Below are 56466 nucleotides of genomic sequence, written 5' to 3'. Positions count from 1 at the left end.
CAGTATCAAGACCAGCACCGAAGCCAACATCAAAAGCAGTATCAAGACCAGCACCAAAGCCAACACCAAAAGCAGTATCAAGACCGGCACCGAAGCCAACACCAAAAGCGGTATCAAGACCAGCACCGAAGCCAACACCAAAAGCAGTATCAAGACCAGCACCGAAGCCAACATCAAAAGCAGTATCAAGACCAGCACCAAAGCCAACACCAAAAGCAGTATCAAGACCGGCACCGAAGCCAACACCAAAAGCGGTATCAAGACCAGCACCAAAGCCAACACCAAAAGTAGTATCAAGATCGGTACCGAAGCCAGCCCAAACGCCAGTTGTAAGGGTTTCGGCGAACACAATTGCTAAGAAGAAAGCTAATACGGCAGTTACTAAGAGAAGCATAAATAATACCATTTCAACGATGAAAAAGAGTGCGGAAAAAACGGTAAAAAGTGCTTCCAATGCTTTAAAAAAGACAGTGGTGACAGTTGGTAATAAAGTAAAGAAAAATGTAACCCAGACTGTGAAAAAAGTAACAACAACTGCCAAGGCTGGGGTTAATACGGTGAAAAAAGCAGGTGCTCAGGTAAAGAAGACTGCAGGAAATGTTAAAAATAGTGTAAAGGCAGCAACCGCATCAATAAAACAAAATGTAAATAAAGCTGCAACTACGGTGAAAAAGAATGTATGTACAGTTGGAAAGAAAGTAACGACATCGGTCAATCATACGGTGAATAAGGCAAAGCAGACGGTAAAGAAGGTTGCTTCTAATGTACAAACAACAGGAAAGACTACTGTTACAAATGTAAAGAATTCTACTAAAAAAGCGGTTAATCATGTCAAGACAACAGCAAAGAAGACAGCAAGTACAGTAAAAGCAAATGTAAATAAGGCAAAGCAGACAGTAAAGAAGAATGTTACGAATACCGTAAAGCAAGGTAAAAAGACAGCTGTTACAGTAGGAAATAATGTTAAAACCAAAGTTACAACTGCTGTGAAAGATGTAAAAAATGCGACAAAGCAGACGTTAGAAAAGGTGAAAAAAGTTATTAATAACGATGTTGTGGGAGTAAATTGTGTAATAAAAGAAACGAAAACAGGAAATGTTTCCCATACACAATCTCAGCACATCGGAGGGAATATTTTTGAAGTAACAAAGGGAAAGGATGGTAAATCCTATACAGTAAATGCACCTATTAAGGTAAAGGTACCTCATAGTAATAATACAATGACCTATAAAACATCTCTTACAATTGGAAAAGATGGAGTAGAAATTGGTTTTAGTGTAGAGGATGGTAAGACTGGAGTTTCATCCGGAGGTGGCATTTCAGTTGATAAAAATAATATAAAGAAATTTGTTACAATGGCAACTTCAACACCTTCTGGTTTTAGCTCAGAAATAAAGGTCGAAACGAGTTCGACGGATACGAAAAAAGCAGCGGCAGCAGCCAGTGTTGTTGCAGGCTGTGCTGCACTTGTTTATTTAGCGGCAAATGATTTGACAGGTGCAGGTGTAGCAGATGATGTTGCGATTCCAGGTGTTATGCAGGGAATTTATCAATCAGCAAAAATACTTTTAGCAGCATAGCTGCTAAAAACAAGAGAATAGGAGAGGAGTAAGAACTGTGAAACGCGCCTGTTATATTACGACATTAGTAGGAATTATTTTTCTTCTATTTATTATTTTAAACAAAAGTTGGAAATCAGAAGACAATAAGCTTGAGGGACGAACTTTAAATGAATTTGCTTCTGAGGAGTATTTAAAAGAGAAAGATGCTTCTGAATTGAAGTTTTATCCTACAATTGAAGAGGCAGTTTGTTCATGTGACTGGGATGAATATTCGGTCAGCAGGATAGAAAAAGTGGTAAAAGTAATTCAAGGGGAAGATTCCTGTGATGTGTTTTTTATTGTAAATAATAAGGAAAAGGATAATTTTTATACTTTTAAATTGAAAACAAAGCAGGAAAAACAAAAAATTTTGTATTCCGAACCGCTATACGCAGTAGGAACTTCTTGGGAGCTTGAAAAGTACCGTGGCAGAGAATTAGAAAAAAGATATGATAAAGAAGACTGTTTTAAGCAAAAGATTATATCCTGTCTTGGATTTTTTAACAGTACAGGGGCTTTTTCTCTAGACAAGAATAATAAAATTATAAAATGGGGACTTCATGATAATGAAGAAATAAAAACTCTGGCCATCGATGAAAAAAGACCGACGGAGGTTGTGAAGATTAAGATGGATGGAGAAGTAGTATATTTTTGGTATTATGAGAATCTTAATTTGGAAAATGCAAAGATGCAGGAAATTAATATATCTCATTAAATTAAAAATATTTATGCAAAATAAAATAGTTAAATTCTTTGTATTCTATTAATACCTTTCGATAGTAACTTTAATTAAATGAAACAGGAAATGATGGTTAAAAAAATTGGGAATTATCATTTCCTGTATCTTGTGTTTTTTTCTGTAAATTTCTTATCATTTTTATCCGAAATATAATATAATCAGATATCGTTTTGCCCAATTGAGTGAAAGTCATTATAAAATTTGATAAATGAGAAAAAATATTTTCAATTTTGTTTTTTGCAAAAGAAATAAAAGTTTTTGTGGAAAAAAAAGAGGAAATGGCTTACTATAATGATAGACAATGTTTTATGGGAGGAGGTAGATCATGAATTGCATTTGGAAACGAGGGAAGTCTTTTGGAAAGTTTGAAAAAAATGAGGAGAGTGGATTGGAGTTTTCAAAAGAAATGTTAGAAGGGACACCTACGGCAACGATTCCATTTGATTGGATACAAAAACATCCGGAGAGAGGGTATGTTATTGTTAAATATTTGCTTTGCGATGAAAAGAAAAAAGAGGCTCCGTATACAAGCCATCCGAATCAATTGTGGGACAAATATGCAAAAAAATTTTTTGCGTTATGGAGAGCCAAGTGTGATTTTGATGCAACCCTATATCTGGTAAACTATGCGAAAAAAGGGAGTAAGCATCAGGACGAAATACTTTTAATAAAAGTCTTAGATATGAATGAAAATGGAATAACGAAGGAGATGAGTTGGAAATATACAAGAAGTGAGTTTTCAAAAGAATTTCAGAAGTTTAACCGAGAATGTTTGGTAGATAAAAATGTAGTGCTTGAAGATATTTATCGAAATCAACCGATGATAGAAAATGGAAATATTGTATTACAGGAGGGAGAATATAAAGGTCGCAAAATTGATGAAATATATCATGATGATAAGCGTTATTTGGAATGGCTGGGATCTTCCGACAATCAATATTCCAGTGCTGCCAGAGTGTATATAGAACAAAGGGAAGATGAGTTGAGAAGACGCTGATTTATGAGGCAATTAGAAATATTTTCAACCTTTGTATAAATAGATAGAGAAAAGGGAGTACAACAGAAACAGAAATAGAAATACTGGTCTGTTGCACTCCCTTTTTTTAGATTTAAAAATTATAAATCACTATTGTGATAAATTGGATTTAATGCAGTATATTGTTTAATAAGCTGTGCATTTAATGCTTTAAACTCATCAATTGCATAAGTTGCATTCTTTTCACCTTGTTCTGTAAGGTATTTTTGTAAAGCAGTTTTATCAAGAGGATTATTATTGTAAATCTTCATAGCCTCTTCATCAGATGCTTTTAAGTTTTGGTTTAATTTATGTGTTACATTATTCATAACAGGTGTAACTGTTGGCATAAGAGCTTTATATTGAGGTCTTACTAAAGCGTTTGTTGTACGGAATGCCCAGTATGCAGAATCATCAGAAGGTGTTGCTGTACCTGTGCGGTAAGCTTCAGGAGTCTGAGTGATTCCTGCATAGAAAGGAACATATACGCTTGTTTCAGGTACTCCAAGAGCTACCCATTGTACACCACTGATTTCAACAGGCATGTTTTGACGGAACTGAATAATATGAGATTCCATTGTTCTTGGAACACTGATTGGACGTAAGCTTCCTTCATTTTTGCCATATGAGTCATATTTTGTATCATTAAAGTGAGAACTTAATACTTTTGCAATGGCATCCTTGTCAATCTTTTTGTCTGGTTTGCGATAGAAAGGAATTGTTGTTGAGTCAATTTTTTGGTTTTCAACCTGTGATGGAGATAATACTTTTTGTCCATACCATACACGAGGAATATTATATGTAAGGTCATCTTTGTCGTTTGTTCCAAAGATTTCTCTAAAGTTAAATCCGCTCTTAGCTGGATTTAAATTGTTTTTCTTAACAAATTCCTGAAGACCTGTTGACCACATAAAGTGTTTTGTGTCATTAAAATCAATTTTTTGGATTGCAATTTGGTTTGCAACAACAGCGTAATAGTTATCAGGAATACGTCTGGCTACCCAATGATGACCGGAACCAATTTCCATGTACCATACTTCGTCTTTATCAGAAAAGGCTACACCATTTACTTCAGCTGAACCATATTTTTCAACAAGGGCACCAAGGCGTTCAACACCTTCACGAGCTGTGCTGATATAAGGTAATACTGCTGTAACCATAGAATCTTCGCCGATTCCTGTGTCTTCTACAAGTGGATCCGCTTTTGCAATTTTATCATTGTAGCTTCCACTTTCTGTGGCACTCATTGCAACACCCTTTTCGTTAATACCAGCTTCTTCAAATTGTCCTTCTGACTCATCATTTTCAGGGGTTGCAGTATACTTGTAGGCATGAGCAGGAAGCTCGCAAGTAAAGTTATTTCCCGTAGATTTGTACATAGTTCCAGCTGGATTATTTTTTGCTTCGTGTACTAAAAAATATTTTGGCCAGGCAGTCATAGAATCTTCGTTACGAGCGATGAATGTAGAACCATCTGTAGAAGCATTCTTACCAACCAAAACAGTTGTACAAGCAGAAGCAACAGTAGGTACAAGTAATGTTGCTGATAGAGCAGCTGCAAAGGCTGCACGGATTAATTTGTTTTTCATAACTTTAAAAGCCATTTTAATACCTCCATGTTATAAAATATTAGAGTTATGCAATTGAAAAGTGTTACTAAAAAGTTCATTTTGTTAGGATAAATGTACTTAAATTAGCAGATGTAATGCTTAACTCTGGGGAACATCGTTTTTCGATGTATCTTAACAGCTTTATTTTAACACCGAGTTGGGCAAAATGCAATACTGGTAAGATAATTGTATCTTCTTATTAATACAAGTTTACATAAGAGATAGTTAAAGAATAGACATATAGTATAAAGTAAACAAGATGATAGAACACTTTCCTTGGGAAAATTATGAAAAATCAATAGTAAGGATACGAAAATAAGTGAGCAAATAGTAATAAAAAACAGCATATATCAAAAAAATAAGAAAATAATTCATTGCGTCTTGCGACTTTTCCTGTATAATAATATGTGGACATTAAGGAGGAATTTCATTGGATAATGTGAAAAAGGAAAAGAAAATGGAACGGCGTCCTTTTACAGTTGTTTCTCTATTTTCAGGAGCAGGTGGTTTAGACATTGGATTTGAGAAACAAGGCTTTAAGGTGCTATGGGCAAATGATATTAATAAAGATGCATGTGCAACACACCGCCGGTGGTCGGATGCAAAAGTAGTGGAAGGAGATATTGGGGCAATTCCGTTTGATACAATTCCTTCTTCTGATGTGATTACAGGAGGATTTCCATGTCAGGGATTTTCTCTTGCAGGTCCAAGAAAAATTGATGATAAAAGAAATGTGTTATATAAGCATTTTGTTAATTTAGTTGAAGAAAAACAGCCTTATGTTTTTGTTGCCGAGAATGTAAAAGGAATTCTTACATTAGGTCAGGGGAAAATTATAGATGCTATTATAGAAGACTTTTCGACAAGAGGGATTGGATATGATGTTTATCCGTCTTTAGTTAATGCGGCAGACTATGGAGTACCACAAGACAGATATCGTGTTATATTAATTGGGTTTCGAAAAGATATGGGAATAACAAAATATCAATTTCCGGAACCATTTGGATATAAAATTTCATTAAAAGAGGCATTAGAGGGGATGGGAGAACCAGACCCGGCTGATGTCTGTGAAGGGGCTTTTTCACCACGTTATATGAGCAGAAACCGGAAACGAAATTGGGATGAAGTATCCTATACAATTCCTGCAATGAGCAAACAGGTAACACTTCATCCTTCCTCGCCGGATATGGAAAAGATTGCAAAAGATGCCTGGAGATTTGGAAAAAATGGACGAACAAGAAGATTTAGCTGGCAGGAGGCGGCAGCAATTCAGACATTTCCAAAAGATATGGTATTTGAAGGGGATTTAACAAGTAAATATAAGCAGATTGGCAATGCGGTTCCGGTAAAATTAGCGGAAGTGATTGCAGAAGATATAAGAAAGATATTGAGTCAGTTAAGAAAACCAAAAGAGGAAAAAAAAGATTTTGGACAGACGAAAAAAGGAAAAGCATTTGAGTATGCCTGTTTGAGTGCTTTCGAGCAGTGGCTTTCTAAAAAAGGAATTGCATGGGAAGAGCAAAAAAGTAAGGCACTTAAGACGGCGGAAGAATTCTATATGCAGTTAGATAAGGACACAAGGTGTCAGATGAGCGTGGCTGCGACGGCGGCAGTAAAAATGCTTGAACGGCTTGAGCCGAATTTGACAGATAAAGAAGAAAAAGGGGTATTATTACTTCGAATCCAGGAAGATGCCAAAGGAATTGCCGGTGATGTCAGAGATATTGTATGTGAGCGTAAGGAGACGAACTGGGAAATAGGATTTTCATGTAAGCACAATCATATGGCGGTCAAACATTCCAGACTTTCTTATACGATTGATTTTGGAAAGCAGTGGTTTGGAAAAAGTTGCTCGAAAGAATATTTTGAGGAGATTGAACCGGTTTTTTCTTTTTTGGAAACTTGCAGAAAAGAGAAAATGCTTTGGAGTGATTTAGTCAGGAAAGAGGATGAGGTCTATGTACCATTATTAGATGCCTTTGTAAGGGAATTAAAACGACTTACACTTTTACACAAAAGAGAGATTCCGACCTTACTGGTACGTTATTTATTGGGAAAAAATGACTTTTATAAAATTATAACACAAGATGGAAAAAGACAATCCATTGTTCAAGGTTATAATTTGTATGGAACATTAAACAAGGCTACGAAGAATAAAAAACCAGATAATAAAGTGCATTTGTTAAAGCTTCCTACTAAATTTTATGATATCAGTTACAAAGAGAATTCGAAAAATACGATTATTGTAACTTGTGATGGAGGCTGGGCATTATCATTCCGGATCCATAATGCGAGCAGCAGGGTAGAACCTTCACTAAAATTCGACATACAGCTTACTGGTGTTCCACAAGTTCTTCACAGTCAGATTGAACCGTGGGAATAATAAGTGAGTAAAAAAATAAAAAAATTTAAAATTGCGGTAGTAAAAATAGAATAACTTTCGTTTCTATTTTGTAAACAAAAAGAAAAAGAGGTTATACTATGAGAAAAAAAATTACTGCGATGAAAAAGATTTTATTTGGTGTTGTGGTAGGAGCTGCCTGCTTCTCTATGACAGGTTGCATAGAGGTACAAAAAAGTGAAGCGATTGAAAAAGTTTCAGCAAAAAGTATTGAAAAGAATGTGGATGCGATATTTTGTAAGAAACTTACAGATAAAGACGCGGATAAAAAAGTAAAAAAGACAATCAAATTGAATGTGAAAAAAGACCTGTATACTGGTAAAGATAAGAAGCTTATCTATACAATAAAAAATACGACAGGAAGAAATCAACAGGTTGTTTTAGCACCTAGATTAGAGAGAAAGACGAAGAACGGTTATGAAGATGTTCCCTGTATAACCGGTTTTTGCGGTACTGCAGATCCACTGGAAGAACAGCTTGAAGGAAGTATTTTGTTAGAGTGGTATCCTAATTTAAGCAAAGGAACTTATCGTCTGTCATTTCGTGCAATTAAACAGACGGAACAAACTGTGAAGGAAATTACTTTAAAAGATACATTTGAATATGAGCCATAAGAATGAATAGAAAAGGTACTTTTGCGGAAACGGCAAAAGTACCTTACTTTTATATTTTTTTTTGTTTTATAATTGGGCTTTTTGTCCTTTCTGTCCACGCTTTCGGTTGCGGACTTTTTTGGCATTCAATTGTTTGCCCTGATACATGAACTTTTCTTCAAAGAATGGGACAATGGTGGAAAAAGCTACCGTATCATTTTTGTCTAAGGTAATTCCTTTCACACCTCTGCTTGCTTTTTTCTGCTCACTGACTTCATTGAGAGGAAAACCAAGAGAAAGTCCCTTTTCCGTTAACAGGATTACCTTTTTATCATCTTCTAAGATGTCAGAAGCGGATAATAAAAGAATATTGACTAGGCAATCATCGGTATCAAGTTTGGTAGAAGCAATAGAAGACCGAATTGTTTCAAATTCCGCTCCAGAAACAAGTTTTACGTATCCATATTTTGTTACAAACAGTAGCTGTGATTCAAATAATTGTTCAAATGAAGTATATACAAGAATTTCTTCTTTTCCAACTTTACAGAGAGAATGAATTAAAGTTCCTTTGTCCTTTATTTTACAGCGTGGAATTTTTTCTGCTTTTACTTGATACATATTTCCCTCTGCGGTAAAAAGGCATAGTTTATCGGTGTTTTTCATTGATATAACATGAGGATATTCCTTTTTTGTATCTTCACTGATTCGGTTATAACTGGAAGAATCCAGCGACTTTGTATAGCCGAAACGGTCAATTAGGACGAAAATATCTTCTTCTTTAAATTCTTCTACATATTCAACGTTAGAGGCGTTGATTAATTTTGTTTTACGTGAATAAGAAAATTCTTTTTTATAACTTCTGAGTCGGGATTTAATTACTTTGTGAAGCTCTTTTTGGCTTCCAAGAACCATTTTATATTCTTCGATATTTTGCTGTAAACTAGCCTCTTCCTCATGAAGTTTCATAATTTCTAAGCCAATTAATTTACTTAAAGGCATTGCCAGAATCGCTTCTGCCTGTCGTTCTGTAAAATTAAGAGTTGAGGCAGTTTTTTTGGATTTATTGGATTTAAATTTTATATCCGTAGTATCTCCGTGAATTAAACAATTTTTTGCCTGTTTTACGGAACTGCTGCCACGCAATATCTCAATAATTAAGTCAATTAAATCAGTTGCTTTGATTAAGCCATTTACAATTTCAAGTCTTTGGTTTGCCTTAAATAAAAGATGCTTATATTCTTTTGTATATAATTCTTCTTGAAAATAAACAAATTCCTGAAGAAGCGATTTTAAAGAAAAAGTAATAGGCTGTTGTTCCTTAACAGCAAGGAAATTAACGCTATAGGTATCTTCCATTGCTGTTTTTTTATAAAGGCCGTTAAGAAGATTATTAATATCCCTATCTTTTTTTACTTCAATTACAATACGAATTCCTTCCTTTGAAGATTCGTCCCTAACATCGTAGATTTCATCAAAAACTTTTTCTTTCATAAGAGAAGATAAAGTTTCAACCAGACGGGTTTTGTTTCCGGCGACTGTATAAGGAATTTCTGTAATAACAATATTTTGTCTGCCGTTGTCACCTTTTTCAATTTCAGTATTAGCACGAATCTTTAATTTTCCTTCTCCCGTTTCATAAATAGTAGAAAGAGCATCTTTATTAACAATTGTTCCACCGGTTGGAAAATCCGGTGCAGGAATATAATTCATCAGCTCTTCGGTTGTAATGGAAGGCTTATCCATATAGGCAATAACACCATTGATTACTTCGCCGGGATTGTGTGGAGGAATATTAGTTGCCATACCGACAGCAATTCCGGTTGTTCCATTAATTAAGAGATTAGGAATCATGGCAGGAAGAACCGAAGGTTCTTTCTCGCTTTCGTCAAAGTTTGGTATAAATTCTACTAATCCCTTTTCTAAATTGTTTAACAATGTCATGGCACCTTTTGAAAGGCGGGCTTCCGTATAACGCATGGCAGCAGCACCATCACCGTCAATTGAACCAAAGTTTCCGTGTCCGTCTACAAGTGGTATAGAAAGAGAATAATCCTCTGTCATATGTACCAAAGCATCATAGATAGAGCTGTCACCATGAGGGTGATATTTACCCATTGTATCTCCGACAATACGGGCACTTTTACGATGTGGTTTATCAGGTGATAATGCCAGTTCATTCATTGCATAAAGAATTCTTCGCTGAACAGGCTTTAAACCATCCCGTACGTCAGGAAGGGCACGTGCAATAATAACACTCATAGCATAATCACGATAAGAATTTTTCATTTCTTCAGAAAAATCCAATTGTATAATTTGTTCAGATTGTTTACTCATATTCGTAACCTTGCATATTGCAGAAGTATCCACAATATTGCCCCAAAATGGTTGAAAGAGAGGGCAATGCAACATATCCTTTCCATCAATATAGTTCTTTCAACCTTATAGTTCATCTAAATATCAAGACGTGCATATTTTGCCTCTTCCATAATAAAGGCCCTTCTTGGCGGAACATTACTGCTCATCAAAGTAGTGGTTATTTCATCAGCTTCTACCGTATCACTAATTGATACTTGAGCAAGAATTCGGGTTTCCGGATTTAGGGTTGTTTCCCATAATTGTTCGGCATCCATTTCACCAAGACCTTTGTAACGCTGTACACCTAAAATTTTTCTTCCGCTCTGTTTCTTAAATTTTTCTAATTCAAAATCATTAAAGATATATTCGGACTCTTTTTTCTTTTTCTTCAAATCAGTACGCTCATATTCCACACGGTAGAGAGGTGGAAGTCCACGGTAAATTTTTCCTTCATTAATTAATTCTGGCATGAAACGATAGAAAAAAGTTAACAGCAAAGTACTGATATGAGCACCATCGACATCGGCATCTGTTAATATAATAATTTTATCATATTTTAATTTGTTAATATCAAATTCATCTCCAATGCCACAGCCAAAGGAAGCAATCATGGATTTTATTTCATTGTTAACAAGAATTTTTTCTAAGGTTGCTTTTTCTACATTTAAAATTTTACCGCGAAGAGGAAGTACTGCCTGGGTTTTCCGGTTACGGGCAGTCTTTACTGTTCCGCCGGCGGAATCACCTTCGACAATGTAAAGCTCACATTCTTCTGCTTTTTTGGAAGAACAAGAAGCAAGCTTACTTCGGGTATCAACGTCATTTAATTGTTTTAAAACGGCAGTACGTGCTTTATCACCTGCTTTTCTCGCATTGTAAGATTTCATAGAATTTTCTAAAATTTTCTTTAGATCCTCTACATTCTTATCAAAATAACGCTGTACTTCTGTAGAAAATACTTCATCAACTGCACTTTTGGCGTCGGTATTTCCGAGCTTTGTTTTTGTTTGTCCCTCAAACTGGGGATCCGGATGCTTAATAGAAATAATTGCAACAAGACCATTTCGAATATCTTTTCCATCAAAATTTTCATCTTTTTCTTTTAAAATACCAAGCTCTCTTGCATATTGGTTCATGACACGAGTGAGTGCCATCTTAAAACCGGTAACCAATGTTCCACCGTCAACAACATTGATTCGGTTACAATATGCGTTAATTTGCTCAGAAAAATTAGAAGTATATTGAAAGGCAATTTCAACCTCAATATCTCCGCTTGTTCCTTCCACATATACAACATCATCATGGAGAACAGTTGCTTCCCGATTAATATAATTTACAAAGCTTTTAATTCCATATTCTTCATGATAGACAATTGATTCACCCGAAATTTCATCTTTATAACATATTTTTAGATTTTTATTTAAAAAAGCAATTTCTTTTAGTTTCTTTTTTATTGTTTCAGGTTTAAATTCAACCGTTTCAAAAATGGAAGCATCAGGATAAAAAGTAACCTTAGTTCCGGTATCTGATTTATTACACTTAGAAACAACAGGAAGAAGACCATTTTCCAGTTTTGTAATTGGATGACCGCCCTGTTCATATTCATCACGATACACTTGTCCGTTTCTTCTCACTTCAACAAGCATTTTGGAAGATAGGGCATTTACAACAGAGGCACCTACTCCGTGAAGACCTCCTGATACTTTGTAAACAGAACTGCCGAATTTTCCACCTGCATGTAGAATTGTATATACTACACGAAGTGTAGGAATCTTTTTTGTTGGATGAAGATCCACAGGCACTCCGCGTCCATAATCTCGAATTGTAATACCGCCATCTTTTTGTAACGTTATATCAATTTGAGAGCAAAAGCCTGCAAGATGTTCATCGATTCCATTATCCAGGATTTCCCATATCAGATGATGAAGACCACGGCTTCCGGTACTTCCTATATACATGCCGGGGCGTTTCCTTACAGCTTCTAAACCCTCCAAAACAACAATTTGACTTCCATTATATTGTTCCATAATAATCTCCATCCTTTACATAGTTTTCCGTCACAACACAACTTAGGAATTATATCATAACAATCCGTTCTTCGCAAATAAAAAGAAGAAAAAATGAATCATATGTTCGCTTGGAAAATTAAACCGAAAATTGCAATTTATGGATAAAACAGTAAATAGCAAGAAAATGATGTAAAAATATTTAAAATAACAGATTATAATAATAAAAAAGAAAAAAAGTTTGAAAACTTTAATAAAGTAGTGTATAATAGTATATAAGAAAAAAGTACTAGATGGTGTTGAATTACTTGAAAATGATAAATTAGAAGTTGTTTTTTTAACAAGGAGGTTACTATATGAAAAGAAAGAGATGGACAAAGATGTTAGCTGTTTGGCTTACAGTTGTTCTTTGCCTTTGTGAAACAGGAGGTTACGTAAAAGTGGCGGATGCAGAAACAGAAGAGGCACCGGTATTAACTAAGGTAGAAGATAATTCAGCTGATACAGCGATGAAATTAGCAAAAATGCTAGTTGGAGAAGGAATGGAAGTTAAAAGTGCCAAACTGATTGGTGAAGCAACACAATTTGGCTCATTTACAGGTGCTTATGAAACCGTTGGTTTTAATGATGGTATTGTGCTTTCCACAGGAATGGTTGAACAGGGCGGAAAAAGCATATTTAATCGCAGCTACAAAGACAAGGCATCAAGTAATATTACAAACTCAAAAGCACTTGATAAGAATGGCGATGAATTAAAAGGTTTTACAATTGATCAAAGCAACTATTATGACCCGGCAATTTTAGAGTTGACTGTAGTTCCTAAAACGGATACATTATCATTTCAATATGCGGTTGCTTCCGATGAATATATTCACTACATTGAATCCTACTGGGATCAATTTGTACTCACTGTCAATGGAGTGAATTATGCGTGGCTTCCGCAAATTAAGGATAATAATAACAATCCGGTACCTGTAACAATTGGAACTGTAAATAATAAAAACAACAGCCAGTATTACAGAGGAAACATAAAAGATATATTGGACAGTAATGTAATGGAAGATGATGAACATGCAATCTCACTAAATCACTTCATTTACAATGGAATTACTAAGGTATTTAGTGTAGATGCTCCGGTTAAAAAAGGAGAAGAAAATGTAATTCGTCTTGCAATTGCTGATTATAGAGATGCGATTTTAGACTCTGCGGTTTTTGTAAAAGCAGGAAGTGTTCAGGATAAACAGCCTTTATATGGATTAATTGATATTGCTTATGTGGATTCTGCACAGAAAGAATTATACTTAAGAAGAAAAGGCGGATACAATGGTGCTGTATCTGCAGACGTAGTCTATACCGATGAAAAAGGAAACGAAGTTGGAAGAAAAACGATAGAATTCCAGGATGGAGCTTATATTAATATTATAAAAGTATCGGAAGAAGCGTTACAAAAAGGAGCAGTATACGTACATCTTGCCAACCCAACCGGTGCTGTAAAGGTATCCGAGGCAAAGATAGATTTTGATAACTGGGTATCTGCGACAGCCTTAAAGGCAATGAAAACGAAAGTAACAGGAAACGTTTATGAAAACAAGGATGGGAATAAAGTACCGGCAGCAAATGCTAAAGTTGCGTATAAGACGGTAACAAATGTTGTTTATGAAACAGAAACTGATGAAAATGGTAAATATACACTTTATAACATTCCGGGTGGCAAATATAATATTTTTGTGACAAACGAAGACGGAACAAAAGAAACCGTTGCCGATACCGAGGTAACAGTCTATGACATGTCAAAGAATGGAAAGAAAGCAGAGGATATTGTACTTGAAAAGAAAGTATCAATGATGGTAAAAAATAGTGACAATATTGCTTCTCTTCCTGTTGTAATTGCCGGTTTAGGTGAAGCTTCAAACGGTAAAGAAGTAAAAGCAACTATAAATGCGGTAAAAGTAAATGAGTCAGGCAATAAAGAAGTTATTGAAAAAGGAATTGAAAAGACAGGTACAACATCATTAGATTATGTATTAGATATTAATATTGATTCTGATGGTAACAAGCAAACAGAACTAGAGAAACCAATCGTTGTTACAGTTCAAATTCCTGAAACATTAAAAGGAAAGAGTGACTACTTCTTATATCATGTACACAACAATGGAGCTGAAGTAGAGATATTATACGACCTTGATAATGACCCGGATACAATTACCGTACAGATTGATAAACTATCTGAATTTGCTTTATTAACAGTTGATAGTGCGAAATCCGGCAAATTTGAAACAGCAGAAAGTAAGGCTGTGGAAAATCAATTATCAACTGCGGAGAATAATTCAGTAAACCAGGCTGTAGAGATTGTTAAGAAGTTATATGGAACTGTTCCGGATATGGGAAACAATGAGCAAGATAATAATAAGCCGGACGATAATCAGAACAATTCAGATAACTCAAATAACCAAAACAATTCAAACTCAAGTTCAAATAATGCAAGCTATTCAGACAGTTATAATGGAAACCTCAGCTTTAATCTTACAGAGCCATTACGTCAAAAAATATTTGAAGGCATTACAGTAACAAGTAAAAAAATTCTCTATAAAGGGGATAATGATATTATAGAAGTTAATGGTGTATCAGAGTCCAATATTATAGTTGACTATATGTCAAAAGATTCAAAGATTGTTTCGGTAGATAAAGATGGAAATATTGAGGCGAAGAAGACGGGAACTACTACGATTGTAACAGAGATTACAAAGGAAGGTGTTGTTAAGAAGTTTGAAACTGAAATAACAGTAAACAAACCTTGCATTAAGATTTTAGGTGGTAAATCAAAAATAAAGCAAGGCAAAACAACAACGTTTAAGGCAGAGGTTTATGGATCAGATGCTGCGGTTACATGGAGTGTATCAAATAAAAATATAGCTACAATTAATTCGAAAACTGGAAAATTAAAAGCAAAAAAAGCTGGTACAGTAACTGTATATGCGAAAGCAGGAACATTAAAGAAATCATATAAAGTTAAAGTTACAAAATAATAAGTTGGACTGTTATAAAGTATTAGTTTATAACAGTCCATACTTTTGCCTAAAATGCAAGAAAAAAATTGATAATAAAAAAAATTGATGCTATAATGGGTAAACAAATGAAAGAACTATCAAAAAGAATAGTTGGCAACGGCGAATTAATTGAAAAATAAAGCCACAGTGAGGAGAGAATAAACATGAAAACATCATTTGTAACATTACAGCAGGTTGAAGAAATTACAAAGACGTATCCAACCCCATTTCATTTATATGATGAAAAAGGGATTCGGGAAAATGCAAGAAAACTAAAGGAAGCGTTTGCCTGGAACAAGGGTTTCAAAGAGTATTTTGCTGTAAAAGCAACACCAAATCCTTACATTATCAATATATTAAGGGAAGAAGGATGCGGGGTAGATTGTTCTTCATTGACAGAACTAATGCTTTCCGAGTCACTTGGGATAAAAGGGGAAGAAATTATGTTTTCTTCGAATGTGACACCGGAAGAAGAATATAAAAAAGCTTATGATTTAGGCGCGTTTATAAATTTAGATGATTATACACATATCCAATTTCTAAAAGAAACAACCGGAATTCCAGAAACAATTTTTTGCCGGTATAATCCGGGTGGAGTTTTTTCACTTGGAACAGATATTATGGATAATCCGGGAGAATCGAAATACGGTTTTACAAAAGAACAGCTTATAAAAGGTTTTAGGGAGCTAAAAGAACTGGGAGTTAAAAATTTTGGAATACATTCATTTTTAGCAAGTAATACAGTATCAAATGAGTATTATCCTGTATTGGCAAAGATTTTATTTGAATTGGCAGTTGAGCTAAAAGAACAGACAGGAATTGCAGTTAAGTACATTAACTTATCAGGAGGAATTGGTGTTCCGTACAGGCCGGAAGATAAAGAAAATGATATTAAGATAATTGGAGAGGGAGTACGAGCGGTTTTTGAAGAAGTACTCGTTCCAAATGGTATGAAAGATGTTGCAATCTTTACAGAACTCGGACGTTTTATGCTTGCACCATACGGCTGTCTTGTGACAAAAGCGATTCATGAAAAACATATTTATAAGGAATATATCGGACTTGATGCCTGTGCAGTTGATTTGATGCGTCCTGCAATGTACGGAGCATATCATCATATTACTGTACTGGGCAAAGAAAACGAACCTTGCGATCATAAGTATGATGTAACAGGTTCCTTATGTGAAAATAATGATAAGTTTGCAATAGACAGAATGCTTCCAAAGATTGAAAAAGGTGATTATCTTGTGATTCATGATACCGGAGCCCATGGTTATGCGATGGGATATAATTATAATGGAAAATTAAAATCAGCAGAATTATTATTAAAAGAAGATGGAACAGTACAGATGATTCGTCGTGCTGAAACACCAAAAGACTATTTTGCTACATTTGATTTCGGTGACATATTAAAAGATATGAAATACTAGAAACGAAGGGATAATAAGGTGCATTAATAATACAGATGAAATGACAGGGTATTTGCAAGGAGAAAAATACGAAAACTATTTCATCTGTATATTTTTTAAGTTCGATATAATGATATATAATGATTAGGACTTTTGTATGAAAAGAATGAAAATTTAAAATAATTAGAATAAGAGATATGACTCATTGACACGAGTAAGAAACAAATAAAATAATTGGAGAGAGAAAGCTAAATTGTACAAAAATAAGCCCGATAATCGTGTAATGTTTTTCGAAACATCTATAAAGTTTTTGTTTTTTCAACCGATAAATTTAATATAGCTTAAGAAAATAAATGAGTAACACAATGAGAAGGTGGTGGCAATATGAGAGTAGATGCATATAATCAAATAACGCAAATTTACCAGACCACAAATGCGAAAGTAAAAAGTACAAATAAGAAAGAAAAGGCATCTGATAGTTTGGAACTTTCACAAACAGGAAAAGATTATCAGATTGCAAAACAGGCTGCAAAGGATGCACCTGATATTCGGGAGGATAAAGTAAATCAGCTGAAAGAACAGCTTAAATCTGGAACGTATCAAGTAACGGGAGAGGAATTTGCGGAAAAAATACTGGAACGGTATTTTAATTCCATTATATAGAGTAAAGTGAGGGCGATTCATTGGCTAGTTTAATGGAAGAGTTAATTACAACGTTAGAAGAGGAACAAAGAGTCTATGATAAGCTTCTTCCAATTGAGTTGGAAAAGACTGGAATTATCGTAGAAAACGATCTTGAGAAGTTACAAAAGATTACCGAACAGGAACAGGAAGCGATTCAAAAAATCACTGACTTAGAGCACAAGAGGCAGGAAACGGTTGTGAATATAGGAACTGTTATCAGCCGTGATCCTGCCTCTTTAGACTTAAAAACAATTATTAGTCTGTTAGACAAACAACCGGAAGAACAAAGAAGACTGAGCATGGTTCATGATAGTCTTCATTCTACAATTCATAGGTTAGTAGATATTAACCGTCAAAATCAATCATTGATTGAACAATCCCTAGAGTTAATAGAGTTCAATATGAATTTTATTCAGAGTACAAGGATGTCACCGGGGAACAATTATGACAAACATGCTTCAGGTGTGGATATACCAATCAGTCAGACAGGGATGTTTGATGCGAAGCAGTAGACAAAGTTTACGGAAGGTACAGGTGATATCATGAGTAATTTGATGACAAGCATGTATACGGGTGTGTCTGGTTTGAGAGTAAACCAGTCCGCACTGAATACAACTGCTCATAATATAGCAAACGTTGATACGAAAGGTTTCACAAGACAACAGGTATTGGCAGGAGATTTTTCATATTTAACAGTAGGACAAAGTTATATCTCCTCTATGCAGGTTGGACTTGGTACGGATATGCAGATCATTCGTCAGGTTCGTGATGCGTTTGCTGATAAGGGCTATCGTACAGAGTCTGGAAGATTAGCATTTTATGAACAGCAAAAGTCGATGGTAGAAGAGATAGAAAATGTTTTTGGTGAATTAGAAGGAGCTGCATTTAAGAATACATTGACAAGCATGTGGGAGGCAATGTCTGCTTTGGCATCCGAGCCGGGTGATATTGCCAAGAGAGGAATTGTTGTATCAACAGCAAAAGTATTTTTAAACCGTGCTCAGACAATTAGCACGCAGTTGCAGGAATATCAAAAGAATTTAAACTCTCAGATACAGGAGAAAGTCGACAGGGTCAATGCAATCGGTGACCGAATTAAAGAACTAAATAAAATTGTTCAACGGTATGAAGGCTCAGGTCAGCAGGCAAATGACTATCGCGATGAGAGAAATCAATTATTGGATGAACTAAGTAAAATTGTAAAATGCACGTATGAAGAAGATACATTTGGCGTTGTTACTGTAAATGTGGAAGGTGTCCAGTTTGTTACAAGTGATCAAGTATTCCATATGGCAACCGAGCATACGGTTACAGAACATGAAAAAGAGAAAGCGAAGGCAATTAATAACTGTATGAAAGAAATATATTCTGCCCTTGAAAATGGCGATCCGATTGCAGATATAAAGGGTATGGATGAATGGAAGGAATTAAGCAAATATGGAAATTTATCTATTGTAGAAGACAAAGATCCGGCAACAGGGAATCCTACGGGGATTACTCGTGTTATGTTTAATGAGATTCAGTTGATGCAGTATGATAACAATAATAACGCAGGCGAAATGATTGAATATTTGTCAAAGCAATCGGAATTATTAAATGTAGTTTGGACCGGAAATGGTTGTGGAGATGTTTTTAAACTAAATGGTGAATATAATTCTGCAATGCAGACAGACATTGGGGGATTAAAAGGACTTATGGTAGCCAGAGGTTCGTACACAGCTAATTATTCTGATATTCCAAAAGAAAGCGATTATCTGAAGGCAGATGGTACAGTTGATACTGTAAAATATAAACAGGCAGTTGATACTTATAATAAATATGTGGATTCGTCGGTACTAGTATCAATACAGGCACAGTTTGACCAATTAGTTCATAGCTTAGTTACGACAATCAATGACATTTTATCTCCGAATATGAAGTTGACAGAGAATAGTGTTGTAGATCTATTTGGATTGGATCAGAACACGGTAACAGCAGACCAGGCTAAAAATGCCGTTATTAAATCCGCAGACGGAACCGTTTATCAGTTAAGTGATAATTTAATGGTTTTAGATGTTAAAAATGCTTCTACCGGTATGGATGAAAACAAGACGGTTGGAGAGGCATTATTTAATCGTAAAAATAAAGACAGGTATACAGAAGCAACCATGACGGTAGAAGGAACAGATGAAAATGGTAATCCAAAAACATACGAGAAAAAAGTCTACATTTATAATCAGGAATATGATACAGACCCATATAGTTTGTTTACAATTGACCAAATAGAAATCAATAACGAGATTGCGAATGACTATTCCAAGCTTCCTTTAAGTTATAATCAATACTCTGGGCTTTTGGGCGGATTTGACATGAAAACATGTCAAAAGTTGTTAGATGCATGGGATGTAAAAGGATTAAAGTTAGATCCGAATACATTGACTACAAATAATTTCCAGGACTATTATACTTCCATGATCTCAAGTCTGGCAAACCGTGGAAATGTATATAATAAGATGGTTTCCAGTCAGGAAGATGTTGTATCAAAGTTTGAAAATGCAAGACAGGAAGTTGCAGGGGTGTCTTCAGATGATGAGTTGACTAACCTGATTAAATATCAACATGCCTACAATGCTTCTTCCCGTTATATCAATGCGATTAACGAAATGTTGGAGCATCTCGTAACACGTTTATAAAATAGCAAAAGGGAACAGAATAGAACAGGAGGAACGGTATGCCAAATACATTTTTTGGGTTATCAATTGGAAAATCCGGTTTATATACATATCAGGCAGCAATAAATACAGCAGCACATAACGCTTCGAACGTAGATACAAAGGGATATTCAAGACAGGAAGTACAGCGTTCGGCATCAGATCCTGTTTCTGTAACAGGAAGTTATGGAATGGCGGGCTCTGGTGTTAATGCGAATGCGATTACACAGATTCGTGATAAATATTTTGATGAAAAATATAGAACAAATAATAGTGTGTATGGGAACTACAACGCAAAATCCTATTATATGCTTTCTATTGAAAATTATTTTGCAGAAACAAAATCCGATGGACTGACAGTATCTTTTAGTAAATTTTTTGATAATTTAAGCACATTAAAAGGAAGTGTTGGAGATACAACAATCCGTACTGCCGTAATGCAATCGGCTCAGACCATGACGGAATATGTGAATTATATTGCGAGCGGATTGACAATGGTCCAGGAAGAATTAAACTTTGAAATTAAAAATACAGCAGATCAAATAAATTCAATTGCGGAGCAGATTGCATCTTTGACTAAGCAGATTAATACAATTGAAGTTCGAGGAGATAGGGCAAATGACTTAAGAGATGCCAGAAATCTTTTAGTGGATGAACTATCCTCTCTTGCGAATGTAACCGCGACAGAAACAGAAGTTGGAGATGGAATCGGTGTAAATCAATATGTCGTAAGAATCGATGGAAAGATTTTAGTTGATACTTATGAGTTTAATACATTACAGGCAGTTCCAAGTGAAACAAAATTGAATCAGTGTGATAGCGATGGTTTATATAGTTTAAAATGGAGTAACGGACAGAATTTTGATTCAAAAAGTCCGACATTAGGTGGAAAGCTTCAGGCATTATTTGAAGTTCGTGATGGAAATAACAATAATGCGTTTAAAGGTAAGGCGAATGGTAAAGCCGGTGATAAAACGATAACAATTACGGGAAGTAATATAAATGATTTGAATCAGCTAAACATTCCGGAAGAAAAAGGAATTATTACAATTGATGGAAAAGATTATGAATATGAAAGTTTTGATATTAAATTAGAGGCAGATGGTTCGTATACTTATACGTTTCATTTGAAAAATGAGCTGACGCATGATACAGATAAGAATTCTACTGCGATGATAGGAAGCGATATTAACTATAAAGGAATTCCGTACTATATGTCAAGGTTAAATGAATTTGTCCGCACGTTTGCAAAGGCGTTTAATGACGTTCACAAAGGCGGAAAAGACTTGTATGGACATTTGGAAAATTTGGAATATTTTACTGGAAAAAATGCTGCTACAGGAGATACGTATTGCTTTGACGAGTGGAAAGCAGGAGAGACAATTTCTTCCGGCGTAAATATAAATAATACAGAATCAAAAGTTGGAAATACATATATAAAAGGAAGCTATTACAATATTACTGCGACAAATTTCAAAGTAAATCAGGCATTATTAGATGATCCAAAGTTACTTGCCTGTGCAGAATCCGATGCAAATACAAACAGTGGTATCGAGGACGGGAAAAACCTGGAGAAATTACTTGCACTTAGAGATGATTCTTCTATGTTTAAACAAGGAACGCCAGATGCATTTTTACAAACTTTTACAGGTGAAATTGGTATTGATACCCAGGCAGCACAGATTTTCACAAAAAGCCAGAAAAATATATTAGAGGCAATTGATAAGCAGAGAATGTCTATTTCAGGCGTTGATTCTGACGATGAAGCAATGGATCTTGTGAAATTCAAAAATGCTTATGATTTGTGTTCAAAAGTAGTATCTGTGATGAATGAAATTTATAGTAAATTAATTAATGAAACAGGAGTATAGAAAGATAGGAGGATGGTAAAATGAGAGTAACAAACCGAATGATGACGACGAATATGCTTTCTAATATTAATAGAAATAAACAAAACATGGACACATTGGGTAATCAATATTCTACTCAGCAAAAAATTCAACGGCCTTCTGAAGATCCTGTTGTAGCGGTTCGATCATTAAAATATCGTACCCAGCTTAGTGAAACAACTCAATATGTAGAAAAGAATATTCCCGATGCGTTTGCCTGGATGGATGTTACAGAGGGTGCCATGAAAGAAATCAACAGTATGATTACAAGTATAAATACGTATTGTAATCAGGGCTCTACAGGCACATTAGAAATTAAAGACAGAAATAGTATCATAGAAACATTAACTCAATATAGAGATCATGTCTATAATTTGGCAAATGCAGATTATGCAGGAAGATATGTATTTACCGGATTTCGGACAGATACTTCGTTGCTATTTTCAGAGGCGACAAATGGAACAGCAGATAAAACTTATACAACTTATACAATAAAAGAAGAACTAACATTTAATGATATTTCAAATACAACTTATGTAAAAGGTGGCGTAACCTATGCAGCTAATAAAACTGCAAACCAATATGCAAGTGAAGCAGCAACGACAGGAAAGTGTCAGAAGCTTGCGCTATCTTATGGAAAGCTGGATACAAATGGTGTAAAAACGGTTACATTAACAGATAAAGCTGGCAATTCAATAAAGATAACAACCAATGCAGCAGACAATGCAGATGGTTTTGTTTTAAAGAAAAAATCAATGACAGCAGCTGACAAATATGAGGCCGGTGCAAATGAAATTGTATATATTGAAGAAACCGGCGAATTAATTTTTGGTGAAAATGTATCGGCAAAAGCGTTAGATTATCAGAAGATTTCTGTTGAATACGATAAGACTAAGTTTGAAAAGGGAGATATACGACCAGAACATTATTTTGAATGTAAAACTACTTATCATGATAATACGGATCCGGCTAACCCAACAACAAAAGTGACAAACTATACAAATCCGGCAGTACAGAAGATTGAATATGAGGTAAACTTTAGTCAGAAACTGACAGTAAACACTTTGGCAAAAGATGCCTTTCCAACATCAATTCGTACAAAGATGGATGAAATCATTCGTGCAGTAAATGAAGTTTTTGACATGGATGATAAGATAAGTGATGCAAATAAGCTGTTAGAAGGTGAAACAGATAAAGCTAAGATAGCAGCACTGACAGAATATAAAGAGCAGTTAACAAATGAAAAAACATTAAAGGAAAAGATATTACAGGAAGCATTTGGTTCTGCCCTTACAACAACAGCAAAGGCACAAGAACAAGTGAATGTAGCTGTGTCAAATCATGGTTCCCGGTATTTAAGATTACAGATGACAGAGTCCCGATTGTCAACACAAAAAATTGATTTTACCGAAATGCTGAAAACGAATGACTGTGTTGAACTTGAAGATGCGATTATTAATTACAAGTCAGCTGAGATAATTTATAATGCCTCATTGAACTGTGCTTCAACTGTTGTAAAAAATTCCTTGTTGGATTTCTTATAAAATATGCAATAGTTAAAGTGAATAGAAAGGAAAGTGTATTATGTTAGTAAAAACGAGATACTTTGGGGAGATAGATTTGGCAGAAGATAAGATCATTACATTTGAGAATGGAATTATGGGATTTGAGGATTATAAAAGATATACGATTCTTTTCGACAATGAAGGTGGTGAAACACCGGTTATCTCATGGTTTCAGAGCCTGGATGACGAACGTCTTGCGATTCCTGTCATCAATCCTCTAATTATCAAAGAAGATTATAATCCAACGGTCGAGGATGCGAGTCTGGTGTCATTAGGTGAATTAACGGATGAAAATTTAATTATACTTTTAACAATGACAATTCCGTCTGATATAAAGCAGATGACTGTTAATTTAAAAGCACCGCTTATAATTAATTCAACTACAAAAAAAGGTGCACAGATTATTGTGGAAAACAAAGATTATGAAGTAAAACATAAAGTATATGATAAGTTTTTGAAATTAAAAGAGCAGAAGGGAGCCGAGTAAATGTTAGCCCTGTCTAGAAAGGTAAATGAATCAATTATCCTTGACAATGATATTGAAATTACAATATTGGAGATAAAAAAAGAACAGGTAAAGATAGGGATTAGTGCACCAAAATCTGTACCTGTATATCGGAAAGAGTTATATCTGCAGATAAAAGATTCCAATAAAGAAGCAATCGAAAATACAGCAGATTTAAATGTAATGAAACAATTGTTTGAATAAAAGATTAGCAGGGAGGCGAAACTTGTAAAGATATCAGCCTCCCTGTATTTTACAAGAGATATAAAGATTTATGGAAAAATGTCGATAAACTTTATAAGTAAAGATGGTGGGCAATTGTGAGAGAAGAAAGGAAAGGATATCCATTCTTTTAACCTAATATATTTGTAAATCGTATTTTATTTTGTATGAGACCAAAACTAGATTATGAACATATAGGTATGGTAGAATCACACGGAGGTGAGTGATATGGAATTAGAAACGCTAAAAAATGTTTCTGCAAATTCATCAAGTGATGGGGTTGCTGTTGAAAAAGTGGCAAGCCGGGGAGTGAATACAGCAAGTAGTTCTAAAAAGCAGGAAACGCAAGAAAAAAGCAGTGTAGAAGCGACGGAACGCCAAATATCAAATGCAATTGAACATGTAAATAATGCTCAAAATAAAAAGACATATTGCCAGTTTTCTTTCCATAAAGAAATTAATAGGGTGGCTATAAAAATTATTGATGAAGAAAGTGAAGAGGTTATTCGGGAAATACCACCTGAAGAATCGTTGGAAATGGTAGAGAAAATGTGGGAATTGGCAGGACTAATTGTTGATAAAAAGATATAGGAGGTTGTGATTATGGCTATTCGTATGGCAGGAATGGTGTCGGGACTGGATACGGATTCTATTATTAAGGAATTAATGTCTGCCCAGTCACTGAAAAAGACAAAAATAGAGCAGAAAAAAACGAAGACAGAGTGGAAACAGGATAAGTGGAGTGAATTAAACACAAAGATTTACAAACTTTACACGGAGCAGGTTTCAAAGATGAGATTGCAAAAAACTTATCTGACTAAAAAAGCTTCCTCATCTGATGAAACATTTGTTACGGCAACTGCGAATTCGAATGCAGTTTCAGGTTCTCATGAGTTGACTGTTACACAACTTGCGAATGCACAGTCTGTAACCGGTAAAAAAATTACAGCGACGAGCAAGACAAAATTAACGGACTTGAATATGGCAAAAGGAACAGTTATTACTGTTAAGAATGGAGCAGGTGATAATGAAGTCGTAAAAACATTAGAAGTTGCAGACAGTACTACAATTGATGATTTTGTCAGTACATTGAAAAGTGCGGGGCTGAATGCAAGTTTTGACGAAAACCAGGGAAGATTTTTTATCAGTGCTAAGTCAAGTGGAGCTGATAATGCCTTTTCCATTTCTACGGGGACAGTAGATATAAGCAGTGATTATGCCAAAGCAAAGACTGAATTAGAAAATGTTTATACGGGAAGTAATTCAAATTTACAGAAGTTTTATAATGACTATGCTAGTGCAGTTGAAAAGACTTTGGAAAAAAAGAAAATTTATGACAATGCGGCAACAGGAAGTGATGAGAAAGTAACTGCTTATGATGAATGGCAAGCTGCAGAAAAGGAAAGACAAAAACTTATTTCTAATTTGGGAGAGTCTGTTGAAAAGGCTAAATTAGAAGAAATTGAAAATGATGCAAGAAAAAAGGTTAGTGAAGATTACTTAAAAACTCTTGTTCCTGGAAACAAGGAATACGATGAAATAAAGGAATCGGTTGAGAAAAATTATTATGAACTGGATTCTGATGGTAATCTTCCTGCAGCGGGACAAAGAAAATTTACAGATAGTGCGAAAGAAGCTGCAAAAGCTGCTATTAAGCAAGAAGCAACCGATGCAATCAATGAAGCGATTAAAAATGGTACATTTGATGCAAATGCACAGAGTAAAGAGGAGGCAATAGAGAATAAATATAACGAGCTGATTGCTGCCAAAGGTGGTGAAGATGCTGCTATTAAAGACAAAATTGAAAATACAACGGATGGTTTAATTGCCTCTGCAATAACTGAAGCAAAGAAATCAGCTGCAAATGAATATGCAGTTTCGAATGAAACAGGTATTGCGGCCGTGGAAGCTGAGATTGAGGCAAATAAGTCGAAGGCAACCGATGCAAAAAATGATGTAATTGCAAAAGCACAAGAATATGGTAATGTATATTATAATATGATAAACAGTGGCGGTTCAGGGACAACAGTAACGACCGGACAGCTCGGTGGACTTGGATTAACGGACATTGATGGCTATGGGTTACCAGCTGGTAACAAGGAAGTGGACGGAGTGACAATTTCTGCTGCATCCGATGTTGAGTATACATTAGATGGAGTCAAGTTCAATGATACGAAGAATGAATTTACAGTTGCTGGTGTTACTTATAATATAAAAGGATATAAGGCAGGACAGACAGCGACTATTACGGTAAATAATGATGTTGATGCTGTATATGATTCTGTGAAAACATTTGTTAAAGAATATAATAAGCTAGTAACGGAAATGGCAGAGGCTTATTATGCCACATCTGCAAGAGGTTATGAACCGCTCACAACAGAAGAAAAAGAATCTATGACAGATGATCAGATAAAACTTTGGGAAGATAAAATAAAAGGTTCCTTATTAAGAAGAGATGATACACTTGGAAGTCTTATGACTGCAATGAGAGCGGCATTACAGACAAGCGTAGATATAAATGGAAAACAGTATTCTTTAGCTAGCTTTGGGATAACGACTGGTACGGATTATAAAGAAAGAGGTCTTTTACATATCTATGGTGATACGGAAGATTCTGTATATGCTGATCGAGATGATAAATTAAAAAAGGCGTTAAACGAAGACCCAGATCTGGTTATGAATGTTTTTACCAATATTGTGGATAAATTACATTCAACAATGCAGGATAAAATGAAAGCAACTTCATTAAGCAGTGCATTGACATTTTACAATGATAAGCAGTTAAAAAATACAATTGAAGATTATAAAGAGGATATAACAGCATGGACAAAAAAACTGAAAGAAATGGAGAACAAATATTATAAGCAATTCTCAGCAATGGAAACGGCATTGTCTAAGTTAAATTCACAAACGAATTCATTATCCGGTTTACTGGGTTCTTAATTTATAAGATACCAGGGTTAAAAGATCATGTTTTTCATGCTGGCATGAAAAAGCATGACTTTGAGACCCGCAAAACATGAGAAAGTAGCCCAAACAGGGCGAATTTCGAATGTTTTTAGGATGACGGGAGCACAAAGTGTGTAGTCATCCGTAGGTATATTATTTATAATAATTTATAGTAAAACAAGAAATAATATTTAGGAGGAATCAAGAATGGCATTAAATGCTGCAATGATGTATCAAAATAATTCAATTCAAACCGCAACACCGGCAGAACTGACACTTATGCTTTATGATGGAGCAATTAAATTCTGTAATATAGCTCTTTTGGCGTTGGACGATAATAATATCGAGAAAGTGAATATAAATCTTATCAAAGCTCAAAAGATTATCAGTGAATTGCGGGTTAGTTTAGATAAAAAGTATTCAGTCTGGAAAGATTTTGATAATGTGTATGCATATATTTATGATTGTCTGATTCAAGCTAATATTCATAAAGATAAGGAAAAATTAAGCGAAGGGCTTGGATATATTAGGGAAATGCGTGAAACATGGAAAGAAGTTATGCGATTAAATAAGGTCCAATAATAGATGAGGTAAAACATGGATAGTACGTTTACGTATTTAAAAATATTGTTGCAGTCATTAGAAAAAAAGAAAACAGATTTAATCTGTCTTGTGGAATTAACAGAGGAACAAAAAAGAACGTTGGAAGAAGAACCATTTGATTTACAGCATTTTGATGAATTTATCATAAAAAAAGAACAGTTCATACAGGACTTGAATGAATCAGATGAAGGATTTCAAAGTGTATATGAAAGAATTGCACCTGTAATTAAGAATAATAAGGAAAATTATAAGGAACAAATTCTTGCAATACAGGAACAAATTAAGGAAATTTCAGAACTTAGTGTTCGGATTCAATCCTTGGAATTGCATAATAAAGGGTTATTAGAACATATTTCAGTGAAACATAACCAGAAATTAAAGTATCTTAGCAGTACGAGCAGAGTGATGAAGAATTATACAAGTCATATGGCAAATCAACATCAAAATGAACAATCTTATTTTTTAGATAAAAAAAAATAAAAAGGTATAAAGTTATAAAAAAATCTGCCGATATATTTAACAGGTAAGGGAAATGCTTACTTTACTCAATACAAGGTAGTATTGAAAACCAAAGAGCGTACGGCTTTGGAATAAGAAATTAATATAGTAATAGCAGGGACGCTATTAAAATTCAAGGAGGAAGAGATTATGGTAATTCAACATAATATGGCAGCAGCCAACACAAACAGACAGTTAGGTATTACAACAGGTAACTTATCAAAATCTACAGAAAAATTATCTTCTGGTTATAAGATTAACCGTGCTGGAGATAATGCAGCTGGTCTTTCCATTTCTGAAAAAATGCGTGGACAGATTAGAGGTTTAGAGCAGGCTTCTACTAATGCTCAGGATGGTATCTCTTTAATTCAGACAGCTGAAGGTGCTTTAAATGAAGTTCATTCCATTCTTCAAAGAATGAGAGAATTAAGCGTTCAGGCTTCCAACGATACAAATGTAACAGCTGACCGTACAGCTATTAGCAAAGAAATGGATGCATTACAGAACGAAATTACTCGTATTGGTTGTCAAACAGAATTCAACACCATGAAATTATTAAATGGTAAATTCTCTAAGAAAAACCTTCAGGTAGGTGCAAACCAATCTCAGAACATCAGCTTCTCTATTAAGACAATGACATCTACTGGCTTAAGTGTTAACGAAGCTAAAAAGAATGTATCTACATATGCTTTAGCAACAAAATATATCAGCGTAGTTAATAAAGCTTTAGAAGCAGTTTCTACACAGAGATCTGATTTAGGTGCTTTACAGAACAGATTAGAGCACACAATTGCAAACGCTGATAATACTGCTGAAAACTTACAAGCAGCTGAATCTCGTATCCGTGACGTAGATATGGCAAAAGAGATGGTTAAATATTCTAAGGATAATATCCTTTTACAGGCAGCTCAGTCTATGCTTTCTCAAGCAAACCAGTCTACACAGGGTGTATTATCATTATTAAGATAATCGAGAGTTTAACATTATTTATAAGACTGACCATATGGTCAGTCTTATTTCATATTAAAAAAAATTGTGAGGAAAAGATATGAAGGTATTGATGTGCAACTGGAAAGGGTTGGGTCAAGAAGCTGTTTATAATATACTTTTAAAGAAAAACTATTGTGTGGATCGGATTATTTGGCAAGAGATTAGGGGATTTGAAGAAGATGAATATTTGGAAAATTGTTTAATTGAAAAACTAAGAATGGAACGTTATCAATTTGTAATAACAATCAATTATTTTCCGATTATTTCAAAAACTTGTGAACGTTATGGTGTTAAATATATTGCATGGACGACAGACAGTCCGTTATATACATTATTTTCGAAAACAATTTATAATAGTTGCAATTATTTCTTTATATTTGACAGAGACAGCTACATGGACTTAAAAAACAGAGGTGTTTCAAATGTATATTATTTACCATTAGGATTTGATGCAGACTCGTTTTCGAATCTTGAGATTACAGAGAATGACAAAGAAAAATACAGTTGTGATGTATCTTTTGTAGGAAGCCTTTATCGTGAGAGAACTTATTATCAATATCTAGAGAGATTACCGGAGTACTTAAAAGGGTACTTTGAAGGAATCATATCTGCGCAGCAGAAAATATGGGGTTATAATTTTATGGAAGAATTGCTAGATGACTCAATTATGAAAGAGTTAAAAAAATATATTAGTTTTGTTGATAGTGAGAAAAATTACATTGGAACAGAAAAGCTATTGTTTGCGAATAGTTTTTTAGGAGTAGAGGTTACAGCAAGAGAAAGAGAACGATATATCAGGGAAGCAGCAAGTAAATTTTTAGTTGATATTTATACAGGAAGTGATGTTTCTGATATTAGGAATATCAGAAACAAAGGATATGTAGATTACTTGCAAGAGATGCCGAAGGTATTTCGACTCAGTAAAATTAATTTGAATATAACGTTAAGAACTATTAAATCGGGACTACCGTTACGAATATGGGATATTATAGGAAATCAGGGATTTTTATTAACAAATTATCAAGAAGAAATTCCGGATTTTTTTGAAATAGATAAAGATTTGGTTTGCTTTGAAAGTGAAAAAGACATGATGGAAAAGATTGATTATTATTTGAAACATGATGACGAACGGAAAGAAATTATTCAAAATGGTTATCAGAAGGTCATGAAGTACCATAGAATGGAGCAAAGAATTACACAAATATTGGAGTTGATTGGAGAAAATTAGTATGGTTGTTTTGTTTTATAAGTGGAACATTTTAAGCGAAGACGATGTGTGTATGACATTGAAAAATATGGGATTTGAGGTTGTTGAATACGCGAGAGAATTAAAAAGTCCTGATTATGATATGGATTGCCTGGATGATTTAAGAACGCTATTAGGAGAAAGAACATATGATTTTGTATTTACAATGAATTTCGTACCACTTATTTCAAGAGTATGCAATATATTTAAAATTCCTTATATTTCTTGGGTAGTTGATTCCCCTGAAATAACTTTGTATTCAAAAGCATTGGCATTTCCATGCAATTATGTTTTTATTTTTGACCGAAAGATGGCTCAAAAGTTTGCGGAGTATAACCCGGGACATATTTTTTATATGCCACTGGGAACTAATATTGAAACCTGGGATCAGATAGAAATAACAGATCAGGATAAAAAGCTATATACAGAAGATGTTGTATTCATTGGTTCTTTATATAATGAGAAGACAAAATATGACAGTTTTGAAATAGAAAAAATTTTGCCGGAATATTTAAAAGGGTACGTGAAAGGTGTTTTAGATGCACAGTTACAAGTGTATGGTTATAACTTATTAGAAGATGTCATTACCGATGAGATAGCAGCTGAATTTAAAAAATATGCAGACTGGGTTCCATTGCAAGAAGATTACAATGAGGTAGTAAAGGATATTGTAGTCGATGAATTCCTTGGAATAAAGTGCACACAAATGGAACGAATTCACTTGTTAAATGCAATTTCAGAACAGGCAAAAGTAAGTTTGTATACAAAAAGTGATACAACAGCAGTTCCTAAAGTCTGTGTGAAAGGAATTGCTCGCTATGAAGATGAGATGCCTAAAATTTTCCGTTGCAGTAAAATTAACATTAATATTTCATTAAAATCAATTCAGACAGGACTTCCACTAAGAATTTTAGACATACTTGGAAATCAGGGATTTCTTATATCCAATTATCAAAGTGAAATGGAAGATTTTTTTGAGATTGGAAAAGATCTTGTTATTTATGAAGATGAAAAAGACTTAGTTGAAAAAATCAATTATTATCTGGAACATGAAGACGAAAGAAAAGAAATTGCCAGGAATGGATATGAAAAAGTCAGAAAGTATTTTACATGGGAAAATCGGTTAAGTGACATATTTAAAATTATGGAAGAAATTTTGCAAAAAGATATCAGTCATTCCATTGCACAGGGTAAAAAATCAGAACATGAGGACAAGAAAAAACAAGAAAAAGAATTAGAATGTAACATTGATGAGGCATTAAAACAAAAGGATTATGAAAAGGCATGTGACTTAATACAAAATATATATTTTCAGGAATCAGGTTTGTTTAATTTAGAACTTTTAAATACCAATCTGGCAGTTATATACATATATTTGCAGGCATTTTTATTAGAGAGTGACAGACATGAATCAGAACTGTTCCATTCATATAGAGGAATCGAACAGCTAGTGCATCAGTATTTTCATTTGAAGTTTTTGATGAGAAGAAATGAATTTGATTTAGATGAATGTTATCAGGAAGAGTTAGCAGAATATGTGAGAACAGAAAAAATTCCATATGAGTTAATCCATATGATAAGTGAGTATAGTATCATTAACAAAAAAGAGTTTTATAATCGGGCTGCATATACTTTTTATAAAGCAAAAATGTATGATAAATCGGTAATGTTGTTGTTTGATGAGAATAAAATAGATCCGTCAGATAGCAGAGTACTTTATAATTTGTATTTGACGTTATATGAGGCAGGAGAAAAAGAGTTGGCCAAGCAGTATCTGTTCCAATACAGACAGTTGAATTCGGATGAAGAGGAAGCAGTTAATGGTTTTAAATTATTAAATAGGAATCAGCAGGCAGAGGAAATGAAAGCTATGAATACCTCATCTAAGAAATTCTGCTTTATCATTTGTACCAATAATGAAGCTTATTTTTCAGAGTGTAAATTATATATTTCACAGCTTTATATTCCACATGGCTGTGAAATAGAGATTTTAGCAATAACAGATGCAACGGGGATAACAGAAGCTTATAATCGTGCAATGAAGCAATCGAATGCTGATTATAAAATTTACATGCATCAGGATGTTATGCTTGTAAACAGGTATATGTTATTTGATATTTTGCAAATTTTTTCACTGGATTCCAAGATAGGATTAATCGGAGTTGCCGGTACAACGAGAATGCCTGAAAATGGTGTGTGGTGGGAAGATGACGAAAAAGATGATTATCGCGAGCTTTATCAGGATGTTATATTGGGAGCAGAATCTTCGAGAATTAATGAGGTTAAAGAAGATTTTATTGAAGTAGAGGCAGTGGATGGAGTACTTATGGTGACTTCAAAAGATATTCCATGGAGAAGTGATATATTTACCGGATGGCATCACTATGATGTATCGCAAAGCATGGAATTTCGACGAAAAGGATATAAGGTTGTAATTCCAAAACAGTCGGCTTTTTGGTGTCTGCATGATCAGGAATGTAATAAAGACCTAGGTACAGCTTATGGAAAAAGCCGTAGAATCTTTGTGGAAGAATATAAAAAAGAATTGGAAAGGAAAGCAAGATAAAAGGTGAAAATACTGGTATATGAGTGGAATGGATATGGGTATCGAGATGTAAAAGAAGTATTCCAATCGTTAGGAATAGAAATTGACCGGATTGGATATGCAATTATCGATAATGATGCCAATCGAGAAAGAAAAGAAGAATTTTTAAGGAAGAAGCTGGAAGAGAAAATAAATGAAACCGTATATGACGCAGTATTTTCTTTTAACTTTTTTCCAGTAATTGCTTCTATTTGTAACCAAAAAGGAATGGCATATATTTCATGGATTTATGATAGTCCGTGTGAGGATTTATACACAAAAGAAAGTTATTATGACTGTAATCATATATTTGTGTTTGACAGGGAAGTTGTAGAAGAATTGAGAAGACTTGGCAATAACCGGGTACAATATTTACCGCTTGGCGTTCATCTTGACCGGTTAGAGCGATTGCAGATAACGCAGGAAGATAACTTAAAGTATGCAAGTGAGATTTCATTTGTAGGACAAACTTATTCAGATAAAATATCTATTGACAATGCTGAGATTCCAATGGAATTAATGGGATATATAGAGGGGATTTTACAATCCCAGAAAGCGATTTACGGATATGATTTGCTGGACAAATTATTAAATGAAAGTTTGACAAAAGAAATTTTAAAATATTATCCTATTGGTGAAACCGGAAAAGCATGCTCAATCTCAAAAAGACAGAAGTTGCTTTGGGATATGGGAAGAATGGTTACCAAACGGGAAAGGATAGAGATTTTAGAACGTTTAGCAAAAAATTATCAGGTAAACTTATATACAGAAACAATTGACGAAAAACTTCAGAATGTTAATATGAAGGGAGCTGCATTGTATTTTTCAGAGGCACCAAAAATTTTTCGTCTGAGTAAAATTAACTTAAACATTACACTTAAGACGATAAGATCAGGAATTCCATTAAGGGTAATGGATATTGTTGGAGCAGGAGGTTTTTGTATCTCAAATTATCAACAAGGGATTTTAGAAGAATTTGAAGAGAATAAAGAAATCGTTTTATATTATGGATTGAAAGACTTGGAAGAAAAAGTGAATTATTATTTAAAACATGATGAAGAGAGAATGCAGATTAGAAGAAATGCGTTAGAAAGAGTGAAACAGTGCCATACGATGCAAAAAAGAGTAGAACAAATGTTACAAATGGTATAAAAGATTCGATAAAAACTTTGCCGGATTATAATAATGGTCCGGCAAAGTTTTTTATTGTTTTTAAAATATTGGATATCGAGTATTGTGTTTCAAATTCCTGCTTCATTACCTGTTGTCTGCTTATTGCATCTTGTGGATTATTTTCATAGTATTGCACCTCTTCTACAGTTGATACAGGAATTGCTCCGTTGAAGATACTTTGAATGGTTCGGTCAGTTGGCATATTCTGATATCCCGGATAAGGAAGGTCTAATACAAATTTACTCTGTTTCATAATAGTTAAAGTGTCTGTATAAGGAATCTCATCGAAAGAGCCGATATAAGTAATGGAGTCTGAAGTTGAGAAAAAGTTTTGCCAGCCTTTTCCACATACAGTAACAGGAATGTTATTTGCTTCAAAAAAAGCTAATGTATTTTCTAATGATTTGAAGTAAAAATATTCTTGAATAAAAGAAAACTGAGTAAGTAACAGTTGTAATTCCTGTGAAGTATATTCAAAATTCAGATTGGTAAGGGTTTCAATTAAGGCATCTTTTATATGTATAGTATTATTTAACGTTATAATCTCTATTACTTTGTGAGCAATTTGTTGAAATGCCGGTGAAAGAGTATCTATTTTTTCAAGTAGATTCTGTGAAGAAACATAGGAGGAAGGGCAAAATATTTCTATATCCCGTTCTTCCCATGGAATAGTATTGCCTTCTGGTTCGCATGGAGGAAATAGAGAAAAGACATTTGAAACGTTATGAAAATTTTCTTGCAGATAGTTGCAATCATAGGGATTAGAAACAGCGACAGCAAGATTTATATTCATGTCATATTCATTTGAAAGTCTTGTTATATTTGTAGATAAGAAATAGGAGTCTGTAAATATAGTAATACATGGGCAAGTCAGACAGTTAAAAAATAAATCTTCGTTTAAAGAAGAAATATTAAAACCAAGTCCATTAAAAGAAATAATAAGGTCACAACCGGAAGAAGTATAATCATTGATTAAGTCAGCTGGTGCGTTGGAAGATAAAGGAACAATAGCACAAGTTGTATCAGAAAATAGATTTTTTAAATATTTTGCTAAGACAGAAGCAAAATAATATTCTCTGTCATAGGAAGATGAACTGATTAGAATAAGTATTTCTTTCATAAAAACCTCCAATATTATAAATAAATTAGTTGTATTATAAGTGAAAAAAGAGAGGAGCGCAAGACTAAGATAATAGGAGAATGATGAGAAAAAATAAAAAGAACCAAAACGGAAGGAGAACATGGAAATGACAAAAGAATGGAGCAAAGAGAATCCGATTCCTGAGTTGAATTTAAAATGGTACGAGGAAAAATACAGTTATTCGGATGGAAATGTGGAAGATGAGATTATAGAAATCATAAAAGCGAATCAAGAGGTTGACTATTCTAAGTCTATTTATGAGAATTTGTCATGGCCATCTTATTATCACTTGACGTATTTGAGGGAAAACATTTTAAATTGGTATCCGTTTACAAAAAATGATTCTGTGCTTGAAATTGGTTGTGGAATGGGTGCAATTACAAATATGTTGTGTGAACGCTGTGGGCATGTTACAGCCGTAGAGCTTTCGAAACGACGTGCAACAGCTGTAAAGTATCGATGCTATGATAAAGATAATCTGGAAATTATTGTAGCGAATCTGAATGATATCGAATTTGAACAAAAATTTGATTATATCACGTTGATTGGTGTATTAGAATATCAGGGAACTTATACGTTATCAGAGAATCCATTTGTAGATTTCTTAAAGAAGATAAAGGAACTTTTAAAACCAGATGGAAAGCTCTTGATTGCGATTGAAAATAAATACGGATTAAAATATTGGTGTGGTGCAAAAGAAGATCATACCGGAATACCTTTTGATGGAATGAATCAATATAAAGTTGGAAATGGAAATGCACGTACCTTCTCAAAGAAGGAATTACGTGATTTACTGGAAAAAAGTGGGTATGGTTATAGCTACTTTTATTATCCACTACCGGATTATAAGTTACCGGAAAGAATTTATTCCGAGAATTATTTACCTCGTGAAAATGAATTAAATTCATTAAGACGATATTATATACCGGATAATGAATCTGTGATTGCAGACGAAAGAAATATTTATAATGATTTAATTGAAAACGAAGTGTTTGAGTTTTTTGCAAATTCATTTTTAGTGGAATGTTCTGCAAAAGAGAATAATGAGGGAAGAGTAGTGTTTATGAAAGACGGTGGGGAACGAAATGCAGCACACCGTATTATTACAACGATTGATGATAAAAAACAGGTTGTAAAAAGAGCAAAAACGATATATGGAGAGGAGCATATAAAACAGGTATATGCGAACATGGAAAACCTGAAAAACAGAGGAATACAGGTACTTCCAGTTACTTATAATAATGGAAAACTGGAAATGGAATTTTATGATGGAGAAACTTTGGAGCATAGATTGGTATCTTGCTTTGAAAAGAATGAGACAGAAGAAGCATTTGCTCTTATTGATACATTGATTGATTTTATAAAAATGACTTCTGACTGTGTGCCTTCCAAAGAAAACTGTATGATTTACTATGGTTTGATAAAAGAAGAGGAAGCATATAAGTATTCTTGCATTTTGAAAGATGGATACATTGACATGATAGCACAGAACTGTTTTGTTGGAGAGAAATGGGTTTTCTTTGATCAGGAATGGCATATGGAAAATGTTCCTTTGGACTTTATATTGTATCGAATGTTTAATATGCTATATTATAATAACCCGGATATTCAACAGCATTGTTCTCTTTACGATTTAGCAGAACATTATAATATGGTTGAGAGTTGGGACTTATATGGTGATTTAAATTCTGTTTTTGAAGCTCAGGTACTTGACAGATATCATCTAAATTCAAGTAATGGAATTAGTTCCATCAATTTAAATACATGTATTCAGAATATAGGAAAATTATTTCTTACAATTCCAAACAACACGAATACACAAGAAATCAATGTTGACGAATTAAAAAAGGAAATAAGCATTTTACTGAGCGAAAAGAAATATGAGCAGTTAGAAGAATTGATGAATAGTGAAGAAATTGCTGACATAAAAGAGAAAGACATAGAAAAACTCCGAAACATTATGTGTATTTATAGTATGGAGAAAAAGTCAGGGGCTTATAACTTTATAAGCACATGTGACAGTCTGGATAAATGTCTGGATCATTATAATACAGTAAAATATCTTATTTCAGATATTATTAGTAATGGAGAAAAAAGTAGAATCGAAGATTTTATCCGGTATGTAAAATTATATCAGGTTTCTTACATTGCACTTATTGTGATTGCCTCCTGCGAGTGGGGCGAGGGTGAGATGGAGGCTGTTTTGGGATATATTGGAGAGATTTATCTGGAAAAGAATATGGATGAAGATGCTGCTAACATTTTTGGCTATCTTCTTGATTGCAATCCAGATAATGACGATGCGAAATATAAGTTAGGATATATTTATTATAAACATAACAATTTTGAGAAGGCAATGGAATATCTGGAGGCAATTTCTTATCCGACAATGGAAGTAGAGGAATTAAAAAATAATATAATGCGTTTTGGAATAAATTAAGGTGGACAAAAATAGTATGAAAAATAAATTGTCGATATGTATTATAATGAAAAATGAAGCTTCTAATCTTGAAAAATGTTTAGAAAAGCTAAAGGATCTGGGAGATGAAATTATAGTCACAGATACGGGCTCTACAGATGGTTCAAGAGAAATAGCAAAAAAATACACAGACAAAATTTTTGATTTTGAATGGAAAAATGATTTTTCAGCAGCAAGAAACTTTGCAATCTCGAAAGCTTCTAATAATTGGATACTTGTAATAGATTGCGATGAATTTGTACAAGAGTATGATTTAGAAAAGCTTGATTTATTATTGGAACAATATCCACAGGGAATTGGAAGAATAAAAAGGGTTAATCTGTTTACCCGTGATGAGGAAGAATATAAATTAAATGAAAATGTAAACCGCCTGTTTTCCAAAAAATATTACAGATATGAAGGAATCATACATGAGCAGGTAGTTCATGTAAAAGGAGAAGCATTTAATAAACTGTTTGAAGTGCCGGTTACAGCAGAACATATAGGATATGAAAGTGAGATTTTTAGCCAAAAGCAAAAAGCGGAAAGAAATAAAACATTACTTTTAAAACAGTTGAAACAAAAAGAAGACCCTTATCTTTTATACCAATTGGGAAAAACAGAATATATGCAGAAAAATTTTTCAGAAACAAAAGAATATTTTGAAAAAGCATTTACATATGATTTAGAGCCAAAATTAGAATATGTACAAGATATGGTCGAGAGCTATGGATATACCTTGCTATACTTAGAACAATATAAAGAGGCAATGCAATTATTAGCATTGTACGATGAATTTGCGGTAAATGCAGATTTTATTTTTCTCATTGGTCTGATTTATATGAATAATGGCCATTTTAAAGAAGCTATTTTAGAATTTCAAAAGGCAACACAAAATAAAAATTGGAGAATGGAGGGAGTCAATTCCTTCCGTTCATGGTATAATATTGGTGTGATTTATGAGTGTCTGGGACAAAAGGAGAAAGCAATTTCATACTATAAGAAATGTGGCACTTATAAGAAAGCAAAAGATGGAATTACAAGGATAACAAGCAGAAAGGAAAAATAAGAGAATGAATGAATTAGAAAAAAAGAAAGAAGCTTTAAGAAATATCGTAGAATATAATGCAAAATTAGAAAATGGAATTGAAAACTTAGTTTATGAATTAAGGACTGATGAGAAAGAAGATACAATTGAATTTTTAAATACAGTAGTAAAAGGAGTTAATTGGGTTATTGAAGTTACAAATTTAATTATGGACTTCTTAAATAGTGATAAGCAAAGAATCGGAAAAGAAGAAATGAATGAAAAGATAAAAGTACTTAATAAAGCAATTTCCGGTAAAGAGAAAGAGGAAATCGCCAATGTATTTGAGAATGATATTTTAACTTTCTTAAAATGCTTAGATTCTGCAGAAGAGGAACTTTGCAGATAGAGATTTTAAATAAATCAGCAGGCATGGGAAGAAAGAATGGAATGGATAAAGGAAAACAAAGTGTAATAGAGTTAATATTAAAAGCAGATGAGGAATGGAATCATCAGAATTATGAAGAGTACTATAATGATATAAGACTGGGACTTTCCTATGACCCGGCAAATTCTGAGTTATATTTAATGCTTGGTATGTACTATTCATTAAAAAATCCAGAACAGGCATATTTATGTTACAAGCAGGCTTTATATTATTGTGACAATGAAGAAGACAGACATATTATTTTGGGATTTTTAACTGCTCTGGTACAAGCGCATAGGATTTTGATTCCTAAGATTTCCATTGTGATTCTTTCCTTTAATCAGTTAGAATTAACGAAGCAATGTATTGAAAGTATCAGAAAAAATTGCAATAGAGAATCTTATGAATTAATTGTCGTTGACAATGCGTCGAAAGAGAATGTGAGAAACTGGTTAAAACAACAAGATGATATGAAACTAATCTTAAATAGTGAAAACAATGGATTTCCTAAAGGGTGCAACCAGGGGATTGCCTGTGCAGGAAAAGACAATGATATCTTATTGTTAAATAATGATATTATTATGCCACAAAATGCATTGTTTTGGCTGCAAATGGGATTATATGAAGCTAAAGACATTGGAGCAGCCGGAAGTGTATCAAACAATGCGGTTAATTACCAACAGGTGTCTGAGCATTTTGCTACCGTAGAAGAGTGGATTGAATACGCTAAAGCGGTGAATCTGCCATCACATTTTGCGTATGAATTTAAAGGGTGGCTTATGGGATTTGCAATGCTAATCCGAAGAAAGGCATTAGATGAAGTCGGATATTTAGATGAACAGTTTTCACCGGGCAATTATGAAGATAATGATTTGAGCATAAGACTTTTAACAAATGGTTATAAGCTTTTGCTATGTAAAAATAGTTTTATTTTTCATTATGGTGGAAGCAGTTTTAAGAAAAATTCATCTTATATGGAACTTTTGGAAAGAAACAGAGAAAAATTAGCGGTAAAATATCAGTTTGATTATGTACCGTTTAGTGTGGTTGACAGAAATATTATTGACTGCATAAAACAGACAGAAGAACCAGTTAAAGTTTTAGAGTATGGGTGTAAACTAGGTTGTACTTTAGCAAGAATCAAGAGTATATATCCCCAAAGTTATGTGTTAGGAGTGGAACCAAGAGAAGAGTTATATCGTCTGGCAAAGCAGGTCACGAATGTGATACAGGCAGATGATAAGAATATAGAAAGTAAGTTAAAGAACCAGACATTTGATTATATTATACTGGATAATACGATACATCTTGGTGAACCGGAAACGTTACTATTACACTTAAAAAAATTGCTACATAACGATGGAAAAATAATTATATCGTTTCAAAACAAACAATATGTACAAGATGTGGAAAAAGCAGGGGACACAATAGGAATGAGCCTGGAAGAAATGGTTACTCTCTGCAATAAGCTTAGCATTTCTATTTTTGATGTCTGCTACCAAAAGGGAAAACTTCCGTATGAAGAAGAAAGCAGGGAATCTATGTTATCTTCGATGAAAAGTTTTATTATGGTATTAAAAAATTGTTAGAGAAAAGGAGTATTTGCATCATGGATATTGAACGGAAAATCCTGTTAAACCCCGGACCGGCAACTACAACCGATTCAGTAAAGCTTGCACAAATAGTTCCGGATATTTGTCCCAGAGAAAAAGATTTTGCGGATTTAATGCAGGGAATAAGAGAGGACTTAGTCAAAATTGTACATGGAGATTTAGAAAAATATACATCTGTTTTATTTTGTGGATCTGGAACAATTGCGATGGATGTTTGTTTAAATTCTTTACTGCCGGCAGATAAGAAAATTTTAATCATCAATAATGGAGCATATAGTTCGAGAGCGGTTGAAATTTGTAACTACTATAATCTGCCATATATAAATCTGGAGTTTGAAATTGATGCACTTCCGGATTTAAATAAAATTGAGAAAACATTAAGTGAAAATAAAGATATCGCCTTTGTTTATACGACTCATAACGAAACAGGTTCGGGTATATTAAATCCAATCAGAAAAATTGGGGAACTGGCTCATAAGTATCATACCTTTTTTGTCGTTGATACAACATCAACTTATGCAATGCGACCAATTAATATGGAAGAAGATAATATTGATTTTTGTATGGCATCTGCGCAAAAGGGGCTTATGGCAATGACAGGTATATCATATGTCATTGGAAATCGAAGTATCATTGAACAGTCAAAAGAATTTCCAAAACGTTCTTATTATTGTAATTTATATATGCAATATGAATATTTTGAAAAGCATGGAGAGATGCATTTTACTCCGCCGGTTCAGACGGTTTACGCATTGAAGCAGGCTTTGTCAGAGTATTTCAAAGAGGGCGAGAAAGAAAAGTGGAACAGACATACCAGAGTATTTGAAGCAATTCATAAAGGATTAGAAGAACTTGGATTTAAAGATATTATAAAGAGAGAATGGCAGGCAGGGCTTGTTGTGACGGTAAAATATCCAGATGACAGTAACTGGGATTTTAATGCGGTACATGACTATTGTTATGAACACGGCTTCACAATTTATCCGGGAAAAATTGGAAACCAACATACATTTCGCTTATGTGCATTGGGTGCGATTGATGCAGATGACATCGAAAAATTCTTTCAGGTAATGCGAGAATGTCTATGTAAACTTCATGTAAAAATACCGGTAAATTATAATGAGGTGTGAAATGGAAAATCAGGAAATTGCGATTTTGATGGCAGCAGGATTGGGAACACGTATGAGACCATTAACTGAAACGATGCCAAAACCATTAGTAAAGGTAAATGGAATACCGTTAATTGAAACTGTAATAAAAGGATTAAATAAAAGAAAAGTTTCGACAATCTATATTGTTACAGGTTATTTGAAAGAACAATTTGGATATTTAAAAGAACAATATTCTAATATAGTACTGATTGAAAATACAGAGTATTTAGAAAAAAATAATATCTCATCACTTTATGCGGTGGGAGATATTTTAGGCAGTGCAAATTGTTTTATCTGTGAAGCAGATTTGTGTGTAACAGATGACACGATATTTGACAAGGTTTCGGCTGAATCCTGTTATTACGGAAAAATGGTTAGTGATTATTCTGCTGACTGGGCGTTTGATGTAGAAGATAATCGAATTACAAGAATCGGAAAAGGTGGGACCGATACTTATAATATGGTTGGAATTTCTTATTGGAAACAAAGTGACGCAAAACGGATTCGAGAGGAAATAGAAAAGGAGTATAAAAAACAAGGACATGAAAGTCTGTTTTGGGATGAAATTGTAAACAGCCTTCTTGATGAGATAAACGTTCATATTTTAGAAATTCCAGCGGAATGTGTAATAGAAATTGATACAGTAGAGGAGTTAGAAAATGCAAACAGGAGAAAAAAATGAATTTTACAGAAAAGAGCAGAAAAAATAATTGGGAGTCAATTTGGTCGAATCGTTTAATTAATGTAGACAAACTGAAAGGAAACGATAAAAAAGAAATTCTTTTAGAATTAAAAAGAAGCAGTGGATATGACGTAATGCCAGGAAGTGTAACATTAGAGTCTTTTGTAACTCAATATCTGGAAATCAAAAATGGATTATTTTTTTCACCAGAAAGTAAAGAAAAACTTTTTATAGAAAGTATTTATGAGGTTGGTTGCGGAAGTGGTGGCAATTTATATATGTTTGAGAATGATATATTTGAGAATAAAGAAGCAAGTATTCAATGTGGTGGAATTGATTATTCAGAGAATTTACTTCATGTTGCACAATCGGTTCTTTCTACAACAGATTTAACTTATGACGAGGCAATTTCTGTTGATACAGAGAAAAAATATGATGCTGTTTTTTCGAATGGTGTATTTTCATATTTTCAAGATGAAGCATATGGATATTCTGTATTAGAGAAAATGTACGAAAAGGCTAGGAAGTCTATCGGAATTTTAGAGATTCACGATATAGAGAAGAAAGATGATTATATTTCATATAGAAAAAGAAATATAGAAAATTATGAAGAGAAATATAAGAATTTACCAAGGCTATTTTATTCAAAACAGTTTTTTGTAGATTTTGCTAAGGAACATAATTTATTAATTAAATTTACAGATTCTAAGATGGAAGGGTACTGGAATAATGAATTTATTTTTAACTGCTATATGTACAAATAAAAAGAAAGGAGGGGGGAAGGAACTGTGAAGGCAAATGATTTTGTAAGACAGATAAAAAGCATAGGGATTAATAATATAATTGGAATACCGGATTCTGCACTAAAGCCTTTTTGCGATTACATAAATGGGAACAAAGAGGAGGAAATGTTACACTATGTACCTGCAAATGAGGGAGCGGCAGTAGGTCTTGCAATTGGAGATTATCTTGCTACGGGAAAACCTTCATGTCTTTATATGCAAAATAGTGGAATTGGTAATATTGTAAATCCGATTACTTCCCTGGCGAATGAAAAAGTATATGGTATTCCGATGTTATTGTTAATTGGCTGGCGTGGAGAACCTGGTGTTCATGATGAACCACAACATCAGTTTATGGGTGAGATTACAGAGGAAATTTTACGGGTTTTAGATATTGAATATAAAATATTGAGTTCCGATACTTCGGAGGAAGAATTGCTTTTGGCATTTCAGAGAGCAGATGATGTACTGAAAGAAAACAGACAATTTGCTTTTGTTATCCGAAAAGGTTTTTTTACTGCAAATGAACCAAATTGTTATCAAAATGGATATTCTTTTATTCGTGAACAGGCAATTAAAGAAATTATTACAACCCTTTCTGAGAATGATATATTGGTTTCGACAACAGGGAAAATATCACGTGAAGTATACGAGCAGAGCAATCTTATAAACAACCAGCACTCTCAGGACTTTTTGACAGTTGGAGGAATGGGACATGCTTCAATGATAGCATTAGGAATTGCAAAGAAAAAAACGAAAAACAGAATTTATTGTTTAGACGGAGACGGGGCAGTTCTGATGCATATGGGAAGTTTAGCTTTTATTGCAAAGCAGAACCCGGATAATTTTATACATGTTTGCCTGAATAACGAAGCCCATGAATCAGTAGGAGGTATGCCTACCGGTGCAGCAGGCATAAAATATGCTGAAGTGGCAAAAGCTTGTGGTTATCCGGTTACTTATACGGTGGATAATCCAGAAGACCTTAAAAGGGCTTTGAAAGAGGCAGGGCAAAAGAAGCAGTTGACATTTATTGAAGTAAAGGTAAGTATACAGTCGAGAAGTGATTTAGGAAGACCCAAAGAAACAGCACTTGACAATCGAATTAATTTTATGAAATATCATGGAGTGGTTGATTAAAATGAAGAAAATATATGCATGTTTTTGTACCGATGTAATACATGAGGGACATTTAAATATAATTGAACAGGCAAAACAATATGGAGAAGTAATTGCGGGTGTATTAAGTGATCAGGCGATGATAAAATACAATCGTTTTCCGATTGTGTCCTTTGAAGAACGAAAAAGAATGTTAGAGGAAATTCCGGGTATTAGTGAGGTAGTAGTACAAAAGGAAGTTATGTATGAAGAAACACTGAAAAAATTAAAGCCGGATTATGTAATACACGGAGATAATTGGAAAAGCGGACCGATGGAGGTAATACGGAACAATGTGATTGAAACATTGAAAGAATGGGGAGGAGAGTTAATTGAAATACCGTATACCTATAATGAAAGAGTAAGTAATATTGAGGTACTTATGAAGGAAAAGGCAGCTATGCCGGAATACCGCAGGAAACGCTTACGTTTGTTATTGAAATTATGTCCAATTGTAAAAACAATTGAAGTACATAGTGGTCTGACGGGTCTGATTGCAGAGAAAACAATTGTTGCAAATGATGGTGAAATTGACCAATTTGATGCAATGTGGTTATCCAGTCTTTGTGATTCGACCGTAAAAGGAAAACCGGACATTGAGCTGGTTGATATGTCTTCCAGATTGAGAACTGTTGATGACATATTGGAAGTGACAACGAAACCTATTATATTAGATGGTGATACCGGTGGTTTGATTGAACATTTTGTTTATAATGTAAGAACTTTGGAACGAATGGGAGTATCGGCGGTAATTATAGAAGATAAAACTGGATTAAAAAAGAATTCATTATTTGGAACCGAAGTTGAGCAGACACAGGATACAATCGAAGGATTTTGTGCAAAAATTAAGGCCGGAAAAAAGGCACAGCGTACAGAAGATTTTATGATTATTGCCAGAATTGAAAGCTTAATACTGGAAAAGGGAATGAAAGATGCTTTAGCAAGAGCAATTGCATATACAGAAGCCGGTGCGGACGGAATCATGATTCATAGCAGAAGAAAGGAACCTACCGAAATATTTGAATTTTGCGATAGGTTCCGTGAAATAAATAAAGATACACCGATTGTGGTTGTTCCAACTTCTTATAATCAGGTAACAGAAGAAGAATTATATAACCACGGAATTAATATTGTTATTTATGCAAACCAGCTTACTCGTAGTGCATTTCCTGCTATGCAGCAAACAGCAACGGATATTTTAAAATATCATAGAGCAAAAGAAGTAGATGAAAGGTTAATGCCAATAAAGGAGATCCTGACTCTAATCGATGAATTATAATTTAATTCCACATAGAACAGATTGTGTATTTTGAAGTAAGTTTTTTGCTTAGGAAATCACAATCTGTTTTTTGATTGGTATAATATTCAATAGCATCTAAAATCTCTTTACAGCAATTACCACGGTTACTGAAGGTCGATTTTCCTTTTTCGAGGACTTCGTCATATTCTGCTGAGCGGGAAGCTAATTTTTCAACATATTCACGTAATTGTACTTTTTTAATTTTGATTACATAATCAAAAGGCACACTTGAAAAACGGCTTGGTATTGTATCCGGAATCAGCCAGTCAGTAACAGCTAAGCTTGGTTTATCAAATAGGAGTGCCTCTGTCATAACACTTGATTCATCAGAAACAACCAGATCACATAATTCCAAAGCAGTTATGATACTTTCTTCCGGTTCAATGTAGTATACATTTTCATATTTATTCTCATGCAAAGAACGCATTTCTTTTATATTATTGATGATTGCGCTATATTCTTTTGGCCAGTGGGCCTGTTTGATCAATAAGTTTACAGGAAGGGAAGAAAGTGCGAGAATAAAATCATCTTCCTTCTCATCATTTTCCCAGGATGGAGCATATAAAACAGAAAAATCATATTTAAAATTAAATTTTTCTTTTAATTCAACGGCACGTTCACTTAATGAACCAGAAGTTACCAGGTCACCTTTTGGATATCCGAATTCGTAGGTGCCACATCGAGGATTTACGTAGTATTGGCAGGCACATTCTGACCAGCGGGAAGCCCATGATTTTCCGGGAACAATACCGATATCAAAATTGTTCCATGGTTCTAATTCCCAGATATTAGGCCAACGGTTATGACCCTGTGCTAAGTCATGTAATAAAATCAAAGAAAATTTAGAATTTTCTGGAAAACAAACGTGCTGGCAATAAACGCCAATTTCTGCTTTTTGGGTTATTTTGTCAGTGAATTCTACAGTATAGCCTCGTTTTACTGCATAGTCAGCAATTGGTTTTAAATTATAATATTCCCCCTTGTCCGTATAAAAAAATGTAATATGTTTGGCAACAGAAATTTTTTCAGGAGAAGGTTCTTCTTTGATTGGTGCTATTTGTAGTAGGTTTTGATCGGCAAGGGAAGAAACGTATTCTTCGTAAGCGGCTTGGACATCACTTTCATCTTTGTATTCTTTTAATATGGTAGAAACAAGAGAATATTTTAGTATGCCAAGCGTTCCGTATAAAAGAAAATTGTATAAAAGAGAAAGCCTCTTAATAGAGTCGAAGGAACTGCATTGTATCTTCCATGGAATTTGCTGGGCATATTGAGTTGATACCATGAGTGTTGATAGGTTTCCATACAAATTAATATCGTGACAGATGCAATGTTCCAAAAACAGTCTGCCAATAAAGATAGAATCTTCTAAAATGTTGCTATATTGTAAAGAGTTATGGGCAATGATAGTATGTTCAGAGTCAATAAAATTTCTAGGGCTGACAAGAACATTAATGGAAGAATTGGCTTCCAGGTGAAAAACCATATTAGCAATTCTGTTATTATCGTAAATATGATTTTTTTCAAAAAAGCATATATATTTGCTTTGAGTTGTTAAAATATATTCAATAATGTTTTCAATGGAATCTTTGTTTGAAACCTTTACCACCTCTAAATTGGAATAAATTTCCTGTTCTAGATATTCGTTAATGGTTTCATCTGCGGCATCTAAACAAATAAGGCTTACCAGCGGACATCCATAATTGATAAAATATTCTATCATATTAATAAATTCATCTGTTTCAAATGTTTCTTTATAGAGGTTTATACATTCCCAAATATCTTCTAAAGAATGATTTTTAAAACATTGTTGAATTAGCAATTGCATTTCTTCTTTTGGTAATAAATTATTCATAAACATATCTATATGGATATACCATATACCCTTTCTTTAAAATTTGTTAAATTAATTGAATTTCTATAATGATAAGTATACGAAAAGTATATCAAAAAAACAAGATTTTTATTTGGCGGATAAAGCTAAGATTTTGTAGCTACTGGTGAGAAAATATAGTATAATAGCTTCTGGGGCATAAGAAAAATCTTAAAGGAGGAAACAAAAATTGAATGTACTATATGCAAATTGGCAATGTTTTGGTGCGGATGATATAATAGAAGCATTTGAAAATCTTGGGCACGATGTAAGCTGGATAGAACTGACAGAAACTTCGCATGAAAGGATGGATTGGAATTTTATTGAGTTTTTAAAAATTAAAATAAAAGAGATAGGAATAGAACTTATTGTTTCCTTTAATTATTTTCCAACTTTATCAGAAGCATGTAAGGATACAAACTGTAAGTATATGGCGATTGTATATGATAGTCCTTCTATAAAAGTATATTCCCCAAGTATTATAAATGAATGTAATTATGTCTTTGTTTTTGATAAAGCCATTAGTGAGGATTTGAACAGAAAAGGAGTACGAACTGTATTTTATGCACCTCTGGCAGTTAATATAGAACGCTTATCTAAAATAAAGATTACTGATGAAGAACTAAAATATTATGGTTGTGATATAGGTTTTATTGGGTCTTTATATAATGAAAACCATAATCTATATGATCGGTTAGCAGCACGTACAGAGGATAAGCAATTAATGGGGTATTTAGAGGGAATTATGGAAGCTCAATTGAAAGTGTATGGATATAATTTTTTAAAAGAATGTTTAAAACCAGATATTGTAAAGTCTATGTATGAGGCGATGCCATTTGAAGTAGAGGAAGGTTCGTTGACCGACAAGGAATATGTGTATTCGGATTATTTTCTGTGCAGAAAGTTGGCTAATATAGAAAGGACAAGGAATTTATCGTTATTATCCAAGTATTTTAAAGTTCATCTTTATACAAATAATCAGGATGTGTCAATTGGTAATTGTATTAATATGGGAAAAGTGAATTATTATACGGAAATGCCAAAAACCTTTCAGTCCTCTAAAATAAATCTGAATATGACCCTTAGAAGTATACGAACAGGAATACCATTGAGAGCGATGGACATTATGGGAGCAGGAGGGTTCCTGCTGACTAATTTTCAAGAAGATTTTTTATTACATTTTGAACCAGATGCAGATTTTGTTTTTTATGCAAGTCCGGAGGAATTACTTGAAAAATCTGATTATTATTTAAGGCATGAAACGGAAAGAAAAAGAATTGCTCTGAATGGGTTAAAAAGAATCAAGGAAGATCATACATATGAAAAGCGTTTAAAAGCTTTACTTGAAATAATAAAATGAAGATAATGATAACTAAGAAAGTATTAAACTTTTAGAATGGAATCTGATAAAGGATATAAGGAGATAGGCGACATGAAAGTTTTGAATATGGATTGGTGGGACGATTTTAGCTGTATTGGTGGAGAATGTCCTCTTACTTGTTGTTGCACAAGCTGGTCGATTGATTTAACAGAGAAGGAAATAGAACAATATGAGAAGTTAGACCACCCCTTTCGAGATACGATTGTAGCTTCGATTGATAAAGGAAATAAAAAGATGAAAGAGAAAAATGGGTATTGCTCGCTTCTTACAGAAGATGGCTGGTGTCATATGGTACGAGAATGTGGAGAGCAATATTTATCAAACACTTGCACAGAATTTCCAAGGAATAGAAGAATTTTTGGAGATATTGTAGAACAAACGGTAGAACTGGTTTGTCCTGTTGTTGCAAAATATTTATTTCGAAAAGAAAAGATAGTTTTTGATTTTGGTGAAACTGATGTAAAAGAAGCAATTAATTCAATTGATTATACTTTATATGATACGTTATCGTTAGTTAGAACGAATTTGATTGATCTATTTCAAGAATATAAAGGTAATTTTTTTACTGGTAAAATGATTATTATGCTTCAGCTGTTATATAAAATAAAAAAGTTATTTGCAAATAATACATTTAGCAGAGAAAACGTAGAGGAATTACTAGCATTTTATGAAAATGAAACAAATCGTGCTACTATTTTTTTTAAGGGAGAAGAAATAGCTAAAAATTATAAAGAAAAAGTAAAGGTGCTTTGCAAATTTATGATATGGCTTGATAAATGGGTTACAACTTTAATGGAAAAAAAGCTGATGGAAACGGATTTTGGATTAAAACAAAATATAAAATTATGGAGTAAAAATCCAGAAAGCTTTGTTTGTGATTTGCAGGTATTTTCTGAATATTTTAGAACAAAGTATGGGCAGGTTTTTGAAAATTATTTTGTTTATACTTTGTTTCATGATTGGATTTCGTTAGAGAAAGACAAATTTGGAAAGAATATTATTCTAAAAGTATTTGAGTTTGCGCAGATTCAATTATTAGCGCTGTCCATTTGGAAAGAAAAAGGAGGGGTATTGCCACAGTCTGATTATGAATTGATGATTACTTATAGTGATAGATCAATTGGGCATAGTAGTGAAAAAGAAGCATTTTACAAGTCAATGCAAGAGAATGATTTTACTTGCACGGCTAGTTTGTTAATGCTTTGTATTATTTAGTTTGTAGATAAGTGTTTTAGAGTATTTTCTGCAGAACTACAGACTACAAGGTGGTTTCTAGTTAACTCTACTACACCGCAATGCCTATTTTTAATAATATAACCGTTAGGAGGAAACTCACATGAACTACATCATCTTTGGAAAAAAAATCCGGGACGAGCGTCTAAAGCTCCACCTTACTCAGGAAAAACTAGGGAAAGAGGTGAATTTATCAACAGCATATATAGGACAAATCGAGCGTGGTGAGAGAAGCCTTACATTAGATAATTTAGAAATCCTTACAAAACGGTTAGGAATTTCGATTGATTATTTATTATCAGAATCAATGACAAATAAGGAAGAGAATACAAATAAACTATGGCTTCAGTTAGTGAATGAACGTTCGAAAGAAGAAAAACAGATGGCTGTTGATATAATTCAATCTGTATTTGCAGCTTTGGATAACAGGAAAAAACAGGTGCACTAAAGAATTTGTTATTTATATTCCTGTAGTCGGACAGTTAAATGGAAAGACACAAGATTTTATCTTGTGTCTTTTGTTTCTTTTATGATATACTTGTGTTTATAATTTGAGATAAGAGGGTCTCAAGTAAAAGAAGGGAGCAAATAATTTATGGCAAAAGAATATTCGGCAATTGAACCAGAGATTAAAGAACTGGCTGTAAAATGTAAAGAAAGTCTTGCAATTAATCCTGAATTATATGGCAAATACGAAGTAAAAAGGGGACTTCGTGATGTCAGTGGACAAGGTGTACTGACGGGTTTGACAGAAGTATCGGAGATTCGTTCGCATATTATGGTCGACAGGGACATTGTTCCTACAGAAGGAAAGCTGTATTATCAAGGGGTTGATATTGAGGAAATTGTACAGGGATTTATTCGGGAAAAACGTTTTGGATTTGAGGAAACGGTATTTTTACTTTTGTTTGGGAAATTGCCAACAAAGGAAGAATTAGATACATTAAATCATTTACTTTCCCAATATAGAAAGGAACTTCCTACAAGTTTTGTAAGAGACATTATTATGAAAGCACCAAGTCGGGACATGATGAATACTTTGGCAAGAAGTGTCCTGACGCTGTATTCGTATGATGAAAAAGCGGATGATACTTCGATTGAGAATGTGTTAAGGCAATGTCTTCAGTTAATTGCTTTATTTCCACTCCTTTCCGTCTATGGTTATCAGGCATATAGCCACTATCACGATGGAAATAGTCTTTTTATTCATCAGCCGGTGGAGGGCTTATCTACGGCAGAAAATATTTTGCATATTTTACGGCCGGATAGTAAGTATACAGAGTTAGAAGCCAAGATTTTAGACCTTGCATTGGTACTTCATGCGGAACATGGTGGAGGTAATAACTCGACCTTTACAACGCATGTTGTAACTTCTTCGGGAACAGATACGTATTCTGCAGTTGCTGCGTCACTTGGTTCTTTAAAAGGACCAAAGCATGGTGGTGCCAATATTAAAGTTATGCGGATGTTTGAAGACATGAAAGATACAATCAAAGATTGGGAAGATGAAGAGGAAGTAAGGCAGTATCTGACTGACATTTTAAATAAAAAAGCTTTTGATAAAAAAGGACTGATTTATGGAATGGGGCATGCTGTATACTCTATTTCAGACCCTAGAGCGAATATTTTAAAGGGATTTGTGGAGAAGCTGTCGGTAGAAAAAGGATTTGAAAAGGAATTTAGCCTATATTCCATGGTAGAGCGTTTGGCACCGGAAGTAATTGCAAGTGAGCGTAAGATTTATAAAGGTGTTAGTGCAAATGTGGATTTTTATAGTGGTTTTGTGTATAATATGTTAGGACTTCCATTTGAGTTATATACTCCGATTTTTGCAATTGCAAGAATTGCGGGCTGGAGTGCACACCGTTTGGAAGAGCTGATTAATGAAGGTAAGATTATTCGTCCTGCTTATAAAGCGGTGGCAAAACACAAAAATTATGTTCCAATGGAGGAACGTTAAAAGACGGAGGACAGAAGCGAATATGAAAAAGCTGGTCAAGATAATAAAAGAGAACCATCTGATTATAGATGTGTTAAATGTATTATTAGGACTGGTTCTTATTGTTACAGTTGTTCTGTTTTGTATGTTCCCGGGCAACAAGATTGTGATAGGACTCATGATTTTGTTGTCCGGCTTTATGAATATAGGAAATGGAATAAAGCGCTATCAAAGCAAGAGAACTAGAGGAACCGGAATGGCATTGATGACAGTGGGAGCCTGTATTTTAATAATTGGCATATATATATTAAATTTGTTGTGATTACAAAGTAAAAGAAGGAAGAGAAAATGAAAAGTGAAATTCTTCGATTATTGAAAAGGGAAGAAGGATATCTTTCAGGTCAGGAGTTATGTAATCGGCTTCAAGTGTCGAGAACTGCCATTTGGAAGATAATGAATCAATTGAAAGAAGAGGGTTATCAGATTGACTCGGTATCCAATCGTGGATATCATTTAGAAAAATGCCCTGACATTGTTACAGGAGAAGAACTTGAGAGTGAACTGGAAGGAAGAGTGTTTGGACATGAAGTATATTATAAGGAAGAGATGGATTCTACGAATGTTCAGGCAAAAAAGCTGGCAGAACAGGGCATTGCCAATCATGGTTATTTAGTAACAGCGGAAAAACAGACGAATGGAAAGGGGAGAAGGGGAAGAAGCTGGAGCTCGCCAAAAGGAACCGGAATATGGATGTCGCTCGTATTAAAACCGGATATCTCCCCATATAATGCTTCCATGCTCACTTTAGTTACAGCCCTTGCAGTAAACAGGGTAATTAGGGAGCAGACCGGTTTGGAATCTTATATTAAATGGCCAAATGATATCGTAGTAAATGGAAAGAAAGTATGTGGAATTCTGACCGAGATGAGTTCAGAATTGGACTATATTCACTATGTAGTAATAGGAATTGGTATTAATGTTAATACAAAGGACTTCCCAGAGGAGATTTCGGAGCGGGCAACTTCTCTTTTTATAGAAAGTCATAAAACTTATAAAAGAAGCCGGATAATAGAGAAAATAATGGAGTATTTGGAATTTTATTATGAGCAATTTACCTTAAATCAGGATTTGCGGTTGCTTTTAACAGAATATAATCAAATGCTTATTAATATAGAGAATAAAGTAGTTGTACAAGAAAAACAGACTTCATTTGAAGGAATTGCGAAAGGAATTAATGAGAAAGGAGAACTTCTGGTACAGACTGAAAAAGGAATTCGGACAGTTATGTCTGGAGAGGTATCAGTAAGAGGTATATATGGTTATGTTTGAGAATGTTGTATTGTGTGCATCAAGCGCCTATGAAGAAAAATATTATTTAAATGAACAATTTCAAAGGTTGCCGGAATCAATAAAAGAAGAGTTACAGATTATGTGTGTTCTTTATACGGCAGATGTAGGAGGAATCCTTACATTAGAGTTCGACGAAGACGGCAATTTGTTATTTAATGTAACAGCTGATGAAGGTGATTTGTTATTTGACGAGATTGGAAGCGTATTGAAGGTGAAACAGCTGCAAAATGAAAAAAAAGAATTGTTAGAGGCATTAGAATTATATTATAAGGCATTTTTCTTAAATGAAGATGTTTCGGAATTGTTAGAGGAAGAGTAATGGGAAGATACAAAAATTGTTTCGAAGGAAAAAATGTGTTATAATAAAACGAGGGAAAAATCGTGTACAGGGTAGTTGCTCATCTATTTAGACAAGAAAAAAGATGTAAAAATACTACCAGTGTCTTGACCGGTTAGGGTAATTATTTTGTGCCATATAGGGGTCAAACACTTTGTGGGCGATTTTCCTTTTTCTATTTAAGCACATATAACTAGATAGATTTCATAAAGAAATCTAAGAGTAATTAAATAAAAGTAAAATTTACGAATTGTGGAATTGGAGTAAGAATTATGCAAATAGGAAATGTAAAAATAAATGGAATACTTTCATTAGGTCCTATGGCAGGTGTAACAGATTTGCCATTTCGATTATTATGTAAAGAGCAGGGAGTAGATCTTTTATACACAGAGATGGTAAGTGCGAAAGGAATCATGTATAATAATAAAAATACAGAAGCACTTATTTCAATTGATGAAAAAGAGAGACCGGTTGCACTTCAACTTTTTGGCAGTGACCCATATATTATGAGTGAGATGGCAAAGAAGATAGAAGAACGTAATTTTGATATATTAGATATAAATATGGGTTGTCCGGTACCTAAGGTAGTAAATAATGGAGAAGGGTCTGCTTTATTAAAAAATCCTAGTTTGATTGAAGAAATCGTATCTTCCATTGTAAAAGCGATTCAAAAACCTGTAACGGTTAAAATAAGAAAAGGCTTTTCAAAGGATGACTGCAGTGCAGTGGAGGCTGCAAAAGCGGCAGAGCAGGGGGGAGCTTCGGCAATAGCGGTGCATGGAAGAACAAGAGAGCAATATTATGCAGGAAAAGCGGACTGGGATATTATACGACGGGTCAAACAAAGTGTGTCGGTTCCGGTGATTGGCAATGGAGATATTGCAACACCTCAGGACGCCGAGCGTATGTTATCGTATACAGGCTGTGATGGGCTTATGATTGCAAGAGCAGCAAGAGGAAATCCATGGATATTTCGACAAATAAAAGAATATCTTGATAATGGAACAATAATTGAGAAGCCTGCCATCAATGAAGTGATTGATATGATATTGCGTCATGCAAAATTGCAAATTGAGTGGAAAGGGGAGTATACTGGTATACGTGAAATGCGCAAGCATGTTGCATGGTATACTGCGGGGTATCCAGGTTCTTCCAAACTGAGAAATAAAGTAAATGAGATAGAAAACTTAGATGAATTGACTTTCTTATTAGAAACATATGGAGAAAAAGCAAATGCTATACAGTGAAGGAAGAGGTGTGAATGAATGGATGAAGAAAAAAGAGAATTAAATCTAAGAACTTGTATGCGTTGCAGAGGTTTATTTGTTTACAGTGGAATTGGCCATGCGATTTGTCCAAGATGTAGAGAGGCAGAAGCAAGAGAATTTGATTGGGTAAAAAATTATATTTATGCGAATCCGGGAGCAACAATGATTGAGGTAGAGGAGGCAACCGGAGTTCCCATTCATCAGATTACAGAATATTTAAAAGCAGGACGCCTTGAGATACCAAATAATTCACCTATTTTCATTAAATGTGAGAAATGTGGACAGGATATTCGTTCCGGACGATTTTGTTCGGAATGTGCACATAAAATGTCAGCTGCATTAAAAAAAGAACTGGAATTTGATGAATTTCAGGTTGGTGAGAAACCAACAAGGCCTGCGATAGGAAAAATGCGTTTCCTTGGTAAAGAGCTAAAGTAAAAATAGACAAATGACCGCATAAAAAAGACAGTACAATATATAATATTAACAAAAAAGAAATTTAGAGTAAATTCTTATTGTATTTTTATAAAAAAAAGTGTACTATATTTCCTAATAAGACAAATGTCTTTCGTAGGAAAACGCGTAAGTAATTTTGATTGAACATAAAAACGCAGATAGGAGTAGAGATATGAGTGAGAAGTTAAAAGTTGGTATTCTTGGTGGAACAGGAATGGTTGGTCAGAGATTTATATCTTTATTAGAAAATCATCCTTGGTTTGAAGTGACATTGGTTGCCGCAAGTCAGCGAAGTGCCGGAAAGTCCTATGAAGAAGCAGTTGGAAATCGCTGGAAGATGGATAGCCCAATGCCAGAGGCAGTGAAAAAATTAATAGTAAAAAATGTAAATGATGTAGAAGAGGTTGCTTCTTTAGTAGATTTTGTATTCAGTGCAGTTGATATGACAAAGGAAGAAATAAAAGCAATTGAAGAAAAATACGCAAAGACGGAAACACCGGTTGTTTCCAACAATAG

The 56466-nt window shown here is 34.0% G+C and carries 45 protein-coding genes and 1 pseudogene (1 of these 46 cut by a window edge); 41 read left to right on the top strand and 5 right to left on the bottom strand.

Features of this window, described 5'->3' with window-relative positions; translation table 11 throughout:
- The 3 genes and pseudogenes from FYJ58_RS15045 to FYJ58_RS08395 form a co-directional block, all read left to right on the top strand.
- Positions 1–1580, top strand: a pseudogene (locus FYJ58_RS15045) (hypothetical protein); the annotation flags it as partial.
- 37 nt (positions 1581–1617) lie between these two features.
- Complete coding sequence (locus FYJ58_RS08400) at positions 1618–2316, top strand: hypothetical protein (RefSeq protein WP_154519293.1); 699 nt, start codon at positions 1618–1620, stop codon at positions 2314–2316.
- A 349-nt stretch (positions 2317–2665) separates the two neighbouring features.
- On the top strand, positions 2666–3337 hold the full coding sequence (locus tag FYJ58_RS08395) for a hypothetical protein (protein ID WP_154519292.1): 672 nt from the start codon (positions 2666–2668) through the stop codon (positions 3335–3337).
- A gap of 119 nt (positions 3338–3456) precedes the next feature.
- Here FYJ58_RS08395 and FYJ58_RS08390 read toward each other — a convergent pair whose 3' ends face one another.
- Complete coding sequence (locus FYJ58_RS08390) at positions 3457–4959, bottom strand: C69 family dipeptidase (RefSeq protein ID WP_205839202.1); 1503 nt, start codon at positions 4957–4959, stop codon at positions 3457–3459.
- 445 nt (positions 4960–5404) lie between these two features.
- Between FYJ58_RS08390 and FYJ58_RS14910 the strand changes: the two genes are divergently transcribed.
- Both FYJ58_RS14910 and FYJ58_RS08380 read left to right on the top strand, forming a co-directional pair.
- Positions 5405–7348, top strand: coding sequence for a HaeIII family restriction endonuclease (locus FYJ58_RS14910; protein WP_328597820.1), 1944 nt, complete (start codon positions 5405–5407; stop codon positions 7346–7348).
- Positions 7349–7446: 98 nt separating this feature from the next.
- Entirely contained in the window at positions 7447–7980 is a 534-nt protein-coding gene (locus FYJ58_RS08380; protein WP_154519291.1) for an immunoglobulin-like domain-containing protein, read from the top strand.
- Between the two features lie 66 nt (positions 7981–8046).
- Here FYJ58_RS08380 and FYJ58_RS08375 read toward each other — a convergent pair whose 3' ends face one another.
- Positions 8047–10293: a DNA gyrase/topoisomerase IV subunit A gene (locus FYJ58_RS08375; RefSeq protein WP_154519290.1), complete on the bottom strand. Its 2247-nt coding sequence runs from the start codon at positions 10291–10293 to the stop codon at positions 8047–8049.
- A 116-nt stretch (positions 10294–10409) separates the two neighbouring features.
- Positions 10410–12341 carry a DNA gyrase/topoisomerase IV subunit B gene (locus tag FYJ58_RS08370; protein WP_154519289.1) on the bottom strand — a complete coding sequence of 644 codons (1932 nt, stop codon included), beginning with the start codon at positions 12339–12341 and terminating at the stop codon, positions 10410–10412.
- A gap of 335 nt (positions 12342–12676) precedes the next feature.
- Here FYJ58_RS08370 and FYJ58_RS08365 point away from each other — a divergent pair, with 335 nt between their 5' ends.
- The 17 genes from FYJ58_RS08365 to FYJ58_RS08285 all read left to right on the top strand — a co-directional run bounded on the left by FYJ58_RS08365 (position 12677) and on the right by FYJ58_RS08285 (position 34353).
- Complete coding sequence (locus tag FYJ58_RS08365) at positions 12677–15346, top strand: choice-of-anchor L domain-containing protein (RefSeq protein WP_154519288.1); 2670 nt, start codon at positions 12677–12679, stop codon at positions 15344–15346.
- Between the two features lie 185 nt (positions 15347–15531).
- Positions 15532–16797 carry a diaminopimelate decarboxylase gene (locus FYJ58_RS08360; protein WP_154519287.1) on the top strand — a complete coding sequence of 422 codons (1266 nt, stop codon included), beginning with the start codon at positions 15532–15534 and terminating at the stop codon, positions 16795–16797.
- 363 nt (positions 16798–17160) lie between these two features.
- A complete protein-coding gene (gene flgM / locus FYJ58_RS08355) occupies positions 17161–17439 on the top strand; it encodes a flagellar biosynthesis anti-sigma factor FlgM (protein WP_154519286.1) in 279 nt (92 codons plus the stop codon).
- 20 nt (positions 17440–17459) lie between these two features.
- Entirely contained in the window at positions 17460–17972 is a 513-nt protein-coding gene (locus tag FYJ58_RS08350; protein ID WP_154519285.1) for a flagellar protein FlgN, read from the top strand.
- Positions 17973–18002: 30 nt separating this feature from the next.
- Positions 18003–20132, top strand: coding sequence for a flagellar hook-associated protein FlgK (gene flgK / locus FYJ58_RS08345; protein WP_154519284.1), 2130 nt, complete (start codon positions 18003–18005; stop codon positions 20130–20132).
- A 38-nt stretch (positions 20133–20170) separates the two neighbouring features.
- Positions 20171–22021, top strand: coding sequence for a flagellar hook-associated protein FlgK (flgK, locus tag FYJ58_RS08340; RefSeq protein WP_154519283.1), 1851 nt, complete (start codon positions 20171–20173; stop codon positions 22019–22021).
- Between the two features lie 20 nt (positions 22022–22041).
- Positions 22042–23583 carry a flagellin N-terminal helical domain-containing protein gene (locus FYJ58_RS08335; protein WP_154519282.1) on the top strand — a complete coding sequence of 514 codons (1542 nt, stop codon included), beginning with the start codon at positions 22042–22044 and terminating at the stop codon, positions 23581–23583.
- Positions 23584–23623: 40 nt separating this feature from the next.
- A complete protein-coding gene (gene fliW / locus FYJ58_RS08330) occupies positions 23624–24091 on the top strand; it encodes a flagellar assembly protein FliW (RefSeq protein ID WP_154519281.1) in 468 nt (155 codons plus the stop codon).
- Entirely contained in the window at positions 24092–24313 is a 222-nt protein-coding gene (gene csrA, locus FYJ58_RS08325; RefSeq protein WP_154519280.1) for a carbon storage regulator CsrA, read from the top strand. It abuts the gene before it with no gap.
- A gap of 246 nt (positions 24314–24559) precedes the next feature.
- The gene (locus FYJ58_RS08320) at positions 24560–24922 is read left to right on the top strand and encodes a flagellar protein FlaG (protein ID WP_154519279.1); all 363 of its coding nucleotides are present in this window, start codon (positions 24560–24562) and stop codon (positions 24920–24922) included.
- 12 nt (positions 24923–24934) lie between these two features.
- On the top strand, positions 24935–27274 hold the full coding sequence (fliD, locus tag FYJ58_RS08315; protein ID WP_154519278.1) for a flagellar filament capping protein FliD: 2340 nt from the start codon (positions 24935–24937) through the stop codon (positions 27272–27274).
- A 213-nt stretch (positions 27275–27487) separates the two neighbouring features.
- Positions 27488–27862, top strand: a complete 375-nt coding sequence (fliS, locus tag FYJ58_RS08310) for a flagellar export chaperone FliS (RefSeq protein WP_154519277.1) — start codon at positions 27488–27490, stop codon at positions 27860–27862.
- A gap of 15 nt (positions 27863–27877) precedes the next feature.
- Positions 27878–28363, top strand: a complete 486-nt coding sequence (locus tag FYJ58_RS08305) for a hypothetical protein (RefSeq protein ID WP_154519276.1) — start codon at positions 27878–27880, stop codon at positions 28361–28363.
- A gap of 168 nt (positions 28364–28531) precedes the next feature.
- Positions 28532–29350: a flagellin N-terminal helical domain-containing protein gene (locus FYJ58_RS08300; protein ID WP_154519275.1), complete on the top strand. Its 819-nt coding sequence runs from the start codon at positions 28532–28534 to the stop codon at positions 29348–29350.
- Between the two features lie 79 nt (positions 29351–29429).
- The gene (locus tag FYJ58_RS08295; RefSeq protein WP_154519274.1) at positions 29430–30599 is read left to right on the top strand and encodes a CgeB family protein; all 1170 of its coding nucleotides are present in this window, start codon (positions 29430–29432) and stop codon (positions 30597–30599) included.
- A 1-nt stretch (position 30600) separates the two neighbouring features.
- Positions 30601–33183, top strand: a complete 2583-nt coding sequence (locus tag FYJ58_RS08290) for a glycosyltransferase (protein ID WP_154519273.1) — start codon at positions 30601–30603, stop codon at positions 33181–33183.
- A 3-nt stretch (positions 33184–33186) separates the two neighbouring features.
- Positions 33187–34353 carry a CgeB family protein gene (locus FYJ58_RS08285; protein ID WP_154519272.1) on the top strand — a complete coding sequence of 389 codons (1167 nt, stop codon included), beginning with the start codon at positions 33187–33189 and terminating at the stop codon, positions 34351–34353.
- 25 nt (positions 34354–34378) lie between these two features.
- Here the strand turns inward: FYJ58_RS08285 and FYJ58_RS08280 are convergent, their stop codons facing one another.
- The gene (locus FYJ58_RS08280; RefSeq protein ID WP_154519271.1) at positions 34379–35494 is read right to left on the bottom strand and encodes a hypothetical protein; all 1116 of its coding nucleotides are present in this window, start codon (positions 35492–35494) and stop codon (positions 34379–34381) included.
- A gap of 127 nt (positions 35495–35621) precedes the next feature.
- Between FYJ58_RS08280 and FYJ58_RS08275 the strand changes: the two genes are divergently transcribed.
- Genes FYJ58_RS08275 through aepX form a run of 9 tightly spaced genes read left to right on the top strand, consistent with a single transcriptional unit; the run spans position 35622 to position 46092 of the window.
- Positions 35622–37955, top strand: a complete 2334-nt coding sequence (locus FYJ58_RS08275) for a methyltransferase domain-containing protein (protein WP_154519270.1) — start codon at positions 35622–35624, stop codon at positions 37953–37955.
- Positions 37956–37971: 16 nt separating this feature from the next.
- Positions 37972–39042 (top strand): glycosyltransferase, encoded by a 1071-nt coding sequence (locus FYJ58_RS08270; protein WP_154519269.1) that lies wholly within the window; start codon positions 37972–37974, stop codon positions 39040–39042.
- Between the two features lie 4 nt (positions 39043–39046).
- Entirely contained in the window at positions 39047–39409 is a 363-nt protein-coding gene (locus FYJ58_RS08265) for a hypothetical protein (protein ID WP_154519268.1), read from the top strand.
- Positions 39400–41016: a glycosyltransferase family 2 protein gene (locus tag FYJ58_RS08260; RefSeq protein ID WP_205839201.1), complete on the top strand. Its 1617-nt coding sequence runs from the start codon at positions 39400–39402 to the stop codon at positions 41014–41016. The genes FYJ58_RS08265 and FYJ58_RS08260 overlap by 10 nt, the downstream gene beginning before the upstream one ends.
- Before the next feature lie 20 nt (positions 41017–41036).
- Positions 41037–42170 carry a 2-aminoethylphosphonate aminotransferase gene (locus tag FYJ58_RS08255; RefSeq protein ID WP_154519266.1) on the top strand — a complete coding sequence of 378 codons (1134 nt, stop codon included), beginning with the start codon at positions 41037–41039 and terminating at the stop codon, positions 42168–42170.
- 1 nt (position 42171) lies between these two features.
- Positions 42172–42873 (top strand): phosphocholine cytidylyltransferase family protein, encoded by a 702-nt coding sequence (locus FYJ58_RS08250; RefSeq protein WP_154519265.1) that lies wholly within the window; start codon positions 42172–42174, stop codon positions 42871–42873.
- A complete protein-coding gene (locus tag FYJ58_RS08245) occupies positions 42870–43637 on the top strand; it encodes a methyltransferase (RefSeq protein ID WP_154519264.1) in 768 nt (255 codons plus the stop codon). The genes FYJ58_RS08250 and FYJ58_RS08245 overlap by 4 nt, the downstream gene beginning before the upstream one ends.
- Before the next feature lie 24 nt (positions 43638–43661).
- On the top strand, positions 43662–44795 hold the full coding sequence (aepY, locus tag FYJ58_RS08240; protein WP_328597819.1) for a phosphonopyruvate decarboxylase: 1134 nt from the start codon (positions 43662–43664) through the stop codon (positions 44793–44795).
- A gap of 1 nt (position 44796) precedes the next feature.
- A complete protein-coding gene (gene aepX / locus FYJ58_RS08235) occupies positions 44797–46092 on the top strand; it encodes a phosphoenolpyruvate mutase (RefSeq protein WP_154519263.1) in 1296 nt (431 codons plus the stop codon).
- A gap of 1 nt (position 46093) precedes the next feature.
- On the opposite strand, the gene FYJ58_RS08230 is transcribed toward aepX, so the two are convergent.
- Positions 46094–47968, bottom strand: coding sequence for a CDP-glycerol glycerophosphotransferase family protein (locus FYJ58_RS08230; RefSeq protein ID WP_205839200.1), 1875 nt, complete (start codon positions 47966–47968; stop codon positions 46094–46096).
- A gap of 208 nt (positions 47969–48176) precedes the next feature.
- Between FYJ58_RS08230 and FYJ58_RS08225 the strand changes: the two genes are divergently transcribed.
- From FYJ58_RS08225 to asd, 10 genes are all read left to right on the top strand, one after another.
- Positions 48177–49346 (top strand): CgeB family protein, encoded by a 1170-nt coding sequence (locus tag FYJ58_RS08225; RefSeq protein ID WP_154519261.1) that lies wholly within the window; start codon positions 48177–48179, stop codon positions 49344–49346.
- Positions 49347–49418: 72 nt separating this feature from the next.
- Positions 49419–50582 (top strand): flagellin lysine-N-methylase, encoded by a 1164-nt coding sequence (fliB, locus tag FYJ58_RS08220; RefSeq protein WP_154519260.1) that lies wholly within the window; start codon positions 49419–49421, stop codon positions 50580–50582.
- A gap of 121 nt (positions 50583–50703) precedes the next feature.
- Positions 50704–51048 carry a helix-turn-helix domain-containing protein gene (locus FYJ58_RS08215; protein WP_154519259.1) on the top strand — a complete coding sequence of 115 codons (345 nt, stop codon included), beginning with the start codon at positions 50704–50706 and terminating at the stop codon, positions 51046–51048.
- Positions 51049–51195: 147 nt separating this feature from the next.
- Positions 51196–52560 carry a citrate/2-methylcitrate synthase gene (locus FYJ58_RS08210; RefSeq protein ID WP_154519258.1) on the top strand — a complete coding sequence of 455 codons (1365 nt, stop codon included), beginning with the start codon at positions 51196–51198 and terminating at the stop codon, positions 52558–52560.
- A gap of 22 nt (positions 52561–52582) precedes the next feature.
- A complete protein-coding gene (locus FYJ58_RS08205; RefSeq protein ID WP_154519257.1) occupies positions 52583–52861 on the top strand; it encodes a hypothetical protein in 279 nt (92 codons plus the stop codon).
- Positions 52862–52887: 26 nt separating this feature from the next.
- Positions 52888–53868 (top strand): biotin--[acetyl-CoA-carboxylase] ligase, encoded by a 981-nt coding sequence (locus FYJ58_RS08200; protein ID WP_154519256.1) that lies wholly within the window; start codon positions 52888–52890, stop codon positions 53866–53868.
- Complete coding sequence (locus FYJ58_RS08195) at positions 53861–54208, top strand: DUF6145 family protein (RefSeq protein ID WP_154519297.1); 348 nt, start codon at positions 53861–53863, stop codon at positions 54206–54208. Before FYJ58_RS08200 ends, FYJ58_RS08195 begins: the two co-directional genes overlap by 8 nt.
- 290 nt (positions 54209–54498) lie before the next feature.
- The gene (dusB, locus tag FYJ58_RS08190) at positions 54499–55473 is read left to right on the top strand and encodes a tRNA dihydrouridine synthase DusB (protein WP_154519255.1); all 975 of its coding nucleotides are present in this window, start codon (positions 54499–54501) and stop codon (positions 55471–55473) included.
- A gap of 18 nt (positions 55474–55491) precedes the next feature.
- Complete coding sequence (locus FYJ58_RS08185) at positions 55492–55932, top strand: MerR family transcriptional regulator (RefSeq protein ID WP_154519254.1); 441 nt, start codon at positions 55492–55494, stop codon at positions 55930–55932.
- Between the two features lie 190 nt (positions 55933–56122).
- A protein-coding gene (gene asd, locus FYJ58_RS08180) for an aspartate-semialdehyde dehydrogenase (protein ID WP_154519253.1) crosses the window boundary here: on the top strand, positions 56123–56466 show its start. 742 nt of this gene lie beyond the right edge of the window; the window shows 344 of its 1086 coding nt (coding positions 1–344); its start codon is at positions 56123–56125; its stop codon lies off the right edge, out of view.

Origin of the sequence: Velocimicrobium porci (genome assembly GCF_009696045.1) — a bacterium.
GTDB classification, from domain to species: Bacteria; Bacillota; Clostridia; order Lachnospirales; family Lachnospiraceae; genus Velocimicrobium; species Velocimicrobium porci.
Note: the sequence above shows the minus strand (reverse complement) of the source record. Positions and strands in the feature narration are given on the sequence as shown.

Excerpts from the sequence above, each read along its gene's own strand:
- FYJ58_RS08395 (WP_154519292.1), top strand. The coding sequence starts at position 2,666 with ATGAATTGCATTTGGAAACGAGGGAAGTCTTTTGGAAAGTTTGAAAAA.
- FYJ58_RS08390 (WP_205839202.1), bottom strand. The coding sequence starts at position 4,959 with ATGGCTTTTAAAGTTATGAAAAACAAATTAATCCGTGCAGCCTTTGCA.
- FYJ58_RS08380 (WP_154519291.1), top strand. The coding sequence starts at position 7,447 with ATGAGAAAAAAAATTACTGCGATGAAAAAGATTTTATTTGGTGTTGTG.
- FYJ58_RS08375 (WP_154519290.1), bottom strand. The coding sequence starts at position 10,293 with ATGAGTAAACAATCTGAACAAATTATACAATTGGATTTTTCTGAAGAA.
- FYJ58_RS08370 (WP_154519289.1), bottom strand. The coding sequence starts at position 12,341 with ATGGAACAATATAATGGAAGTCAAATTGTTGTTTTGGAGGGTTTAGAA.
- FYJ58_RS08365 (WP_154519288.1), top strand. The coding sequence starts at position 12,677 with ATGAAAAGAAAGAGATGGACAAAGATGTTAGCTGTTTGGCTTACAGTT.
- FYJ58_RS08360 (WP_154519287.1), top strand. The coding sequence starts at position 15,532 with ATGAAAACATCATTTGTAACATTACAGCAGGTTGAAGAAATTACAAAG.
- flgM (WP_154519286.1), top strand. The coding sequence starts at position 17,161 with ATGAGAGTAGATGCATATAATCAAATAACGCAAATTTACCAGACCACA.
- flgK (WP_154519284.1), top strand. The coding sequence starts at position 18,003 with ATGAGTAATTTGATGACAAGCATGTATACGGGTGTGTCTGGTTTGAGA.
- flgK (WP_154519283.1), top strand. The coding sequence starts at position 20,171 with ATGCCAAATACATTTTTTGGGTTATCAATTGGAAAATCCGGTTTATAT.
- FYJ58_RS08335 (WP_154519282.1), top strand. The coding sequence starts at position 22,042 with ATGAGAGTAACAAACCGAATGATGACGACGAATATGCTTTCTAATATT.
- fliW (WP_154519281.1), top strand. The coding sequence starts at position 23,624 with ATGTTAGTAAAAACGAGATACTTTGGGGAGATAGATTTGGCAGAAGAT.
- csrA (WP_154519280.1), top strand. The coding sequence starts at position 24,092 with ATGTTAGCCCTGTCTAGAAAGGTAAATGAATCAATTATCCTTGACAAT.
- FYJ58_RS08320 (WP_154519279.1), top strand. The coding sequence starts at position 24,560 with ATGGAATTAGAAACGCTAAAAAATGTTTCTGCAAATTCATCAAGTGAT.
- fliD (WP_154519278.1), top strand. The coding sequence starts at position 24,935 with ATGGCTATTCGTATGGCAGGAATGGTGTCGGGACTGGATACGGATTCT.
- fliS (WP_154519277.1), top strand. The coding sequence starts at position 27,488 with ATGGCATTAAATGCTGCAATGATGTATCAAAATAATTCAATTCAAACC.
- FYJ58_RS08305 (WP_154519276.1), top strand. The coding sequence starts at position 27,878 with ATGGATAGTACGTTTACGTATTTAAAAATATTGTTGCAGTCATTAGAA.
- FYJ58_RS08300 (WP_154519275.1), top strand. The coding sequence starts at position 28,532 with ATGGTAATTCAACATAATATGGCAGCAGCCAACACAAACAGACAGTTA.
- FYJ58_RS08295 (WP_154519274.1), top strand. The coding sequence starts at position 29,430 with ATGAAGGTATTGATGTGCAACTGGAAAGGGTTGGGTCAAGAAGCTGTT.
- FYJ58_RS08290 (WP_154519273.1), top strand. The coding sequence starts at position 30,601 with ATGGTTGTTTTGTTTTATAAGTGGAACATTTTAAGCGAAGACGATGTG.
- FYJ58_RS08280 (WP_154519271.1), bottom strand. The coding sequence starts at position 35,494 with ATGAAAGAAATACTTATTCTAATCAGTTCATCTTCCTATGACAGAGAA.
- FYJ58_RS08275 (WP_154519270.1), top strand. The coding sequence starts at position 35,622 with ATGACAAAAGAATGGAGCAAAGAGAATCCGATTCCTGAGTTGAATTTA.
- FYJ58_RS08270 (WP_154519269.1), top strand. The coding sequence starts at position 37,972 with ATGAAAAATAAATTGTCGATATGTATTATAATGAAAAATGAAGCTTCT.
- FYJ58_RS08265 (WP_154519268.1), top strand. The coding sequence starts at position 39,047 with ATGAATGAATTAGAAAAAAAGAAAGAAGCTTTAAGAAATATCGTAGAA.
- FYJ58_RS08255 (WP_154519266.1), top strand. The coding sequence starts at position 41,037 with ATGGATATTGAACGGAAAATCCTGTTAAACCCCGGACCGGCAACTACA.
- FYJ58_RS08250 (WP_154519265.1), top strand. The coding sequence starts at position 42,172 with ATGGAAAATCAGGAAATTGCGATTTTGATGGCAGCAGGATTGGGAACA.
- FYJ58_RS08245 (WP_154519264.1), top strand. The coding sequence starts at position 42,870 with ATGAATTTTACAGAAAAGAGCAGAAAAAATAATTGGGAGTCAATTTGG.
- aepX (WP_154519263.1), top strand. The coding sequence starts at position 44,797 with ATGAAGAAAATATATGCATGTTTTTGTACCGATGTAATACATGAGGGA.
- FYJ58_RS08230 (WP_205839200.1), bottom strand. The coding sequence starts at position 47,968 with ATGAATAATTTATTACCAAAAGAAGAAATGCAATTGCTAATTCAACAA.
- fliB (WP_154519260.1), top strand. The coding sequence starts at position 49,419 with ATGAAAGTTTTGAATATGGATTGGTGGGACGATTTTAGCTGTATTGGT.
- FYJ58_RS08215 (WP_154519259.1), top strand. The coding sequence starts at position 50,704 with ATGAACTACATCATCTTTGGAAAAAAAATCCGGGACGAGCGTCTAAAG.
- FYJ58_RS08210 (WP_154519258.1), top strand. The coding sequence starts at position 51,196 with ATGGCAAAAGAATATTCGGCAATTGAACCAGAGATTAAAGAACTGGCT.
- FYJ58_RS08205 (WP_154519257.1), top strand. The coding sequence starts at position 52,583 with ATGAAAAAGCTGGTCAAGATAATAAAAGAGAACCATCTGATTATAGAT.
- FYJ58_RS08200 (WP_154519256.1), top strand. The coding sequence starts at position 52,888 with ATGAAAAGTGAAATTCTTCGATTATTGAAAAGGGAAGAAGGATATCTT.
- FYJ58_RS08195 (WP_154519297.1), top strand. The coding sequence starts at position 53,861 with ATGTTTGAGAATGTTGTATTGTGTGCATCAAGCGCCTATGAAGAAAAA.
- dusB (WP_154519255.1), top strand. The coding sequence starts at position 54,499 with ATGCAAATAGGAAATGTAAAAATAAATGGAATACTTTCATTAGGTCCT.
- FYJ58_RS08185 (WP_154519254.1), top strand. The coding sequence starts at position 55,492 with ATGGATGAAGAAAAAAGAGAATTAAATCTAAGAACTTGTATGCGTTGC.